Origin of the sequence: Pseudoalteromonas sp. 1CM17D (assembly GCF_023161805.1) — a bacterium.
In the GTDB taxonomy this organism is placed as follows: domain Bacteria; phylum Pseudomonadota; class Gammaproteobacteria; order Enterobacterales; family Alteromonadaceae; genus Pseudoalteromonas; species Pseudoalteromonas atlantica.
In genome coordinates this window covers 92453-140237 of the sequence record NZ_JALNTP010000011.1, presented here as the reverse complement: position 1 = coordinate 140237, position 47785 = coordinate 92453, and the positions used below count along the sequence as shown (strand labels likewise).

Annotated in this window: 40 protein-coding genes, 3 tRNA genes and 2 pseudogenes; 17 read left to right on the top strand and 28 right to left on the bottom strand. The window is 40.9% G+C overall.

What is annotated here, in order from left to right; genetic code table 11:
* Positions 1 to 137: 137 nt before the first annotated feature.
* Positions 138 to 788 (bottom strand): SprT family zinc-dependent metalloprotease, encoded by a 651-nt coding sequence (locus tag MSC25_RS17455; protein WP_248444061.1) that lies wholly within the window; start codon positions 786 to 788, stop codon positions 138 to 140.
* 309 nt (positions 789 to 1097) lie between these two features.
* Here MSC25_RS17455 and MSC25_RS17450 point away from each other — a divergent pair, with 309 nt between their 5' ends.
* Both MSC25_RS17450 and MSC25_RS17445 read left to right on the top strand, forming a co-directional pair.
* Positions 1098 to 4430 (top strand): MHYT domain-containing protein, encoded by a 3333-nt coding sequence (locus tag MSC25_RS17450; RefSeq protein ID WP_248444060.1) that lies wholly within the window; start codon positions 1098 to 1100, stop codon positions 4428 to 4430.
* A gap of 9 nt (positions 4431 to 4439) precedes the next feature.
* Positions 4440 to 5435 carry a two-component system response regulator gene (locus tag MSC25_RS17445; RefSeq protein ID WP_248444059.1) on the top strand — a complete coding sequence of 332 codons (996 nt, stop codon included), beginning with the start codon at positions 4440 to 4442 and terminating at the stop codon, positions 5433 to 5435.
* Here the strand turns inward: MSC25_RS17445 and MSC25_RS17440 are convergent.
* Positions 5432 to 5860, bottom strand: a complete 429-nt coding sequence (locus MSC25_RS17440) for a VOC family protein (RefSeq protein ID WP_248444058.1) — start codon at positions 5858 to 5860, stop codon at positions 5432 to 5434. The genes MSC25_RS17445 and MSC25_RS17440 overlap by 4 nt on opposite strands.
* Position 5861: 1 nt before the next feature.
* Positions 5862 to 6518 (bottom strand): HD domain-containing protein, encoded by a 657-nt coding sequence (locus MSC25_RS17435; protein ID WP_004589186.1) that lies wholly within the window; start codon positions 6516 to 6518, stop codon positions 5862 to 5864.
* Positions 6519 to 6658: 140 nt separating this feature from the next.
* Here MSC25_RS17435 and MSC25_RS17430 point away from each other — a divergent pair, with 140 nt between their 5' ends.
* On the top strand, positions 6659 to 7849 hold the full coding sequence (locus MSC25_RS17430) for a class I SAM-dependent methyltransferase (protein ID WP_054983075.1): 1191 nt from the start codon (positions 6659 to 6661) through the stop codon (positions 7847 to 7849).
* 96 nt (positions 7850 to 7945) lie between these two features.
* On the opposite strand, the gene MSC25_RS17425 is transcribed toward MSC25_RS17430, so the two are convergent.
* The 11 genes from MSC25_RS17425 to MSC25_RS17375 form a co-directional block, all read right to left on the bottom strand.
* Positions 7946 to 8242 carry a PilZ domain-containing protein gene (locus MSC25_RS17425; protein ID WP_248444057.1) on the bottom strand — a complete coding sequence of 99 codons (297 nt, stop codon included), beginning with the start codon at positions 8240 to 8242 and terminating at the stop codon, positions 7946 to 7948.
* A gap of 9 nt (positions 8243 to 8251) precedes the next feature.
* Positions 8252 to 8632 carry a response regulator gene (locus MSC25_RS17420; RefSeq protein WP_024034218.1) on the bottom strand — a complete coding sequence of 127 codons (381 nt, stop codon included), beginning with the start codon at positions 8630 to 8632 and terminating at the stop codon, positions 8252 to 8254.
* Positions 8633 to 8706: 74 nt separating this feature from the next.
* Complete coding sequence (gene hrpA / locus MSC25_RS17415) at positions 8707 to 12594, bottom strand: ATP-dependent RNA helicase HrpA (protein ID WP_248444055.1); 3888 nt, start codon at positions 12592 to 12594, stop codon at positions 8707 to 8709.
* A gap of 95 nt (positions 12595 to 12689) precedes the next feature.
* Positions 12690 to 13724 (bottom strand): isoaspartyl peptidase/L-asparaginase, encoded by a 1035-nt coding sequence (locus MSC25_RS17410; RefSeq protein ID WP_248444054.1) that lies wholly within the window; start codon positions 13722 to 13724, stop codon positions 12690 to 12692.
* A gap of 246 nt (positions 13725 to 13970) precedes the next feature.
* Complete coding sequence (locus MSC25_RS17405) at positions 13971 to 14678, bottom strand: SapC family protein (RefSeq protein WP_004589180.1); 708 nt, start codon at positions 14676 to 14678, stop codon at positions 13971 to 13973.
* A 338-nt stretch (positions 14679 to 15016) separates the two neighbouring features.
* Positions 15017 to 15727, bottom strand: coding sequence for a 6-phosphogluconolactonase (gene pgl / locus MSC25_RS17400; protein ID WP_248444053.1), 711 nt, complete (start codon positions 15725 to 15727; stop codon positions 15017 to 15019).
* Between the two features lie 3 nt (positions 15728 to 15730).
* Positions 15731 to 17203, bottom strand: a complete 1473-nt coding sequence (gene zwf, locus MSC25_RS17395; protein WP_248444051.1) for a glucose-6-phosphate dehydrogenase — start codon at positions 17201 to 17203, stop codon at positions 15731 to 15733.
* Positions 17204 to 17471: 268 nt separating this feature from the next.
* Positions 17472 to 19118 carry a glucose-6-phosphate isomerase gene (pgi, locus tag MSC25_RS17390; protein WP_248444049.1) on the bottom strand — a complete coding sequence of 549 codons (1647 nt, stop codon included), beginning with the start codon at positions 19116 to 19118 and terminating at the stop codon, positions 17472 to 17474.
* Positions 19119 to 19635: 517 nt separating this feature from the next.
* Positions 19636 to 21861: an aminotransferase class V-fold PLP-dependent enzyme gene (locus tag MSC25_RS17385; RefSeq protein WP_248444048.1), complete on the bottom strand. Its 2226-nt coding sequence runs from the start codon at positions 21859 to 21861 to the stop codon at positions 19636 to 19638.
* 126 nt (positions 21862 to 21987) lie between these two features.
* Positions 21988 to 23064: an AI-2E family transporter gene (locus MSC25_RS17380; protein ID WP_096041482.1), complete on the bottom strand. Its 1077-nt coding sequence runs from the start codon at positions 23062 to 23064 to the stop codon at positions 21988 to 21990.
* Positions 23057 to 23275, bottom strand: coding sequence for a hypothetical protein (locus MSC25_RS17375; protein WP_004589174.1), 219 nt, complete (start codon positions 23273 to 23275; stop codon positions 23057 to 23059). Before MSC25_RS17375 ends, MSC25_RS17380 begins: the two co-directional genes overlap by 8 nt.
* 147 nt (positions 23276 to 23422) lie before the next feature.
* Between MSC25_RS17375 and MSC25_RS17370 the strand changes: the two genes are divergently transcribed.
* The 5 genes from MSC25_RS17370 to MSC25_RS17350 are packed head-to-tail and all read left to right on the top strand — an operon-like array spanning position 23423 to position 26943.
* Positions 23423 to 24088, top strand: a complete 666-nt coding sequence (locus tag MSC25_RS17370) for a hypothetical protein (RefSeq protein WP_004589173.1) — start codon at positions 23423 to 23425, stop codon at positions 24086 to 24088.
* A gap of 1 nt (position 24089) precedes the next feature.
* Positions 24090 to 25547, top strand: a complete 1458-nt coding sequence (locus tag MSC25_RS17365) for a M48 family metalloprotease (RefSeq protein WP_024034211.1) — start codon at positions 24090 to 24092, stop codon at positions 25545 to 25547.
* 54 nt (positions 25548 to 25601) lie between these two features.
* Positions 25602 to 25949, top strand: coding sequence for an arsenate reductase (glutaredoxin) (arsC, locus tag MSC25_RS17360; RefSeq protein WP_248444047.1), 348 nt, complete (start codon positions 25602 to 25604; stop codon positions 25947 to 25949).
* On the top strand, positions 25949 to 26503 hold the full coding sequence (wrbA, locus tag MSC25_RS17355) for an NAD(P)H:quinone oxidoreductase (RefSeq protein WP_004589170.1): 555 nt from the start codon (positions 25949 to 25951) through the stop codon (positions 26501 to 26503). Before arsC ends, wrbA begins: the two co-directional genes overlap by 1 nt.
* On the top strand, positions 26500 to 26943 hold the full coding sequence (locus tag MSC25_RS17350; protein WP_004589169.1) for a DUF2069 domain-containing protein: 444 nt from the start codon (positions 26500 to 26502) through the stop codon (positions 26941 to 26943). Before wrbA ends, MSC25_RS17350 begins: the two co-directional genes overlap by 4 nt.
* A gap of 243 nt (positions 26944 to 27186) precedes the next feature.
* On the opposite strand, the gene MSC25_RS17345 is transcribed toward MSC25_RS17350, so the two are convergent.
* Both MSC25_RS17345 and MSC25_RS17340 read right to left on the bottom strand, forming a co-directional pair.
* Positions 27187 to 28524 (bottom strand): ankyrin repeat domain-containing protein, encoded by a 1338-nt coding sequence (locus MSC25_RS17345; RefSeq protein ID WP_004589168.1) that lies wholly within the window; start codon positions 28522 to 28524, stop codon positions 27187 to 27189.
* Positions 28525 to 28734: 210 nt separating this feature from the next.
* Positions 28735 to 29328, bottom strand: a complete 594-nt coding sequence (locus MSC25_RS17340) for an ABC transporter substrate-binding protein (RefSeq protein WP_248444046.1) — start codon at positions 29326 to 29328, stop codon at positions 28735 to 28737.
* 246 nt (positions 29329 to 29574) lie between these two features.
* Here MSC25_RS17340 and MSC25_RS17335 point away from each other — a divergent pair, with 246 nt between their 5' ends.
* Positions 29575 to 30111 (top strand): acyloxyacyl hydrolase, encoded by a 537-nt coding sequence (locus tag MSC25_RS17335; RefSeq protein ID WP_004589166.1) that lies wholly within the window; start codon positions 29575 to 29577, stop codon positions 30109 to 30111.
* 120 nt (positions 30112 to 30231) lie between these two features.
* Here MSC25_RS17335 and MSC25_RS17330 read toward each other — a convergent pair whose 3' ends face one another.
* Both MSC25_RS17330 and bamC read right to left on the bottom strand, forming a co-directional pair.
* Positions 30232 to 31602 carry a YjiH family protein gene (locus tag MSC25_RS17330; protein WP_029772478.1) on the bottom strand — a complete coding sequence of 457 codons (1371 nt, stop codon included), beginning with the start codon at positions 31600 to 31602 and terminating at the stop codon, positions 30232 to 30234.
* Positions 31603 to 31672: 70 nt separating this feature from the next.
* Positions 31673 to 32731 carry an outer membrane protein assembly factor BamC gene (gene bamC, locus MSC25_RS17325; protein ID WP_029772477.1) on the bottom strand — a complete coding sequence of 353 codons (1059 nt, stop codon included), beginning with the start codon at positions 32729 to 32731 and terminating at the stop codon, positions 31673 to 31675.
* 360 nt (positions 32732 to 33091) lie between these two features.
* Here bamC and MSC25_RS17320 point away from each other — a divergent pair, with 360 nt between their 5' ends.
* From MSC25_RS17320 to MSC25_RS17310, 3 genes and pseudogenes are all read left to right on the top strand, one after another.
* The gene (locus MSC25_RS17320) at positions 33092 to 33628 is read left to right on the top strand and encodes an ACT domain-containing protein (RefSeq protein ID WP_024034205.1); all 537 of its coding nucleotides are present in this window, start codon (positions 33092 to 33094) and stop codon (positions 33626 to 33628) included.
* Positions 33629 to 33638: 10 nt separating this feature from the next.
* Positions 33639 to 34118, top strand: a complete 480-nt coding sequence (bcp, locus tag MSC25_RS17315) for a thioredoxin-dependent thiol peroxidase (protein ID WP_029774548.1) — start codon at positions 33639 to 33641, stop codon at positions 34116 to 34118.
* A gap of 98 nt (positions 34119 to 34216) precedes the next feature.
* Positions 34217 to 35385 (top strand): annotated as a pseudogene (locus tag MSC25_RS17310) (IS3 family transposase).
* A 113-nt stretch (positions 35386 to 35498) separates the two neighbouring features.
* On the opposite strand, the gene MSC25_RS17305 reads toward MSC25_RS17310, so the two are convergent.
* The 4 genes and pseudogenes from MSC25_RS17305 to queE all read right to left on the bottom strand — a co-directional run bounded on the left by MSC25_RS17305 (position 35499) and on the right by queE (position 38262).
* Entirely contained in the window at positions 35499 to 35996 is a 498-nt protein-coding gene (locus MSC25_RS17305) for a lactoylglutathione lyase family protein (RefSeq protein ID WP_235576495.1), read from the bottom strand.
* A gap of 87 nt (positions 35997 to 36083) precedes the next feature.
* Positions 36084 to 36155: pseudogene (locus MSC25_RS20300) on the bottom strand (twin-arginine translocation signal domain-containing protein); the annotation flags it as partial.
* Positions 36156 to 36293: 138 nt separating this feature from the next.
* Positions 36294 to 36827 (bottom strand): GNAT family N-acetyltransferase, encoded by a 534-nt coding sequence (locus MSC25_RS17295; protein WP_096041476.1) that lies wholly within the window; start codon positions 36825 to 36827, stop codon positions 36294 to 36296.
* Between the two features lie 769 nt (positions 36828 to 37596).
* Positions 37597 to 38262 (bottom strand): 7-carboxy-7-deazaguanine synthase QueE, encoded by a 666-nt coding sequence (gene queE / locus MSC25_RS17290; protein ID WP_004589468.1) that lies wholly within the window; start codon positions 38260 to 38262, stop codon positions 37597 to 37599.
* Positions 38263 to 38407: 145 nt separating this feature from the next.
* On the opposite strand from queE, the gene queC reads away from it, so the two are divergent.
* Positions 38408 to 39064, top strand: coding sequence for a 7-cyano-7-deazaguanine synthase QueC (gene queC / locus MSC25_RS17285; RefSeq protein WP_004589469.1), 657 nt, complete (start codon positions 38408 to 38410; stop codon positions 39062 to 39064).
* Positions 39065 to 39164: 100 nt separating this feature from the next.
* On the opposite strand, the gene MSC25_RS17280 is transcribed toward queC, so the two are convergent.
* Complete coding sequence (locus tag MSC25_RS17280) at positions 39165 to 39614, bottom strand: isoprenylcysteine carboxylmethyltransferase family protein (RefSeq protein WP_004589470.1); 450 nt, start codon at positions 39612 to 39614, stop codon at positions 39165 to 39167.
* Between the two features lie 315 nt (positions 39615 to 39929).
* Between MSC25_RS17280 and MSC25_RS17275 the strand changes: the two genes are divergently transcribed.
* Complete coding sequence (locus tag MSC25_RS17275) at positions 39930 to 40172, top strand: hypothetical protein (protein ID WP_024034198.1); 243 nt, start codon at positions 39930 to 39932, stop codon at positions 40170 to 40172.
* Here MSC25_RS17275 and MSC25_RS17270 read toward each other — a convergent pair.
* The 5 genes from MSC25_RS17270 to MSC25_RS17250 all read right to left on the bottom strand — a co-directional run bounded on the left by MSC25_RS17270 (position 40169) and on the right by MSC25_RS17250 (position 46451).
* Positions 40169 to 41206, bottom strand: coding sequence for a hypothetical protein (locus tag MSC25_RS17270; protein WP_248444045.1), 1038 nt, complete (start codon positions 41204 to 41206; stop codon positions 40169 to 40171). The two genes, MSC25_RS17275 and MSC25_RS17270, sit on opposite strands and share 4 nt — an antisense overlap.
* A gap of 101 nt (positions 41207 to 41307) precedes the next feature.
* Positions 41308 to 41979 carry a tRNA (adenine(22)-N(1))-methyltransferase TrmK gene (locus tag MSC25_RS17265; RefSeq protein ID WP_248444044.1) on the bottom strand — a complete coding sequence of 224 codons (672 nt, stop codon included), beginning with the start codon at positions 41977 to 41979 and terminating at the stop codon, positions 41308 to 41310.
* A 148-nt stretch (positions 41980 to 42127) separates the two neighbouring features.
* Positions 42128 to 43081 (bottom strand): class I SAM-dependent methyltransferase, encoded by a 954-nt coding sequence (locus MSC25_RS17260; protein WP_248444043.1) that lies wholly within the window; start codon positions 43079 to 43081, stop codon positions 42128 to 42130.
* Positions 43082 to 45076, bottom strand: a complete 1995-nt coding sequence (uvrB, locus tag MSC25_RS17255; protein ID WP_248444042.1) for an excinuclease ABC subunit UvrB — start codon at positions 45074 to 45076, stop codon at positions 43082 to 43084.
* 4 nt (positions 45077 to 45080) lie between these two features.
* Positions 45081 to 46451, bottom strand: a complete 1371-nt coding sequence (locus MSC25_RS17250; RefSeq protein WP_248444040.1) for an MATE family efflux transporter — start codon at positions 46449 to 46451, stop codon at positions 45081 to 45083.
* Positions 46452 to 47513: 1062 nt separating this feature from the next.
* On the opposite strand from MSC25_RS17250, the gene MSC25_RS17245 reads away from it, so the two are divergent.
* The 3 genes from MSC25_RS17245 (at position 47514) to MSC25_RS17235 (ending at position 47783) form a co-directional block, all read left to right on the top strand.
* Positions 47514 to 47590: transfer RNA gene (locus tag MSC25_RS17245), tRNA-Asn, on the top strand.
* A gap of 21 nt (positions 47591 to 47611) precedes the next feature.
* Positions 47612 to 47688: transfer RNA gene (locus MSC25_RS17240), tRNA-Asn, on the top strand.
* Between the two features lie 21 nt (positions 47689 to 47709).
* Positions 47710 to 47783: transfer RNA gene (locus MSC25_RS17235), tRNA-Asn, on the top strand.
* The last annotated feature ends 2 nt before the right edge of the window (positions 47784 to 47785 follow it).

Genomic DNA, 47785 nt, shown 5'->3' with positions numbered 1-47785 from the left:
CGAGCGGCCAAAGGGATCAGACTGTAAATCTGACGGCTCAGCCTTCGCTGGTTCGAATCCAGCTCCCTCCACCACTTCTTATCTTCAGTATCCTTTTCTATACCTTTTTCATTACTATTTAAAACTTCATTTTTAGACTAATTATCAAATACCCACTGTAATGTTGCCCCGTGGTTTTTAAGCCATGCTGATGCAGATTTATAATCGGGATAAAAATTAGCTACGCGCTTCCAAAAAGCGCTGCTGTGGTTCAAATACTTTAAATGAGCCAATTCGTGCACAATAACATAATCAATTATATGATGAGGCGCCCCAACAAGGTTAAGGCTAAAGGTTAGCTCTCGCCGAGAATTACAACTCCCCCACTTACGTTTATAACTTCCAATCGTCAATTTAGTCGGTAATGCTTCTGACATCTGTTGGCAATAATAAGCTAAACGCATTTCAATGTAGTTTGTTAGCGTTTCTTCAAGGGCAAGGCAAAGTAACTGCTTGCGTTTTTCAGGCTGTTTTTTTACTCGATTAGAAGTGTAAATAGTAAACTCGCTATCGGATGGCTGAACATACGAGCGTGTCCCTTTTGCAAAAGTAATGGTATATGGCTTAGCAAAAACCATTATTTGCTGGTTTTTAAACGGGTGTTGTTGAGTATCAATGGCGTTAAGTTGTTTATGTAATTGCGCAGTTACCCACTCTTTTTTACTAAACAGCCATTGTTCTATTTGTAGTTTTGGCACGTGTGTAGGCGCATAAACAGTAACTAATTTTTGGCTAACTTTTATTGCCACTGTTTTACGCCTTGCACTGCGTTTTAGCTGATACTCAAACAAGGTGTATGCTCTAAATATAAATAAAAGCGTATTATAAAGCCTTATTTAATCAATGCAGTTATTTAGCGATAAATAAATGGGCTCAGTGTTTATTATTATTTTTATTTACGCAAAATCACGTCTTATTAATAAAGTACGCTACGCATGTTAATACTTTAATGCTAAAAAGTAACCTCACTGATTTATAATATAAATTATTAGATTAACAGTTTATTTATAAAATAAATCTATTAAACTAGTTCAATAAAGATACTAATTTGAGCCACTATGCTGTCTGCATTTTTTATAACCGACCACGATCCGAGCCTCATTATTAACGGTGCATATAACCCTATACTGGTTAGTTTATCGGTCATTACCGCTATTTTTGCTGCCTTTTTTACGCTCTGGTTAGTTGATGTAGCAAAGCAAACGCAATTCGAAAACTATAAACGCTTAGCCAATGTAACCGGTGCCACGGTTTTATCGGCCGGAATTTGGAGCATGCATTTTATAGGTATGTTGGCCTTTTCGTTATGCACAGAAATACACTACGACCCAATCATTACCGTTTTGTCTTTTTTACCGGCGTTTATTTCATGTCAGTACGCTTTTTCGATTTTAGTAAAATCGCAAGGGTCATATAAAAACCTTATTATTTGCTCTATTTTACTAGGCTCAGGCATTGGTACAATGCACTACAGCGGTATGGCAGCAATGGAGCTGGCCCCGTTACTACGTTACGATGCAATCATATTTGCTTTATCAATTGTGGTCGCTGTTGGTTTATCGTTTATAGCACTTTTTACGCGTTATCATTTAACGCGTTTGCTACCTAATTTATCACAACTGCAAGCGCGCGCCATTACCGCTGTTATTTTAGGCTCAGCGGTGGCAGGCATGCACTATATGGGTATGGCCGCTACCCGCTTTGTTGCAACCACACCGCTTTTACCCGATTATCAAGAGTCAACCACTGAACTTGCTTTTGTGGCTATTGCCGTAGCTACCGCGACTGTTGCTATAACCTGTGTTATTGCAGTTATAAATGGCATGGTTAGATACCGCTTACTGCTTGAGGAAAAATCGGCGGATGAATCTCGACTAAATGCTATTTTAGGCACTGCTATTGATGGCATTGTGACTATAGATCACACCGGCATTATTTTGAGCTTTAACGAAGCGGCCAGCAAAATTTTTGGTTGGCGAGAAAACGAAGTTCAAGGTCATAATGTAAAAATGCTGATGGCCGATGAAATCGCTCGCCACCATGATGGCTATTTGTCTCACGCCAAAAATGTAGATCTAGGAAAAGTAATTGGTATAAATAGGGATGTGTCTGCCAAACACAAAGATGGCCACCTTTTTCCTATTCGCTTAGGTATAGGGGAAGTTAATCAGCCCGGCCATATGCCGTTATATGTTGGCTTTATCACCGATTTAACCGAACAACGCGCTATGCAGCAAAGCCTTATTGAAAAAGAGCAAAAGTACCGCTCTTTAATGGATAATATGCCTGGCGCTGCTTTTCGCTGTAAGTACGACGAAAACTGGAGCATGTTATTTATCAGCCCAACAGTGGCTGAACTAACAGGGTACACGCCAGAAGAGTTCACAGAAAGCTGCATAGAACTTAACGATCTTATTTTGAAAACAGATCAGCCAACGGTAAACGAAGCCGTAGCGCAAGCCATGACCTCAAGTTTAAAGTACTCGGTAGAGTATCGTATTCGCCACCGTAACGGCAAAGTTGCCTGGGTATTAGATAAAGGCAGTATTACCTGTGATAAAGATAATAACCCGCAGTGGATAGATGGGGTATTGGTTGATATTACAGAACAAAAAGAATACGAAGACAAACTTGAACAGGCAAAATTGCAAGCTGAAGAAGCAGCGCACGCTAAGCAATCTTTTATGGCTAATATGAGCCATGAGATCCGTACGCCGATGAATTCTATTATCGGTTTTAGCGACCTACTGATGGACACTCCGCTAAACCAAGAACAGCAAAAACACTTGGTTACAGTTAATAATGCGGCGCGTTCATTATTAAGGTTACTTAATGAAGTGCTTGATACCGCAAAACTTGAGCGCGGAAAGCTAACTATTGAACCCGTTCACTTTAGTTTAAAACAAGTACTCGATAGCATTATTTCGACATTTTGGCTTGAAGCAAAAAAGAAAGACTTGCGTTTAAAATTGAATATTAAAGACTCTGTTGCCACAACTTACTATGGCGACCCAGATAGGTTAAGGCAAATTTTAACTAACCTCATCGGTAACGCCATTAAATTTACCGAGCAAGGTTCGGTTGAGCTCACTGTAAGTACTACGCAAACTGATCAGCTCTTTTTTGAAGTGCAAGATACCGGCATAGGTATTGCCAAAGACCGTGTTAAAGCTATATTTCAGCCGTTTGTTCAGGCCGATGGCACCACTACTCGTCGCTTTGGCGGTACAGGCCTGGGAACAACCATTAGTAAACAATTAGTAGAGCTGATGGGCGGCACTATAAACCTAGTCAGTGAAGAAAACAAAGGTAGCTGCTTTTACTTCTCTTTACCGCTTAAACAAGGCGATGCAGAAAAAATAGACCATTTCGATGGCCTGCACACTCAATTACCATCGCTCAGGGTACTTGTGGTGGATGATATTGAGCAAAACACCGAGCTGCTTTCGTTATTACTTTCTAAAGATCAACATTTGGTAAGCAAAGCAAGCAACGGTTTAGAGGCTATTGCAATATTCGAGAAGCAAGATTTTGATGTCATCTTAATGGATATTCATATGCCTGAGTGTGATGGCATAGAAGCAACCACAAAAATTAGAGCCATAGAAAAGCAAAGGCAGCTTAAATTTACCCCCATTATTGCGTTAACGGCAAGCGTTCTACAGCAAGATAAACTCACAGCTAAACGTGCCGGCATGAACGGCTTTGCTAATAAGCCGATAGATATAAATCAGCTTAACCAAGAAATTGCCCAGGTGCTTGGCTTAGGTATTGCTAAAGATATGGTTATTAGCCAATCAGACCCTGAGGCTAAACACATCGACTTTGAAAAAGGTGTGATGCTTTGGGGCAATAAATGCAAGCAGTTAACCGAAATTGCCAAATTTATCAATGACAGCAATAAACGATTTGATATTTTATTTAACAGTAAGTTATCTGAGATTAAAAACGCCAATAGCCTGATACATACCCTTAAAGGGGTCGCTGGTAATTTAGGCCTAACAACATTAATGACTTTATTAGCCAAGTTAGAGCGCGAGCAAACTTCTGAGCAATCTACAGCGTTAGTAACACAAATAAAAGGCGAGTTAGAGACAATAACGCAATTAATATCAGGCGATGAGTGCGCACAAATCACGCCTGCTGAGAGTGAAAATACTGAGCAAAAAAGCACGCTAAACGCGGCTGAATTAAAGTCACTGTGTGAAACGCTGCACCATGAAGCGCAAAGCGCCGAGCTCAACGATGATTTACTTGCGCAGCTTGAAAATAACGCCCCTGCACACTTACAAACTCAAATAAATGAGGTTGTAAACGCATTTGATGAATTTGACTTTGATCAGGCGCAACACGTGCTAGACGGTCTAATTAAAGAGTTTACCCAAGAATGAGAATATTGAATGGATTTTAGCAACGACAAACCACGTATATTAATCGTTGACGATGAACCTGCTAACTTAAAAGTCATGCGAGAAGTATTAGGTAATCAATACCGTATGTCTTTTGCTAAATCAGGCGCTGCAGCACTTGCGCTACTAGAAAAAGAACAGCCTAAACTTATATTACTCGATATCATGATGCCCGATATGAATGGCTTTGAGGTGTGCGAAATACTTAAAAGCACACCTGCGCTTTCGCATATTCCAATTATTTTTGTAACGGCTTTGGGCGATGAAAGCGATGAGTTTAAAGGCTTTGAACTTGGCGCTGTTGATTACATTACTAAACCTATTAGCCCCGCGATTATACGCGCACGTGTTAAAACGCATTTATCGCTTGTACAAGCCGAGCAATTAAAGCAAGCCCATGTTGATTTAGTACATCGGTTAGGCCGCGCTGCAGAGTATAAAGACACAGACACTGGCGAACACATTGCTAGGATGAGCCAATACAGTAAATTATTAGCATTAGAATTTGGCATGGGTGAGCAACAAGCAGAGCTACTTCGCCAAGCAGCCCCTATGCACGATGTAGGTAAAATAGGTATTCCGGATGCTATTTTATTAAAGCCTGGGCGATTAACCCCTGACGAATTTGACCACATGAAACAGCATGCGACTATTGGTGCACAAATTTTAGCAAATTCCTCATCACCGCTATTACAACTTGCCCATAAACTGGCTATAGAGCACCACGAAAAGTGGGATGGCAGTGGCTACCCTAATGGTTTAAAAGGCGAACAAATATCGGTTGAAGGGCGTATTGTGGCTATTGCAGATGTATTTGATGCCCTTACCTCTAAACGCCCGTATAAAGAGGCTTGGGGTGTAGAAGAAGCGCTTGAGCATATGCAAGCACAAGCGGGTAAACACTTTGACCCCCACCTCATCAATTTATTTGTAAATAAGCTCGATGCTATAATCGCAATTAAAAGCGCTTACCAAGAGCAACACTAAGTATTGCGAGTGCGCGAGCCTTGTTTTACATCACCATATACCGCTTTTATGTGCGGGTAGTCATGAGAGGTTATTTCGTGGCTATTCCCACTGTTATCTTTAAAATAAAGCGAAAACGTTACACCGTGATCGGCCAGTACAGTTTTTATGTTTAAGCCATTTAAATAATCAACCCAACCAATAAACTGTGCACCGGTGGCTGAAAACGCAATACCTTTGCTTCGCACCTGTCCTTCAAATAACGCTAAACGCGTTGTTTTTTCGCTATCTTCAAGTGTGAGTGGCCCTTTGCCATTTTCATCCCAAAAGGCAAGCTCTTCAACTACGCTAAAGCCTAGTACCTGCTTGTACCACTTTAGCGCTTCTGGGATGTTTTCAACATTAAGGTGGCAATGATCAATGCCCGATAATAAAGGAGCACTCATATTATTGACCAATTTCTGATTTTAGCTGCTCTAAAAACGCATACATATACTCTGTGCGTCGCTCTGCTTCAGCTTTAGCTGAGGGTGTATTCATACTCTTAGCAATATGGAGCAATTTAATAAAAAAATGATCAAGGGTATAGGTTTTATCATCTGCTTCGCGGTTAACACAAAATGGGTCATCAGGGTTATACAGTAAGCGGCTAATAGAGCCCCCTACTTTCATACAACGGCTAACGCCTATTGCACCGAGTGCATCCATTCTATCGGCATCTTGCACGATTTGCGCTTCTACAGTTTTAACCGCTATATTGGCGCTAAAGCTATGGGCAGCGATAGCATGATGAATATCATCAAACAAACATGCGTCGTAGTTAATTGATTTTAAAAACGCAATGGCTTTATCTGCCGCCATAGTAGATGCTTTTGCTCTATCGGGGTGGTTTTTTGCCACCGCAACACAATCGTGCATCCACGCCGCTGGCAAAACAATATTCATATTGGCTTGCTCGGCGTGACATAATTGAATGGCAACACGCACTACGCGTTCAATATGTGTTATGTCGTGTGCTACATCGGCATGTATTAACGAAGTAATAAATGAGCGACATTGAGAATCAAGCTGTTGTAACTCAGGGCTTAAAGCAGTGTTGGCCACAGTGATGTTCCAAAAAACTAATTTATATGAGAATTATCCGTACTTTAACGCGCTTTACACCTCCCTTGCAAAACATTCATTGTATGTTGCCCTATGCTTGACTAAAATACAGCGCTTATTTATTACAACTGAGAAGCCTTATGTCATCTGCCGTTTACCTACAAGCTGGTCGCGAAAAATCATTAAAAAGAAAACACCCTTGGTTATTTTCAAAAGCCATCAAAAAAATTAAAGGTAAACCAGGCCTAGGCGATACGGTCACCATTCACGACAGCGAAGGTAAGTTTTTAGCCACCGCTGCTTATAGCCCTCACTCACAAATAAGAGCGCGTGTGTGGAGCTTTGATGAAAAAGAAGTAATAGACCAACACTTTTTTGAGCGTCGTTTACGCCGTGCTTTACATGCCCGCGAGCATGCAATAGCCGAAGGCGGTTTAACTGGCTTTAGGTTGTGTGCTGCTGAGTCTGACTATTTGCCAGGTGTAACCATTGATAAGTTTGATAACACCTTAGTTTGCCAATTACTAAGTGCTGGCGCTGAGCGCCATAAAGGTGAAATTGTAGGCGCGTTAATGGCTATTTTTCCTGGCGCAAATATTTATGAGCGCTCAGATGTAGACGTGCGCACCAAAGAAGGCTTAGAACCTATTAAAGGTGTACTGTGGGGCAACGAACCTTCAGAGCCGGTGGTTATTGAAGAAAATGGCTTAAAGCTTGAAGTAGACATTTTAGAAGGTCATAAAACAGGCTTTTACCTGGATCAACGTGATAGCCGCGCAGCACTTGAGCGCTTTTCAAAAGATAAAACCGTATTAAATTGCTTTAGCTACACAGGTACTTTCTCACTTTACGCACTGCGTGGTGGCTGTAAACACGTCACTAATGTTGATGTATCACAACCAGCACTGGATACCGCTAAGCGTAACGTAGAGCACAATAACTTAGATTTAAATAAAGTCGATTTTGTAAAACAAGATGTGTTTAAGCTATTACGCCAATACCGTGAGGAAGGCAAACAGTTTGACACTATTGTGATGGACCCACCAAAATTTGCAGACAACAAAGCGCAGTTAACCGGTGCATGTCGTGGTTATAAAGATATAAACATGATTGCTATGCAAATATTAAAACCAGGCGGTACATTACTTACCTTCTCGTGCTCTGGATTAATGGAGCAAAACTTGTTTCAAAAAGTGGTAGCAGACGCTGCGCTAGATGCAGGTAAAGAGCTATTGATTATGGAGCGTTTAAATCAAGCGGCCGATCACCCTATTGCTGGCAGTTACCCTGAAGGCTTTTACTTAAAAGGCTTGATTTGTAAGGTTTACTAAAAATTATTGTTATTACCTACAAGGACGTAGGTAATAAAATCGAACGTTATTTAACACCCGCAATAGCAAAAGCCAGCCGCTAGGTGTTTATTCAATTTAATTAAACTGAACTATTTCTAATCCTGCGGTAATGGTGCCATCGTCTTCTTTGCTAGCACGTATAACTTTAGCCGTTGCATTTAAAGAGGCAATACTTGGGTGAGTCGATTCTATATTAACCTTTAGCAAAGTATCGAGCTCAAGCAAGTCATCTAAATGTAGTGATAACCCAGTGGCACTTAAATCAACACATTCTGCGTTATAATTTAGCCCAGCAACTGGCTCTATTGTTGTTAATTGCGCAGGAGTATTAACCTGCATACGTCTAAAATTGCGCTTATCTTCAGTAAACATGCATCACCTTTAAACAACCGTGTTTATTTGCTCAAATAAAGTACCCATCGAAAACGGTTTTACTACATAGGCATCACACCCTGCATCAAAGCCAGCTTGCTTTTCCGAGGGCGACTCTAAGCCCGAAACCATAACAACAGGTATATTTTTAGTCTCAGGCGTGTGCTTAAGCATCCGACATGTATCATACCCATCGAGGCCAGGCATACATACATCAAGCAAAATAATATCCGGCGGGTTAGCAATGGCAGACGCCAAACAGCTTTTCCCCGAGTCAGCATAACTAACATCAAATTTTGAAGTCAGGGCAGATTTAAGCATTTCATAATTAAAATACTCGTCATCTACAACTAACAATCGCTTAATCTTATGTTCAACCGATGAGGACATAGGTATGTCGCTTCCTTCTCAACCAAAAATAAATCCTTCTATTAAGGTACTAAGCTTAATAGAAAATGCAAGTTTTATTCTATCTCTTTTATCGCATTCATAACGCGTTTTGCAGAAATAGGATATGGGGTACCTAAGGTTTGCGCAAACAGTGACACCCTAAGTTCCTGCTGCATCCAAAAAATAGCGTTTACCTGTTGCGGAATAGGCAAGCCTTTTGGAATTTTATTTACGAGCTTTTTGTACTCTTGCGCTACTTTTTCAAGTTCTAAAACACACAGTCTATCGCGGTTAGGATCAACAGGCAGTTTTTCTAAACGTTTTTGAATCGCTTTTAAATAACGAATTAGGTCGGGCATTTTATTCGCACCGTGAGCACTGACAAATCCTTTGAAGATAAGTGACTCAAGCTGCGATTTTATATCGCCATGGGCAGTTATCATAGTTAAATCGACACGCCCTTTCATTTTTTTATGCAACGCGTGAGCAATGCTTAAAACTTGTTCAACCTGGGTGGCGATTTCTACCACAGCATCGCCTAGTTCGCCCCTAATTTGCTCTTTAACTTTATCAAAAGCGTTTTCATCGCGTATATCGCCATGCTTTATTAATAAGCTGTCTACGCCGGCGGCAATACAATCATCAATTAAATCTGCAATTTTCCCAAACGGATTAAAGTACAAGCCCAGTTTAGCTTTATTAGGCAAGTTTTGCTGAAGGTACTTTATTGGCGACGGCACATTTAATAAAACTAAACGCCGTAAACCTTGCTGATGCGCTTGCTGGGCTTTTTCTTCACTATCAAAGAGCTCAATTGCCGCTGTGGATTTTTTATCTACCAGCGCTGGGTAAGCTTTTATTTCGTATTGGCCTTGCTTTTTAACGTACGAGGCAGGCAAAGCGCCAAAGTCCCATTGTGTTAAATCGGCTTTTTCAATGCCTTTATCGGCCACCTTCGAAAGCGTATCGGTTACTTTGCCTTGCAGCTGTGCTTTTAGTTTTGCTAAATCTAGCCCGCGTGCAAGCAATTTATCGTGCTCATCACGCACCTCAAACTGCAACCTTAAATGAGGCGCCAGTGCGTTTAAATCCCACGCTTCTATATCTACTTTTACGCCTGTCATTCTTAGTAAGCGTGTAGTAAGTGCATCAAGTAAGCTGCCTTGCATAGGCTCAATGGCTGCCAGTACAGCATCAGCGTAATTGGGAGCAGGTACAAAGTTACGACGTAACGACTTAGGTAACGATTTAATTAAACCACTTATTAGCTCATGCCTAAAAGCAGGTATGTGCCAATCAAACCCGGTTTCTTGCACTTGGTTTAAAAGTGCTACCGGTATTTGTACAGCCACCCCATCAACAGCTTGTCCTGGATCAAAATGATAGCTCAGCGGCAAAATAATATTATCTTGCTGCCATGTATCAGGGTAATCAAACTCAGTAATATTACTTGCACCGTGTTGCATAAGCTCTTCACGGGTCATGTATAGGTAGCGTTTATCTTTTTGCTTTTGGGTTTTATACCACTTTATAAAGGCTGCACGGTTGTTGATTTCTTTAGGTATTTTTTTATCGTAAAATTCAAATAACGTTTGCTCATCAACCAAAATATCGCGACGTCGCGATTTATGCTCAAGTACCTGAATATCTTCTATTAGCTCGCGGTTGTACGCTAAAAATTGCTCATTTAAGCCAAGCTCTTGCTCTACAAGGGCGGTGCGTACAAACAGCTCACGGCTAACTTTAGGGTCTATATTGCTATACACACAGCGGCGTTTATTAACCACCAATAAGCCGTACAAGGTTTGTTGCTCAAACGCGATAACAGCGCCTGGTTTTTTCTCCCAATGCGGCTCAGAATAGCTTCGTTTTACTAAATGCTGTGCAAGGGGCTCTACCCAATTAATATCTATTTTGGCATTAATACGTGCGTATAGTTTACTGGTCTCTACCAGCTCTGCCGACATAATCCATTTGGGGCTCTTTTTAAATAATCCAGAACCCGGAAAAATATGAAACTGGCTATTGCGAGCGCCTTTATATATTTGCTTTTCGTCTTTAAAGCCTATGTGACTTAACATGCCGCTCAGTAACGCTTTGTGTATTAGCTCAGAGTCAGCCACTTGCGTGGTGGCTTTAATTTTCATTTCGTTGCACACAGTGCTTATTTGATAAACAATGTCTTGCCACTCACGAATACGCATATAAGCTAAAAAGTCTTTTTGGCACAACTTTCTAAACTGGCTATTTGTCAGCTCACTTTGCTGCTCTTCTAGGTAATTCCAAAGATTTAAAAAAGCAATAAAATCCGAGTCAGGGTCATCAAAGCGGCTGTGCTTTTCGTTCGCTGCTGCGCGTTTTTCTTGCGGGCGCTCTCGGGGGTCTTGAATCGATAGCGCTGCCACAATAATAATAACTTCTCGCAGTGCGCCGAGCTTATTAGCCGTCAACACCATTTTAGCTAAACGCGGGTCGACCGGTAAGCGGCTAAGCTCACGCCCTGATTGCGTTAAACTCGTTTGATGGCGCTTTTTACTCGGCTTAATCGCCTGAAGTTCTTCAAGTAGGGTTAAACCATCGTTAATATTGCGGCTATTTGGCGCTTGTACAAACGGAAACTCGCTCATATCGCCAAGCCCTAATGCCAACATTTGCAAAATAACAGAGGCTAAATTAGTGCGCAGTATTTCTGGGTCTGTAAATTCTGGGCGAGATATAAAGTCATCTTGCGAATACAAGCGAATACAAATACCCGCTTCAACACGGCCACAGCGTCCCATACGTTGGTTCGCACTTGCCTGAGAAATAGGCTCAATAGGTAAACGCTGTACTTTAGTACGATAGCTGTAACGGCTAATACGCGCTGTACCTGGGTCTATTACATAACGAATACCCGGCACCGTTAATGAGGTTTCGGCCACGTTGGTTGATAAAATGATATGGCGGCGCGAATGCGGGGCAAATATACGGTTTTGCTCTGCGTTAGATAAGCGCGAATAAAGTGGTAATACGTCGGTGTGTTTTAAATTACGTTTAGAGAGCGCCTCTGCGGTATCGCGTATTTCGCGCTCGCCATTTAAAAATATGAGAATGTCCCCTGGCCCTTCAGCGCACAGCTCATCTACCGCATCAAAAATACCTTGCAGTTGGTCGCCTTCGGCTTCCATAGCGTCTTTATTTATATCGCTTATAGGGTTATAGCGCACCTCAACGGGGAATGTACGTCCCGACACTTCAATAATTGGCGCATCATCAAAGTGCTTTGAAAAACGTTCAGGATCAATGGTCGCCGAGGTAATAATAACTTTTAAGTCGGGGCGCTTTGGCAGTAAGTTTTTTAAATACCCTAAAATAAAATCGATATTTAAGCTGCGCTCATGGGCTTCATCAATAATGATGGTGTCGTACTGATTTAAAAAGCGGTCTTGTTGTATTTCGGCGAGCAAAATACCGTCGGTCATCAGTTTTACATACGTATTATTAGAAACCTGATCGCTAAAACGTATTTTAAAACCGATTTGTTGGCCAATCTCACATTTCATTTCCTCAGCAATGCGGTTAGCTACACTGCGCGCGGCTAAACGTCGTGGCTGGGTATGGCCAATAAAGCCATCAACCCCACGGCCAAGCTCTAAACACATTTTTGGTATTTGCGTGGTTTTACCTGAGCCTGTTTCACCGGCAATAATCACCACTTGATTGTTCGCAATGGTGTCTTTAATGACGTCCTTTTTTTGACTTACCGGTAATTGCTCAGGGTACGTTACAGCGGGCAGCTCAGCTAAACGTTTTTCACGTAGCTGCTGGCTGCGGGTAATATCAGCCGCTATTTTTTCAAGGGCATTGGCCTGCTTAGTCTCGTCTTGTATTTTTTTTACGCTATGTAAGCGTTTTTTAAATATAAACTGATCTTTTTTTAAGCACGTTTTAAGCTCGCCAAACAACTGACCTAGGTTTACCACCCGCACACCTTATAAATTTAATAAATGAGGGCTAATAGTATCAAAATAAACGCGCAGCGTTAATCCTACAATCCCTATAAGGCTTATATATCACGCTATTGGTTTTTAAAAATGCCCACAAAGGTTGCTTGCGTGTTCGATTTGCTCGCTCGGTACATGCCCGAGGTATTAAATGGCATACTAATATGACCTTTAGCATCCACAATAATAACCCCACCTGTACCACCTATAGGCGCAAGTACTTGGTTAATAACCTCATCCCCAGCTTGTTCAATGGTTTTATTTTGATATTTAACGCGTGCACAAATATCACTGGCAACACTGTAGCGAATAAAATACTCGCCGTGACCGGTGGCCGACACCGCACACGAATCGTTTTCAGCAAATGTACCCGCGCCAATAACAGGGGAATCGCCAATGCGGCCAAAGCGTTTTGCGGTCATGCCACCTGTAGATGTACCTGCGGCTAAATTGCCGTTTTTATCAAGTGCCACTGCGCCTACGGTGCCCATTTTATAATTTGTAGGCAGGGCTTTATGCGCAGCTTGGTAGTTTTTGCTGGTTGCTTTTTCTTTTTCTAATTTTTGCTTTGCTTTTATAAGTGCTTCATAACGGTGCTTAGTATCAAATATATTATTTTCTATCAGCGCAACGCCCTGCTCTTTTGCAAATTCTTCAGCGCCTTGACCACTAAGCATTACGTGTACTGAGTTATCCATTACTAAGCGGGCTAATTGAATTGGGCTTTCTATGTGCTTTACGCCAGCGACCGCACCCGCTTGACGGTTTCGCCCATCCATTATTGAGGCATCAAGTTCATGGCTGCCATCATAGGTGTACACTGCACCGCGCCCAGCATTAAAGTAAGGCGACTGCTCTAATACTTCAATAGCAGTGCTGATTGCATCTAAACTTTCGCCGCCCTTTTCAAGTACGCTGTAACCCGCTTCAACAGCTTCGGCTAGTTTTGCTCGGTAGGCTTTTTCTTGCTCTGGGGTAAATTTTGCTTTTTCAATTGTGCCTGCTCCACCATGAATCGCTATAGCAAACGGGGCTTGTTCACTTAATGCTTGCGTGCTTAGTGTTAAGCAGCCGCTGGCTAAAACTGACAATAAGAATGTTTTTTTCATAGTGCGCTCTTTTTAAAATTTAGTATTGAATTTACTTTGAATGGTTACACGTATTTTTTCAACTAATATCAACGGTATTAAGTTAGCACTTTATTTAAGCAGCCAATAAACAGCCTAATAATAATGCGAAATACGAGGGTGTTATTTCCCTTCATCCCCCCTACTTTTTAACCCAATTGGCATAGAGTAAGTTTAATGGCACAAAAAAAGCGCCATCAGGCGCTTTTTAGCTAAACGTGTATGTAATTACGCGTCTTGCTTAGCTTTTAAACGTGCTAAACGTGCTACTTGGTGAGTAGATGTTAAGAACGAATAAATAGGTGCTAAGTAACCGCGCTTACGAAGCTCTAAAAACTCTTCATCGCTAAGCGAGTTAAGTTTTTTCTCATCGATAAGGTAAATACCGTTGATGTCTTTTTTCTCGCCTTTAATGTCTACAGTTAGCGTTTGCGCTACGAGTAGCTCTTTATCAGCTAAGTATTTAGTGAATGCTTCTGTTACTTGAGAAAACTCAATGAAAGACACTAAAGACTCTTTACGACGCTTTAAGTAGTCTGTTTCTTCACCGTTTTCAAATAATGCGTTGCCTTCTTCTTCACCTACAAGCGAGCTTGCTTCGTCAATCACAATACCGTACTGATCTTGCTCAGGGTGCTTTACTAGACCTAATGGGTAACGCGTTGATGCCATAGGCGCAAAAGCTGCTGTCCATTTACCATCTTCTACAAACAGGTTTTCGCCTGGCTCTAGGCCAAACATTGCAACTGCTTGGAAAGTACCGCTTTCGTTGTTTTTAACAAAAGACATTGGGAATTCATTTGCTACGCGTGCAAACTCATGTGCAACTACTGGCACTAAATGTTGAGTTTTCATAAATTCAACGTTGATGCCGTTTTGAATTTTAGTGTTGGCATGCTTTTCGTTGTGTAAAGGCTGTACTTGTTGCTCCGCCATGTTACTGCTCCGTTTATTTTTAATATATATGTTTCATTGTTAATGCCTTTAGGCTAATGCTTTTGAACGAAAAAAGGAAGGGAAAGTTTTATGACAACCGTCATGAAAAAATAAAGTTTAACTAAATCTAGGCGTTGCTAAAAAACAGACAATAAAAACCCAGCCAATACGCTCAAAAACAGTACAAATAACGGGTAATTTTAATACAGCATCATAAAAGCCATTAACATTGGTTAACAGTTTGACGGTATTTTTTGAATGGGTTTAGCACGTTATTTAGCCAAATAAAAAGGCAGCTTAATTAAGCTGCCTTTTTAAACTGTAAATGAGCGGCTAAATTAAGGCGCCCAATACACTTCAATATTTATGCTTGGGTGGTTTAGCACAGCGCGAAGTGGCATATCGTTTACATCACCACCCGCTTTAGCTTGCTTGTAAACCGCTAGCTTTTCTTCACCACTGATCAGGAGTTTAACCACTTTAGAGTTTGCTATTGCATTTAAAGTCAGTGTCATACGCTCTGTAATGCTGCCTGTCACGTCGCTTTCTATTGCATTAATAGCGCACACAGTTTGCTGTGTTGTTAAACCATGCTCAAGGCCCTCTGCATGTGGGAACAAAGACGCTGTATGGCCATCTGGGCCCATGCCTAAAATTGTTACATCATACGGTGCTTTTAAAGCGCCATAAGCGGCTTCACATACTTGTGCGCCCTGCTCTGCCGTTGCTGCATCGTTTTTCATGGTAATAAAATTAGCGGCACTGCCGTAATTTTGTAACAAGGTGCTTTTTATAAACGCTTCGTTACTTTTTTCGTGGCTTGGCTCAACCCAGCGCTCATCAACCATGGCTACATCTATATTTTGCCAATCTAAATCAAGCGTTGATAAGTGCTTGTACGCCGGCGCCGGAGACGAACCGCCCGATACCATTAGCACAGCACGGCCATCACTTTTTATGCCATCACGTAAAGATTGCTCAAGCGTGTGTGATAGCTCAGCGGTTAACTCATCTTTTGAGTCAAAAAATTTTTCAACAAGTGTTGCCATACCTTACGCCTTATCGCCTGTGTTAAACCACACGTGGTTGTTTTCAGCTAATAATTCATCAGCATCATCCGGTCCCCAGCTACCAGCACGGTAAAGTGCAGGTTTGCCTTTGGTTTGCCAGCGCTCAATAATTGGATCTATCCATTTCCACGCTTGACGAACTTCGTCACGGTGTATAAATAACGATGGGTTATTAGCTGCAGCATCAAGCATTAAGCGTTTGTACGCATCAGAATGGAAACCGTTGCTGTATGCTTGAGAAAGCTCAATATTCATCGTTACCGGCTCTAATTGCATTTCAAGATTATCAAGGCGCTTAGACATAAGCGTTAATTGAATCGTCTCTTCAGGCTGCAAACGAATAACAAGGCGGTTTGGCTCAATATTACCCACGTTTTCTTCATAAATATTGTGCGATACTTTTTTGTACTCAACCACAATTTCTGCACAACGTTTAGCCATACGCTTACCAGTACGAAGGTAAAAAGGTACCCCCGCCCAGCGCCAGTTATCAATGTGTGCACGAATAGCCACAAAGGTTTCTGTTTTACTTGAACCTTCGTTAAGCTCTTCTAAGTAACCTGGTACAATTTTACCGTTTAAATCCCCTGGTACGTATTGACCGCGAACGATATTTTCATCTACGTCACCTTCAAGTAACGGACGAAGTGCTTCTAATACTTTAAGTTTTTCAGTACGGATGCTATTTGCGTTTAGTTTATTTGGTGATTCCATTGCCACTAAGCACAATAACTGTAATAGGTGGTTTTGCACCATGTCGCGCAGTGCACCGGCTTTATCGTAAAAACCAGCACGGCTTTCAAGGCCTACCGTTTCAGATAAACTAATTTGAATATTATCAATAGATTTAGCATCCCACATGTTTTCAAACAGTGAATTTGAAAAACGCAGTGCCATTAGGTTTTGTACTGTCTCTTTACCTAAGTAGTGGTCAATACGGAAAATTTGCTCTTCGTCAAAAAACTCTGCAATTTTACCATTGATAGCCTCTGCTGATTCGCCGCAGTAACCAATTGGCTTTTCAACAACCACACGTGAAGTGGGTGTGATTAAACCTTTCGTTGATAAAATTTCACAACATGTGCCATAAACAGCAGGCGGAAGTGATAAATAAAATACGCGAGATTTATTGTTGTCGTGCTCATCTAAAATGCCTTTAAGTACATCCCAGTTGTCGTCAGCTTCGGTTACGTTGCTTACTACAGGCACTAAGTAAGTAGAAAATGCTTTCCAATCTTTAGCGTTAAATTCGCCTTTACTTAAAAATTCTTTCAGTGCGTTGTGTGCTGTTTCTATGTAGTCAGCACGCTTACTTTCTTCACGCACTGTAGGCAGAATACGCGAGCCTTCTGGTAAGTTGCCTTCTTGATATGCTCTGTACATTGCAGGTAGCAATTTGCGTAACGCAAGATCACCACCGCCCCCAAAAATTATAATATCAAAAGGATTAAGCATAGTTACTCTCTACGTTTGTAATACCTAAAAGCGACTTCCATAAGCCGCTTGGTATGCAGGTTTAGTGCTTGAATGACAGTGGCTCTTAGTGTTAATAAAAGCCTATTGAATGTTTTACGCTATGGCGTTTTATTTATTATTTGACTGTTCGCACAATTAAATGAGTCTTAGGAGTCCTGTAAATCCTCTCACAAAAATACAGGCCCTAAGAACTCCAGCGCTACCCGTTCAAAGGTACTCGGTTTGCTTATTTACATAAGCGAATATATTACTGCGTACGGTGTTGCTTGTAGTACGCGATTAAGCCATTTGTTGAACTATCGTGGGCGTGTTTTACGCTGTCATCGGTTAGTTCGCTTTCAATTTTAGAGGCAAGGCCTTTACCAAGCTCTACACCCCATTGATCAAATGAGCAAATTTCTAAAATTATGCCTTGGCAGAAAATTTTATGTTCGTACAGCGCAATTAAGCGTCCTACTGTTTTTGCATCAACTGTATCTAGCAGTATAGATGTTGTAGGGCGATTCCCCTGATGAATTTTATGATTTAGTAACTCATCAATTTGCGCTTGTGTTTTACCTTTAGCGGCTAAATCTTCTGTGACTTGCTGTGCATCTACACCGCTCATCATTGCTTCTGTTTGCGCTAAAAAGTTAGATAATAAAATATCGTGATGCTTATCTACAGCTACCTGCGGCTTAACTGAGGCTATAAAATCAGCAGGTACAATTACATTACCTTGGTGTAAGCACTGATAAAACGCATGTTGGCCGTTAATACCGGTCATACCCCAAATAATAGGAACCGTTGTATAAGGTACGGTTTCGCCTGCAAAGTTTACGTGTTTACCGTTACTTTCCATCTCACCTTGCTGTAAATACGCAGGTAACATATGAAGCGCTTGGTCGTACGGTAAAATAGCTTGCGACGTAAAGCCTAAAAAGCTGGTATTCCATACACTAAGTAGTGCCATTATAAGCGGAATATTTTGCTCAAATGGGGCTGCTTTAAAGTGCTCATCTACTTCAAATGCGCCTTCTAAAATAGCTTCAAACGCGTCATAACCTAGGTATAACGCAATAGGTAAGCCTATCGCACTCCAAAGTGAAAAGCGACCCCCTACCCAATCCCACATAGTGAATACGTTTTCATCGCTAATACCAAAGGCTGCGGTTTTTTCTAAGTTTGTGCTAACAGCAACAAAATGCTTAGCAATGGCGCTGTCATCTTTTGCTGTTTGTAAAAACCAATCAACGGCCGTTTTGGCGTTGGTCATGGTTTCTGATGTGGTAAATGTTTTCGATGAAATAACAAACAAGGTTGTTTCTGGGTCAATTGCTTTTAACACAGAGGCAATTTGAACACCGTCAGCATTAGATACGTAATGAACATTTAAAGTGTCATCAGCAAGTGCTTTTAGCGCTTCGGTTGCCATTTGCGGACCTAGGTTTGAACCACCTACACCAATGCTTACCACATCTTTTACTGCTTTACCTGTGTAGCCTACCCATTGCCCACTGCGTACTTTTTCTACAAAGGTTTTAATTTTTGCTAATTCGTTATCAACCGCTTGCGTTACGTCTTCGCCGTCAACAACTAAAGGCGTATGGGCACGATTACGTAAAGCAGTATGAAGAACAGCACGCTCTTCTGTAATATTGATTTTTTCACCGCTAAACATCTTGTCGCGCCAAGAGGTAATGTCACACTCTTTAGCAAGCTCGATGAGTTGTGCAAAAATAGTTTTATCAATACGCTGCTTTGAATAATCAAACAACACACCCGGAATTTGAGTAGAGAATGCATCAAATCGTGTATCATCTTGTGCAAATAACGTTTTTAGATGGGTTTGTTTCATCTGCGCGGCACTATTTTGTAGTGCTTGCCAACTTGCTAATTGCGAACGATTAGACATGTAAATATCCTCTAAAATATTTAAATTAATGATTTAAAAACAGTTTTAGGTAAAAAGACTTCGCTAATTGCGCGTAGTGCTAGTAAAAAAGCAAGCGCTTAGTATAACGAAAAAAGCAATAAAAATGCTGTTTTTATAATTTATGATGCAGATAATAACGCAATTTTTTACTTTTGACACCGGTATCATAAAAATTTTATGAATTAATTACCCACAAATTTTAAGCATTTAATAGTTTAAACAACATTTATTAAATATTCATGAATTAGGGCCTGTTGACCTTTTAGGATTAAAATTTGTACAAACTAGGAACAATTTAATCCTGGCGCGAGGTTTGTTCCCTTATGGGCTCAGTAACTGCTCTTGCGTTACGCTACTGGCTTACATCCATGTAAAAAACCAAACACACTGCTGCAAATTAAACTTCGAAACATTATAGGCCCAAAGCATAAAATGCATCGTATGCACTCGCCTAGCTTTATAGGTGGTTAAAACATCCTCAAAACTAGGCCCATAATTAGCTCACCAACGCCAAGCCACCCGCTACGTTATAAATATTCGCAAAGCCTAATTGCTGTAAATTTGCCGCTGCAATTTTAGAACGATTGCCGCTTCTACACAGTAATATATAGGTGTGCTGCGGGTTTAATTGATTTTGTACTATGGCGTTAGCCATACGGCTAAGTGAAATATTAAGCGTATTAGCCAAAGGCGCGGCAAAAAGCTCCGCCACATTAATTGCGCCATGTTCATACGGCTCACGGGTATCAATTAAATACACATTTTTTTGCGTTAGTAACGCTTTAGCTTGCGTAAAGTCTAGCTGCTTAGTGTCTGTTTGCACCGCCGCCTGTACATAGCCACACAATTGGTTACTGGTTTGCCTATGTAGCTGATCGTGTTGCGCTTTTAGCTGTGCAAATTGCGCCGTACTTAGTTCTCCATCTAATAATGGGCTAAGCAAAGGCGTTTGTGCACGTACAGTACGCCAGTTAATGGCAAAGCATTGCTGATAGTCATGCCCCGAACAAATAACCGTATCGTCACTTATTTGCTCAGCAAGGGTAATAAGTGAGTGTGCCATTTGCGTTGCACTGCCCCCTTCAAGCGAGGTATTGCCAAGCCCTGCAGGTAAAATTAAATCACCGCAAAAACAATAATCAATATGCCCTGTGGTGCGCTCTTTTAATAAATAACTAACGCTGTCTTTGCTGTGCCCTGGGGTTGGCTTTATGGTTAGCGTTTTTGTACCAAGCTCAATGCTATTTTGCATCGCATGCGTTGTGCCTAGTACTTCATTTAACAAAGCCACTGCGCCTGGACGGTCTTGGTGCTGGTGGGTATCTAAAATTGCTTTTACGCTGAGCTGTTGTGTGCTCACTATTTTTTCAAAGCGCGGAATAAGCTCTATTACCGGGTCAATAATAACGGCACTGTCATCGTCACTAACATACAGCCAGCTACACGCCCCTTTATGCCTAAATTGTGTTAATCCTAGCGCGCATACTTCTTGCTTTGGCGAGGCACTGTCAGAAACAATTAAGCAATTGGCCTCTAATACCGCCTTTAACGAGCATATACGCTTACATGCTTGGCTAATTTGCTGCTCGGTTGCAGCAGGCCCAAAAGACAGCCTAATGGCGTTTTCACTTTGCCAATTTGTTGCTCCCATTGCATCAAGCACAAAACTGCGTGTTGCCCCTGTACTGCATGCCGAACCACCGCTCACTCTAATGCCTGCTGCGTCAAATAAATCAATAACCTCTTTGGAGGTAAGCGTATCGACAGCAAAATTAAGGGTGGTAGGTACAGAATGTGAAAAATCGTGATTAAAGGTTATATCACCAAAGGTACTTTGCAGCGCATTAAGCAGTTGCGCTCTGTAGCTATTTAATACTTCAACCGACTTAAACGTGTCGTCGTTTTTATCTAGCAGCAAGTTAAACAGTTTATTAAGCCCTGCTATACCTGGTAGGTTTTCAGTGCCAGAGCGCATGCCGCTTTCTTGCCCGCCCCCCGCAATAAATGGCGTATAGGCACTGCCATTTTTAATGTATAAAAAACCAATACCTTTTGGTGCATACAGTTTATGACCCGAAAACGGGGCATAATCTATGCTGGTACTACTAAGTGCTAGCGCTTGTTTACCTAAGGCTTGTACACAATCAACCATCCAAGACACTGATTTATTACGGCTGCGAATAGTATGTTCTATAGCGTTTAAGTCTTGATAAACACCGGTTTCGTTATTAACCGCCATGGTGCAAATCATTAGCGCGTTATTTATGTGCTCACTAATAAACGCTAAATCTAAAATCCCTTTACTATCAACAGGAATAGCCAGTAATTGGGCGTTAATGCCTAAAACGCTATTCCAATGTTTTAACGTATTAGGCACCGCTTTGTGCTCAGTTGCCCCGTACAATAATACAGGGTTTTTAATCGTATGATTTTTAGCATGAATGAGCGTTGAAACAATGGCTGTTTGTATGCCCTCTGTTGCGCCTGAGGTAAAAAGAATATCGCCATCGGGCGCACCAATAACATGGCGTGCATTTTGCCTTGTTTGTTCTAATAAATACTTGGCTTGTATACCGCTAATATGGGGGCTTGAAGGGTTACCAAAACAAATTTGCATGGTGTGCGACACCACGTCGGCAATACAGGGTAAAACAGGTGTTGTAGCGTTTGCATCAAGATAAACTTGGGCTGCTTGTTCATCGTGCAATAAAAACTCAGACATTAAAAACGCACCTTTATTACTAAAAAATATATCTTATACCCAATAGTACATAAGTTTGTTCTCATTGGGTAATAATCAATTAGTAACTTAGGTGCGTTTACTATGCTTTTTTAAACTAAAAGTACGTTACTCTGCCCGCTCTTTTGTTATTTCTCCATGGGTTGATGACCAGGCATTTATTAGCGCTTTTACAAGCGATGCGAGCGGAATGGCAAAAAACACGCCCCAAAATCCCCATAAGCCACCAAAAAATAGCACTGCAACAATAATAAATACGGGATTTAAATCAACGGCCTCAGAAAACAACAAGGGCACTAATACATTGCCATCGAGCGCCTGAATGATCCCGTAAATTATTAATATGGTCCAAAACTGCGTTTCGATACCAAATTGAAACAGCGCCACGGCCGCAACCGGTATGGTAACCAATGCCGCACCCACAAATGGAATTAACACCGAAAACCCAACCAGCACACCAAGTAAAGCTGCATAACGTAAATCAAGTACAGTAAAGGCAATAAACGAGGTGCCACCCACAATTAAAATTTCGAATACTTTGCCTCGAATATAATTCATTATTTGCTGGTTCATTTCGTGCCACACTTGCAAAATTAACCGTCGCTGCTGCGGAATAAGCGTAGCGGCACTGCTTGTAAGCTCAAGCTTGTCTTTAAGCATAAAAAATACAAGTAAGGGTACAAGCACCAAATAAATAAGCCATGCCACAACATCTTTTAACGAAGTAAGTGAAAACGAGACAATAACTTGGCCAAATTCGAGCGCCTTTGCCTCTACACTTGCCACAATAGCTTGGACCTGCTCAGCATTAATTAAACTGGGGTATTGCTGTGGTAAGGCCATTAAAAATGACTTACCTTGCTCTACCATGTGTGGGGTTTCTTGTACTAAATTACTGGTTTGCTTCCAAAGTACGGGGCCAATAACCAAAATAAGGGTAAGCATAACCCCGGTAAAAATAAGCATTACAATGACTGTGGCGCTAAAGCGTTTTAACCCAAAGCGCTCTAAGTGTACAACCGGCCAATCAAGTAAATAAGCAATCACCAATGCCACTAACACAGGAACAATTAACGAGCCAAAAAAGTACAGTAATGCCACAGAGGCAATGAGTAAAAAAAGTAAGGTGACTGAATGAGGATCTGAGAACTTTCTTTCGTACCATGTTTTAACGTATTCAAACATGCAATGGCTCCACTAGTAATAGTCCTAGGTGTTGATCAAATTTATATGTATATGCATTTTTGCTTAAAAAACGCGTAATATCATCTGCGCTTTCGTCGTTATTTATACTAAACGTTATTGCCTTATTAGATGACTGCGCATTACGAAGCGCTAATTTAAATTGTACAAACTGTTGTGGGCATTTAAATTTTTTTAAATCGCACTCTAACATAACTACTTTACTCGCTAAGTAAAATGAATAATAAGTCGCATATTGTCGGTCATTCTATTTATAAAATGTGAACAGCAGTAACTTTTTCTTAAAACCATTCCAGCAATGGTTTATCCTTATAACATAATTAGCAGTAAGGATAAGTTAATGCCTGGCACGCATAATAAAGCGCAACTACCTAGTAATCCAACTCTCAAAGAGATTAATTGGTATAAAAAGCAGATAAACTGGGGAGAGCTCCCGCCTTTTTATCATCTTGTTGCTTCTTCGGTCAGCGAATCTGAAGGAATATTGGAGCACGGATTTGATAACGCTGTAAAAAGCCTGATCAATAAACGCAATTGGAACTTAGACTTACTCGATGGCTATGAAGATGATTTTGGTGAAATACACACCAAGCATAAGCCGCGTATAGCGCTACACCAAGTATTTACCGACCGAGGCTTTGAGCTCTGGGCGCAACCCTATGCTAAAGATATAATTATTGATCAATACGTTAAAGATAACCGCTTTATGGAGTTTAAAGTATGGGATCCGCATTCAATGAAAAACCTGATCCGCATAAATCAGCTCCATAAGTTTATTGGCTTTTATTTTGAGCGCGGCGACAAAGCCGATAAAGCCATTATTTTACATGCACATAAGGTAGTACATAAAATTATTAAATTTTTGCAGCAGGAATTGAACGTTGTAAAGCTTGATGGAGTCACAATAAAAGAACTCTACCAATTGTGCGAAAAAGACAGCCGTGCAAGCAGCGATGAAATTGACATAGCAAAAATTGCCATTGGTGAACAAATTAACAAGGAATAAAATGCAGCTAAAATCAGCCTTTATCACTTTATGCAGTGCCGCGCTTACCTTTAGCCTACTGGTTAGTGAGCCGTTAAAGGCACAAACAAACTTTACGCTACCCGATTTAGGCACGTCTGCGCTACAAGTTTTGCCACTTGAAAAAGAACAAGCCATTGGCGAAGTGATGATGATGCAAATAAGAGGCTCATCACCGGTAGTAAACGACCCCGTTTTAGACGAATACTTAACCACACTTGGCCGAAAACTTGTGGCTAATGCAAATGACGTGCGTTTTCCTTTTTCGTTTTTTTGGGTAAATAACAACGAAATTAACGCCTTTGCTTTTTACGGCGGGCATGTTGGTGTGCATACGGGGCTTATTGCGCAATCAGATAACGAAAGCCAATTTGCCTCTGTACTTGGGCACGAAATAGCGCACGTAACTCAGCGCCATTTAGCTCGTCGTATTCAGCAACAACAAGACAACAGCGCACTGACTATTGCAGGCATGATAGCCGGTATATTAGCCACCGTGGTTGCTCCCGATGCAGGTATTGCTATTATTTCGGCTAACCAAACCCAAGCTGCGTTTAGCCAATTAACTCACAGCCGTGCTGCCGAGCAAGAAGCCGACAGAATTGGTATGCAAACCCTTAATAACGCCGGTTTTGACGCCCGTGCATCAAGTGAATTTTTAACTAAACTTTCAGCGCAAATAAGATATAAGTACAAACCACCCGCTTTTTTACTGACTCACCCATTGCCAGAGAGCCGTGTATCTGACGTACGCCTACGTGCAGAGCAATTCCCTGTGCGCCATTTAAACCCAAGCCTTGAGTTTAATTTAGCAAAAAGCCGAGTACTTGCTCGTTATGCCAATAAGCCCGAAAATGCCGAAGCGTTATTTAAAAAATTAATGCGCGAAAACAGTTACAACAACACCGCGCTTAAATACGGCTTGGGCATAAGCTTACTTGATCAAGATAAGCTAGATGAAGCCGCCGAAATTTTAGAGCCGCTTTTAGCGCAGAGTCCTAAAAATTTATTTTATATCGATACCCACACCGATTTACTAATAGCGCAAAAAAAAGCCGACGAAGCGGTAAAATTTTTGGCTGAACTAAACAACTATCGCCCTAACAACCAAGTTATTACTTTAAACTATGCAAATGCGGCATTAGAGGCTGAGCAGTTTGAATTAGCTGAAAACATTTTAAAAAGCTTTTTACTTGAAAAACCCGACCACAACTTAGGTAAACAGCTATTAGCCGATGCCTATAAAAAACAAGACAAGCTTGCCGCTTATCACGAGGCCAATGCTGATGTGTTATCGCAATATGGCGCGTATATTAAAGCCGCAGACGAAATCCAAAAAGCGCTTAACTTCGTAGAACCCACAGAGCTGGTTAAACAGCAACGCTTAAAAGCCTTGCTTACTCAGTATCGCCGTTTACAAAAAGAGCTGGCAAGGCTTTAAGTCTGTCAGCGCTTGCCCTAAAATAGCGGCAAATTACATTTTGGAACTAATTGTATGTCAGTGACTATTTATCATAATCCACGTTGTTCTAAATCGCGTGAAACCCTTGCATTACTAGAACAAAACAACGTAACACCAAGCGTAGTAGAGTATTTAAAAACACCGCTTAACCATGAGCAAATAAGCCAACTTTTAGAACAATTAGGGTTTAGCTCAGCTCGCCAGCTAATGCGCACAAAAGAAGATGCATACAAAGCTCTTAACCTAAAAGAAGAAAGCAACGAGTCAGCGCTAATAAACGCCATGGTAGACAACCCTAAACTTATTGAACGCCCTATTGTACAAAACAACGGTAAAGCAGCCCTTGGCCGTCCGCCTGAAAACGTATTAAGCGTATTATAATGACGACTCGCATTGTTGTCCTGTATCACTCAAGCCATGGCTCGGTTGAGGCTATGGCGCACGAAATAGCCGAGTCTATAGAGCAACAGGGTGCCACAGCCGTATTGCGTACCTTTGTTGCTAAAAACCCGCACGATATAGTAATTACAAAAGATGATTTAATAAATTGCGACGGCCTTGCGTTTGGTACACCTACCCGATTTGGCATGATGGCATCGCAAGCAAAAACGTTTTGGGAAACCACCAGCGATCTCTGGCTAAAAGGCCAGTTAATAGATAAACCAGCCTGTGTGTTTTCATCGTCAAGCAGTATGCATGGCGGCAATGAAGCCACCTTACTTAATTTATCATTACCGCTACTACACCACGGCATGATGTTATTAGGGGTACCTTACGAAGTACCAGAGTTACTAGCTACGCAAACCGGCGGCACACCTTACGGGGCAACGCATGTAGCCGGCAGTAGTAATACGAATACTTTAAGTAAAGACGAAATTAAAATATGCCAAAGCGTTGGTAAACGCCTCACTCACATTGCGAGAAAACTTCAATGAATACCGCTGACACCCCTGCTAAAAAGCCAATTACTGTAAAATTTCAGCGCACCGCTATTTTTGGCTATGTGGGTTTATTACTTTTATTTCCTCTGTGGATGTACTTTGTACCTCCGCTAAATGGCAACGCAAGTTTTGTATCCTTGTTTGTGCCTATAATCCCTTTACTGTTGCCCTTAAGAGGCTTTATTAAAGACAACACCTACACTTACGCCTGGGCTAACTTTGTTGTTATGTTGTACTTTATACATGGCTTAACCATGTTATGGGCTGCACCTGATGAGCTAATATGGGTGTTATTAGAGCTTGTGTTTGCCTCTGCCATGTTTATTGGCTGCACGTATTACGCAAGGCACCGCGGGCAAGAGCAAGGCTTAAAAATACGTAAGCTTAAAGAAGAGCTCGCAGAGGAAAAAGCCGCTAACGAATACAATAAATAATACCAATCCGCATAAGTAAGTGATCTATTTTGAGGATGGAAAAACGTGTTGATAGCAAGGCAAAAAATTCGCTATTTAGTTGCTCTAAATGAGAGTTTTTTAACGCAGATAGCGACACGTTTAGCCCCGCAAAATGATTAGATATTATTGCGGATTGGTATAATAGCTTATACATACAAAAAACGCGCTTAACATAACAATGTAAGCGCGTTTTTTTAGGCTTTTAGTTTGCCATGGCAGTCGCTACACTAATTCGCTCAGTGCAGCGAGTGCAACTATACTGGCTAATCCAAGCTGAGCTATTAAGCTTAACAACGAAAAAACACGTAACACAAATAACCCCCACGGGTGCTTTATATGTGGATAGAGCGCACAGCGCTTTAAGCTCGCCGCAAAGAAAAAACACACCGACGCAATCAATGTAAAAATTAAAGTCAGCTCACTTTTTATAGCAATGCTTTCATCAAAAAAGAAATACAGCTGCAATGGCAATAAAATAGTGACAATTGCGTGTAAGGCGTGCACCTTTTTAATGCGGTTAAACTGCCCTTCTGGCGAAAGCTCTTTTATACCAAAATCGCGCTCAAGGCATTTAACTAAATTGCTTGCTTTAATACTTACTGCTAACCGGTAACAGCTTAAGCCCTCGTTGTTACGTGCTCTAAAGTCGTAACCTGCTTTTAGTAATAGCACCATAAGGGTTTCGTTTTTAGCTAACACTGCATAATGCAGTGCAGTATTGCCTAAGGTGTCTTGCGCTTTTTGATCCTGTTTAGCCAACAGGGTTTCTATCACATTTACATAGCCTTTTTCGGCTGCCCACATAAACGCTGTTTTATTGTTTTCATCAGCCAATGTACCAGTGGCACCTTGCTCTATAAAACGCATTGCCATGGTTTGCTTTGCGCTTTTTTGGCTTAAATGAGCAAGTAATGCTTTTTCAAGCAATACAATAGAATCAACATCCGGCGATACTTGCGTTAACAGCGTAAAATAGTCTTTACCGTTTGCTACTTTTTGACTGGCAAGCTCTGTAAGTTCGTTTAAATCAGCGACCGATTCAGGTAAAAAAGCACTTAAACGCTCTCTAAAATCAACTTCTTGCCACAGTGCTAGCGTATCGTGTGCACTTAATTTACTGCCACTATTTAGAGCATGTTCAATTAACGAAAAATAGCGTTTACTAAATAATAAGCTAAACAACGAAAGCGGCGTATCAAGTGCGTTTTGCGCCGCCACACTGGCGTATTTTTCTAAGCGCTGGCACAGCATTAGCGCCATTGATTCGCTGGTGTATTCGTTATCTAAATAATGATTTTTAACAGCAGCAATGTAAGCGTGCGCATCTTCGTCATATTCACTAATATGCTGAAAATAACACTCTTCAAAGGGTTCAAGCGGGGTTAACCATATCAAATAGTAAATGGGTGGTAGCACAGTGGTGCATACACCGTCATCTTCAATAGTAGAACGACATGCAGGCCAAGCTTCTAAAGCATCTAAAATAAAGGCACCGTTTTGTTCTACAAGTCCTTTAATAAGTAATGGGTATTCCTTTGGCCAAATCAGTACATTTTCCATTAAAACAGCACAACTCCAGTGTAGCTTGATGAGGCGTCAGTTATAGCAGTTTTTAGCTGACACCACGCTTAATCGACGTGCTGATATTCTATCACACCTTTTTTTTGCTGCGAGCTTAAAGTAGATGAATATTAAGAAAATATAAAAGCAGCCAATACACTTTAGTGCGGCTGCTTTTGTGGTTGGAGAGGGTCTTAATCAGGAAGTGAACTATTTATTTTTTAGCTCGGTAATTACTTGCTCTAAGCCTACATCAGAAATACGTTGAATGATCTCTTTTTGCTTAGCGCTTAAAAGCGAAATACCTTCGGCAACAATGTCGTATACTTTCCATTGCTGGTCTTTACCTTGGCGCAGCTTAAAATGCAGATCAATCACGGGCGCGTTTGGCTCAATAATTTGCGTTTTAACCGTCGCGTACTCAGAGTCGCTTTTAGCGGTATCTTGTTCAAATACTACTTGCTGGCCGGTGTACTTCATTAGCGCACCTGCGTAAGTACCTGTTAAATAATGCTCTACCGCATCAATAAAACGTACAGCTTGCTCGCGCTCAATGCCTTTTATGTGCTTACCAAGCAATTTAAACGACACAAACTTAATATCTATGTTTGGCATTAAACGCGTCTCTACAATGCGCGCCATGTCGGCTTTGCTTGCATCGCCTTGTGCATTTACTTTTGCAATATCGCTAAAAAGCGTATCGGCAACGTCCTCAAGCATATGTTGAGGCGACTGCGCCGTTTGCGCAAATAACGCGCTGTTAAAAAAGGCAGCAGCAATAAAAATAGTGTTAAAAAGTTTCATGAGCGTGACCATGTGTGTGATTAAGATGTGGCTAAATTACGCGATTTTAAGCCACAAAAACAGACACAAAAATGCACCTTATTAATGCCAAAACAGCACCAATTAAATAAACTATTTATTTTCAAATAGTTAAGCCTTCCCTGTTAACACCCCATAAACAAGCGGCATTTTGTCCTCATTGAAAATGTGAATGGCCCGCCCTTATCATTTATTTACTCATTCGACTCACACACCAATTTGGCAGTTATGAAAACGGTATATAAAACTTTCACACTTATTCTATTTTTAGTTATTTCTGTATGGGGTAACACGGCGCTTGCGCAGTCTAATCATGGTTACGCCGTAGATGTTCTCAAAGGCGAAGGCAACGTGAATGGCGTTAAGCTGGCTTATCAATATCATGCCCCTAGCTTACAAAACTTAGTGGGCGATGCGCGCTTTTATTTTGAAACCAGCGTTAATATGTGGGAATACCGCCATGGTGACAACTCGCAATCTAATCTTGTTTTGGCTATGTCGCCCGTGCTGCAGTTTCCTGCTTTTAGTTTTCATAATACCCCGTTTTATATTGAAGCAGGTATTGGCGTATCGCTTATTGATGAAACTAAATTTGCGGGCAAAAATATTAGTACTCACTACCAATTTGAAGACCGTATTGGCCTAGTTGCAGACTTTGGCCACACAAACGTAGCGCTTCGGGTTATTCATTACTCAAACGCCGGATTTAAAGAGCCTAACCCAGGTTTAAACTTTTTAACTCTTTCAGTGGCAAGGCGTTTTTAATCTTCATTCGTATTTAGTATCAATTTGCCACTTAAAAGGGTTAAGTATTAGGTTAAATTGAAATAACTAGCCACAAAAAAGCCCTGATAAATCAGGGCTTTTTATAATTAAAATACACTACTAGCCAACTAACCAATGCGCCATTAAGGCAATAACCGGCAGCGTAATAAGTGTACGTAAAATAAATATAACGAACAGCTCAACAATGTTTACCGGTATTTTACTGCCCAGTAAAAGTGCGCCAACCTCAGACATGTAAATTAGCTGAGTTACGCTCATTGCGGCAATAATAAAGCGAGTTACATCACTTTCAATGGTGCCCGCAGCTAAAATTGACGGAATAAACATATCGGCAAATCCCACCATAATAGTTTGTGCCGCAGCCTGTGCTTCGGGTACTTGTAACCACTCTAAAAATGGCACAAACGGCATACCTAAATATTGAAATACCGGCGTGTGCTCAGCAATAATAAGTGCGAATGTTCCTACGGCCATTACAACAGGCAGTACACCAAACACCATATCAAGTGCATTATGTACACCCTCTTTTAAGGTACCTTTAAAGCCCGACGAGTTATTGGCTTTTGCTAATGCTACATCAAGTGAGTGCCCTACTAAGCTTTTACCCGTTGGGATAGCCTCAGCATCGCGATTTGGCTCACTGCCATCAATAAGCAAATCTTTTTTAAAGCGAAGTGGCGGTAAACGCGGCACAATAATAGCGGCTACCACACCGGCTAAACATACGGTGGCATAAAATGGGGCAAATAAGTGCTCTAATTTCACTTGGCCTAAAACCACCAAGCTAAAGGTAATAGAAACCGCCGAAAACGTAGTACCAATAATAGCGGCTTCGCGCTGCGTGTAGTGCTTTTGGTCGTACTGCCTTGCGGTCATTAAAATACCAACACTGCCATCACCTAACCACGACGCAGTACAGTCAACTGCACTTCGCCCAGGTACGCCAAATACAGGGCGCATTACCTTGGTTAGCATAGTGCCTGCAAGCTCTAATAACCCAAAGTTAATTAGTAAAGGCAGTAATAAACCGGCCAGTATAAATACCGAAAACAAAACAGGTAATAAGTCGTTTAATACCAAAGCGCCTGTGTTTGCAGAGGTAATTGCCTCGCTACCTAACCCTAAATGGGTCATTAGCACAAACGCCATACCAAATAAACGCACCACTAACCACACTACACTTACATCAAATAAATGCTTTAACAGGGGTGATTGGCAAATAGCGGCGGGTTTAAATACTTTGGTGATCACCGACATAACGCCAGTAATACAAATAATAAGGGTAATAATTGCTTGCGCAGAGCCAGACATCAACGCTTGCACGCCTTTAGCCATTAACGCAATAGGAATGGTCATCCCGTCTGCGGTAGGAATGGGTGTCATAAATAAAAACACACCAATTAACGACGGTACTAAAAAAGTAAACCAAGTGCGCCACGTATAGTGCCCGCGAGGAGGTAACTGAGACATATTTTTTAATCCATAAAAACTACAAAAAGAGCAAAGCGCTCTTTTTGTAGTAAAAACTTATTATTAATTATTAAATTTTGATGCCGCGCTGAATAAGTGCTGCTTCTAACGCTTGTTGTAAACCATTCATGGTGCCAGGCTCAAGTGTTTCACCTTTGTCATCCATCCAGGTTAAGCTTGTACCGCCTTCTTTAGTTTTGCTCACTAAAATTTGGTATTGGCCTTCTTCAATTGGAAGCTGCGCAACTTCGTCGCCCCAAATAGAATCCCATACACTGCTTTCTGGCTTGTTGTAGTCGGCAGTTATTAAGCCGGTATCGGTTTTAATCTCAACAATGGTAAACGATAGGCGCTCTAAAAAGCCCGAGAAGCGATCGAATACTGCATCGTATGATTGCTCAGTAACAAGTGCAGCATTGCCTTTGTTATCAAAGCCCATTTCTAAAGAAATAATACCTTGGCGCTTGCGGTTTTCTACTTCTAACTGACGATAGCGATAATCAAATTCAGCCACAACTTGGTTAAGCGCGCGTACTTCTAATTGCTGCTTAAGTAAATCGGTTAACGTATCATCACCTTTAAAGTCAATAAGTTCAGCGCGTAACGAAGCAGTACGCTGATGCGATTTTTCTTCAATTGTGAATCTAAAGCGCTCTTGGTTTTCGCTTACCTCATCGCCCCATAACCAGCTCTCTTCAGCTTTAATTATTGAGTACCAGTCGGTTTCGATAATACCAAGTAGCTTATCTTCTTTTGTGGTTGTTGCATTATTTTCGGCAATAACCGCTTTAATTGAGTCCCAAACAAATTCATCTAAATCAACAATGCCATCGTTTTTATCAAAGTAAATACGCGCTTGTTTATCGCCCTCTTCTACCCAGCTACCTTTAGCAACAGTTAAAACCTGTGCTGGTGGACGATAGTTTGTTGCCTCAGGGTTGTTATCGTATTGGCCCACATCCATTTTATAAACCGGATCTTGCGCTGGTTGAGATAACGATGGCGGGGTTTTAACACCTTCATGCGTACGATAATTGCGTTCGTTGTGCGCTTCATTAATAAAAACATTACACCCTGATAAACTTACCAATACACTCACTGCAAGTGCTTTTGGGATCCAATACTGCACAGATATTTCTCCTTAGCATACCCTTTAATTGTTTTACACGTATATGAGTGGGTAATACCGAATTTGGTTCAGTGTAAAATCAACATTAACTTTACATTTATTATTTGGCTGTCTAATTGCAATAAAGTTCACACCTAAGTGTTATAAAATCAATCACAACAAAAAGACAAATTTTAGCTATGGTACTTTCCTGTGCCAGTAAAAACAAGGAACACAACGCTTTAAAGCGCCTTTAATTAAGCGCCTATGTAGTTTAGGGTGCTTTTTGTGTTAAACTTCGCCGCCGTGCAACGTAGTGTATGCGCAGCGGGCTATACCAACTCGGTTGTTATATTTCAAAAAACGTAGGTATTAAACTTCATGACTGCATTTTCAAATCATCAAATTGTTTTAACCGCTATTGGCGAAGATAGACCGGGAATTGTAAGCGAACTTACACAGCTTGTAAGTGATTGTCATTGCAACATTATAGATAGCCGAATAGCCATTTTAGGCAGCGAATTTACCTTTACCATGCTGCTAAGCGGCGATATGTCGGCCATTAGCCGCATAGAGCACACCTTGCCTACTAAAGGCATGGAGCTAGGCCTACTCACCATGATGAAGCGCAGCACCACTCGCCACACCGAAAGTGAATTTTGCGCAGGCTATACCCTTGAATACACAGGGATAGACACCCCAGGTACACTGAGTAAAGTAACGCGTTTTTTTGCCGATCACCACATTAGTATCTGCTCATTAAAGTCAGACACCTACGATGAAGAAACCGACACTAAAATGCGCTGCGAAATTGAGTTTAATATCCCAGTAGAGGTTGATATAGACCAATTTAAAGTGACCTTTGAAAACCTTTCGCACAATCTTAACGTAGATTATATTTTTAAACGTATTCGCTAAGGAGCACAGCATGAACAAAATTAGTCCATTACAAGCCGGTGATACAGCACCAGAATTTAGCTTACAAAACCAAAACGACGAAACAGTCACCTTAAGTGAGCTGTTAAAAGAGCAACAAGTACTGGTGTACTTTTACCCTAAAGCCTCTACACCGGGTTGTACGGTTCAAGCCGAAAACTTACGTGACCAACAAGCGCAGCTTGCTCAATTTAATACCCGCGTTGTCGGTATTAGCCCAGACCCTATTAAGCGCCTTAAAAACTTTGAAACTAAAAAAGAGCTTAACTTTGATTTGCTCGCCGATGAAGATCACGCCATTGCTGAAGCATTTGGCGTATGGGGCTACAAAAAATTTATGGGTAAAGAGTACGACGGTATTCACCGCTTAACCTTTTTAGTAGGCCAAGACGGTAAAATTAAACACTTATTTGATAAATTTAAAACCAAAGATCATCATCAAGTGGTTTTAGATTACTTAGCGGCGGAATAAGTTAGCTATCAGCTATCAGCTATCAGCTATCAGCTATCAGCTATCAAAAAATTGATCTGACTCCATAAAAGTAGACACCTATTTAGGAGTCAGTTCTCATGAAAGTAAAAGCGTTTCGTAAACATACAGAGGAATTTAAAAGAAAAGTGGTGCAGGAGTCACTAGACTCACACGGTACCGTTAAAATGACCGCTAATAAATACGGTATTCATCCCGATATGCTGTCAAGTTGGAGAAGTAAAATGACCTCAAGAAAAGAGCTTAAGCCACTTAAAAACCATGGTCCAGAAAAGTCATATAAAGACCTTGAACGTCAAGTTCGTAACCTTGAAAAGCAGCTTGAGGACGTACAGTTGGAGAACGACGTACTAAAAAAGGCGAGGGCCTACTTCGACAGTCTAAAAGAATAAGGTTTCAATATATTCATAAGACCACGACGGTGAAGAAAACAGTAAGCAAGTTATGTAAGTTATTATCTGTTTCTAAGGCTGGGTATTAAAAATGGTTGAAACAGTCGTCGAATCCAGTTGAAAGAAAAAATGATCTTTTACTTCAGTTTTTAATAAAAAGAAGTAATGAAGAGCACTGCATACCTGGTTACAGGAAATTGTGGCAAGCCGCCATAGCCGACGGATATGATTGCAGTAAAGGCCGAGTGCAGCGTTTATTACAAAGCGTAGGTTATCGCTCAAAATCAGGTAAGCGTCGCTACACCAGTGGTAATAAAAAGCAGGGTTTTATAACGACAGAGAATCTACTTGCTCGTCAATTTGATGTTGAAGAGCCTAATAGTGTATGGGTATCGGATATAACTCAGGTGCGCTGTAAAGAAGGCTGGCAGTACTTATGTGTCATTTTAGATTTATACTCACGCAAAGTTGTAGGCTGGGCAACAAGTCGAATTAATAATGCGGTTTTAGTGATTAAAACACTAAAGAAGGCTTGGAATGTGCGCAAGCCGAACGGGCAACGTTTACTGTTTCATTCAGATCAAGGGAGCCAGTATCGAGCTAAAGAGACTATATCGTGGTTGAACAAGCGAGGTGTAACGATTAGCATGTCGAGAAAGGGGAACTGCTGGGATAATGCCTGTTCAGAAAGTTTTTTTGCTCAGTACAAAAAAGAATGGATGAGTAATCTAAATGAACTGAGTCGTAGCGAAATGACAATACAAAGTCGTTTTTATATTGAGAATTACTACAACTCAGTGCGAATGCATGGGACGATTGGAAATGTTAGCCCCATACAATATGAATCAATGAATTAAAACCCCGTGTCTACTTTATCGGGGTCAGATCAAATAGAAAAAGCGTTGCTCTAGGGCAACGCTTTTTTATTAGCGTTTATTGAATAAAGTACAGTGACTCGTTACATAGTTAATTAACCATAAGCGCCACTTGAATATATAAGCTCGTAACTGTGGCTATAAATTTCTAAAATATTGCCAAACGGGTCTTCCATGTAAATCATGCGGTATGGTTTTTCCCCTGGGTAATAATAGCGCGGCGCTTTCATACGCTTTTTACCGCCCGCAGCCACTATTTTATCAGCGAGTCCTTCTACATCAGGGTCTTGTACGCATAAATGAAATATTCCCGTTTTCCAATACTCAAAATTATTTTTTGGGTTTTGCTGATTTTTAAATTCAAATAGCTCAACCCCCACCCTATCCCCTGTTGATAAATGGGCTATTTTAAAACTGCCCCACCCAGCACCAAATACATCAGTACACATTTCACCAATCGGTGATTTATCTTCTGTTATTTTTGTAGGCTTCATAATTAAATACCAGCCCAACACTTCAGTGTAAAACTTAACGGCTTGCTCTAAGTTTGGAACAGATACACCTATATGCGAAAACGTACGTGGGTAAGGCATTGGCGAATCGGCTAAGCCATTTGCTTGCTCGCCTTTACCAGCCGCTTGCAAGTTGGCATTAGCACTTAAACTAGTAAACAGCATAGGCAGCGCCGCAGCACCCAATCCCGCAGCCGATAACTTCATAAAGTCTCTGCGGTTTAACTCTTTTTTACTCATGGCATGTTCCTTAACGACAAAGGCGTTAAATGTAATTAAAGGAATTAGCCATGATAAATGATTGTAGTGAGGACAAAAAATTATCAAATATGATATTTATGATTACGTTTTGTGATGGTGAGAGCTGTAATATTTTTATTATTTTACTGGGGCTCTATAAATATTTAGGCTTTGTAATACATTATCTGCAACTAAAAAATTAGGTATAACATCTACGAGCAAAGCGCCTGATTTCAACGCAACCTTTATACTTGCCTCGTTTCTCTCTAGGCACCTAAATTCGATAAATTTAACATGAGTGCTCGTGAGTAGCTGCGTAGCTTTTGAAATGATTTGACTAATAATCCCGTTACCATGCGCGTTTTGAGCTAGCCAATAGCCTAATTCAGCAACTGCCGAATCGGGACATATCGATTTAATGGCAAATACACCACAAAACTTACCTTTAAAGTTTATTTTGAACCATCGTGAACCACTTTTTCCGCTATTTACTCGTTCAAAAATATATTTATGGGCCGACGCTATGTCTGACACATCTTTAACCCAGTAAAGATATTTTGCTAAATTAATACGGTTTTCATTAACTAATCTTAAAACATCAGGAGCATCACTTTCTAATAAAGGTGAGAGCTTTATGTCTTTTGATATTTTTATATGTAAGTACTTTTCCATTTAACTTTTGATCTCCGTATATCCTTAATTACACTTTAAAATACCCAAATTAAACTTTAAGTGGCTAATTACCAATCTATTTGATAAAAAGATAAAAAAGGAGAATTTTATTTCGAGTAAGGCAATCAAGTTTAGAGTGTATTTAGTCGCATTGATTATATGTGTTATTGGCTTTATGTTTTTACCAGCGAGTAGCCAGTTTTATACAAACCCGTTTTATATTGGCAGTTTTATTTTTGCAATCGCGCTAATTGTGAATGTTATTAATTACTTTTGCCCAAATTGTAAGAAAAACCAGGTAATGCAATCAGCTACTAGCTATCGCCTGCCAAAAAATAAATGCTATCACTGCGGGGAAGAAATTAATTAACCTTTACGGATGGCGCTTTGCTTATCCGACCTACGCGTTTAAATAAGCTGGTGTGGTGGTTTATATAAAGAGTGAGTAATGGAGTTGTGGTGTTGGGTTTCGTTACACTCAACCCAACCTACTAGAGAACCAGAAGGGTCAAATCTTGACTTCATACATCATAAATTAATTAGCTATTGATATTCGCCGAAACTTAAATAAGTTACTGTGTCGGATGGCGCTTCGCTTATCCGACCTACGTGTTTAAATAAGCTGGTGTGGTGGTTTATATAAAGAGTGAGTAATGGAGTTATGGTGTTGGGTTTCTTTTCACTCAACCCAACCTTGTATCTACGTAATATAACTTAACGCCGAGCAGCTTATCGCTTACAGCTAAGCACTTACAGCTGCTCTTTCGCTTTAGCTAATCCCTAAATACTTATGTACCTGCACCGATAAACGCCAGTTCTTGGCAATACAGGTGTCGATGGCTAATTTAGTGGCTGACACTTTTTGGCTGATTGGCTGTAAGTATACAAGCTTCGGGTTAACACCTGTTTTGGCAAATAGCGCTTCAAGCTCTTCTACGTGCTTTTGCATCGCTACTGGGTGCTTTATCTCGTTGGCGCGCTTCATGGCGCTGGTAAGTACTTCGTAACCGCCGCGCATGTTTATTTTAGGCGATACGGTAACCCAGGTTTGCTCAGGGGCGAGTATTTCAAAGGTGCCGCTGGTTTCTATTTGTGTTGTAAAGCCATTATCGTGCAATAGCTTACACACTGGGTTTAAATCGTACATACACGGCTCGCCGCCGGTAATTACAACATGCTTTGCTGTATAGCCACGTGATTTAAACAGCTCAAGTACTTGCTCGGCGCTGGCATCGGCCCAATGATCTGAATCGGCTTTTTTTTCTACCGTTTCATCAAGCGATACTTTGTACACGTTATCGACTTCCCAAGTTTGTTTAGTATCACACCATGCGCAGCCCACTGGGCAGCCTTGCAAACGCAAAAATATTGAGGGTGTGCCGGTAAAACTTGCTTCACCTTGGATGGTTTCAAACACTTCATTAATTTTGTACAAAAGAGATCTCACTTACTGCCTAGCTGCAAAATTGCTACTATAAAAGACGAAAAAGCGCTGCCCAAAAATTGTTATTTAAGCTGCGGCCGTGTAGTATATCGCGCCCTGATATAAACCTCTATTAAAACTAAAGAGCAATCCAGATATGACGCAAAAAGTAGTTGTTATTTATTCCGGCGGTATGGATTCGTTTACCGTATTAAATAAAGCCTTACAACAAGGCCATGATGTTTATGCCCTTTCATTTGACTATGGTCAGCGTCATGTTAAAGAGCTTGAAGTGGCTGCAAACGTGTGTGAAAAACTCAACGTTCCACATAAAATTGTAGATATATCAGCTATTAACCAGCTTATTGGTGGCTCATCACTGACTGATGATATTGATGTACCAGAAGGTCATTACGAAGAAGAAAGCATGAAAAGCACCATAGTGCCTAATCGTAATATGATTTTGCTTTCGCTTGCGGTTGGTTACGCTGTGTCTTTAAAAGCGAGCAAAGTATATTATGGCGCGCATTCGGGCGATCATGCTATTTACCCTGATTGCCGTCCTGAGTTTGTGCAAAAAATGGATGATGTATGTCGTATTGCTAATTACGACGCTGTAGAAATTTTTAGCCCGTACCTAAATAACACAAAAATTGATATTTTAACCGATGGCATAAAAATGGGCTTAGACTACAGCCAAACATGGACTTGTTATAACGGACGCGAAAAAGCCTGTGGTAAATGTGGCGCCTGCCAAGAACGTTTAGAGGCATTTTCGCTTAATAACGTCACTGATCCAATCGAGTACGAATAACCGCTAGTTACGGGGTTTTCAGTGAAAGTACGGTTAATTTATTAGCGCTGAACGCAAAAAGGCTATCATCTCGATAGCCTTTTTTGTATTTGCTTGTAAATTACAACCAGCGTTTTACTTTGTTTTTATACTCTGTGAATTCTTGGCCAAATAATTTGCTAAGCGCCCGTTCCTCAGGAATTATTTGAAAAAACGTTAAATAAGCAATAAACCCAGCAACACATAAAAGTGCCCACAGCGAACTAAGCCAAATACCCCAGCCAGCTAAAATAAACGCAAAGCCTACATACATAGGGTTACGTGAAATTTTATATACGCCACTGGTTACCAACTTTGATGCTTGCTCAGGCTTATTTGGATTAACTGTGGTACGTGCAAGTTTAAAGCTTACCACTGCGGCTATACAAAATGCGCACCCTATAATGACTAAGCTTGCTGCTAAGTAGGCAATAAACGCTGTAAAATCAATCACACTGTAATGGGCTATTAACGCCATAATGCCTGCAAAAACGAGCACGACAATAACCGGAGGGATTTTATTATTTAACATAGCAACTCACTGTATTGATTATAAAATAAAGTTCTATAAGTCTGTAAACACTATACCCGTTTGCATTAATACACAATTAAATACAAAGTTAACGCTGGCATAGAGCACGTTAAAGTGCTGATTAAAGTCACACGGTTTAATCTCAAATAGACTTATTAATTATGCCATTAGTTATTAAACAATAACGCAGGTGTATCAATGATGAACACAACTCCACGCTGTAATCGACAAATAAAGTTACAATTGTCAGGTTTAACCGCTGCTAAATATGGTTATACTTTATGCAACAGTTAAAACTATAAAAAGGAAGTGGTTATGTCAGGCACTACAATGATAGTACTTATTGTGCTTATATCGGTTGGCTCTGGGGTTATTTACGATATGTACAAAAAGCACCTTGAATTTAAACACAAAATGCAAGATAGCAACCAAGATGCAAATAAACAACTGGCCGAGGTAAGTGCCCAAGTGGTTGCTTTAAAAGAGCGCGTGCAAACGCTTGAGGCCATAGTGACAGACTCAAGCTACACCACAAAAGAAGAAATTAACCGCCTTTAAAAACGATATAAATGTGCATTTTCTGGCTGCTCTATACCGTGGGCAGCTAAAAACCCATCTATAGCTTGGCCGCAACCTTGTGGCGCACGCGAACTATCAATTTCAAAATTAAGCTTATTTGCATGTTGCTTGCCAAGTGAGCACAGCCCCAACACTTTTGGCGAGCGCATTGCCACACTAAGAGCACCTATTTTTTCTACGCAATTGTGTTTACTAAATCGGGCAAACCCTTGGTATTTAAATTGCTCACTCACATACTCATTACTAATATCAACCAGGGCATTAATAAGGCCATGTAAAAAGCTATTTGCGCTGCTATCACTGGTTAAAAATGCAAAGGTTTTATTATTAAATTCTGTAAGCTGGCAAGTATTGCAGTGTAATTTTAAGGTGTATAACCACTGCTGCGAGCTTAGTTGCTGCATAGCACTTAGCGATACCTTAGCACCTGCAAATACCACCCGTTTTAATAACTGCTCAATAGTGTAATGTTGCTCATTGCCCTGCGCCGCGTGTGCAATAACAAGCTCTGCATTTTGTGCCATAACCGGTAAATCATGATGATTATTAAATGGCGTGCTGGTGGTATTATTGCTGTGAGTAAGTTGAAACAGCTCTCTTACCTCGTGCTCTCGCGCTATTTTAAGCGCTAAAAACGCTGTTTGAATAAGCTCGGAGGTTGGTAAGTTTTCCTCTACTATCCAGCGCCTGCCAAACAGTAATTTTTTTGCTGTGCCCTCACCCGCGTAACTACTGGTTTTGTAATTATCGGGGCTGAGTACGGCAACTTGTAAATAAATTTGCTGATCTTTTTGTGCAGCAAGCACTCTAAAGTGCGCTGAAAAATTAATATTTTCTAGTACTTGATTAACGCTTTGTAAGGTGTGTTTATAGCGTAAAAAGTGCTGTGGAACTATCCAGCTGTTATTAGCAAGTTGCACTAATGGAGCATACGAAATTGGCTGCTCGTAGCTGTTTTGCCATTTTTGCTCTGCACTGAGCAGCGGCTCAATGCGACTTTTTTTATCTGACATACATAAACCAAATAAACTCGCGCAAGGCGATATAATCTATGTTGATGTTACGTTTTTGCGCCTTGCATTAGATCACACTATTAGCGCTAAATAAGCCATTTTTAAGCGTCGCTGAGTTTTTTATAATCTGTTATAACTTTTTGATAATAAAGCTCATCTTTATTAAGCATTTTATTATAATGAGTGAGTAATTGTTTAAGGTATTGCCTGTGCGATGCATTATTTAAATCCCACATGCTGTTACCAGTAGATGTGAGCAACGTTGTGCTACGTTGACTTACCTCTATAAGCTCATAATAGCGGTTGTTTTCAGTGATTAATTGCTCGCTTTCAAGGCCAAAGCCTAATTTGGCTAAACCACTGCGCAAATGATAAGTATGGTGTATAGGGCAAACTATAAAGCGGGTGCTTGCTACAGATGCAGCGCAATTGTTTTTAATAATGCCAGTAACAAGTTTTAGTAACAGCTCGCCGCCAACACCTGCAATAACCACAGTATTTAACGCATTTGGAACGAGCTTTATTTCTCTTACATCTTGGCAATGTACTTTATATTGCGCATCACTTGGCAGTGTTTGGCTAATATTTGTAAGGTGCTCGCTCAGCTCGGCCATTATTTTATCTACCACATCTACAAAATTAACCTGTTTTGCAGCGCGGCGCTTTAATAGTGCAATGCCTAAGTAACCATGATCGCAGCAGCAATCCCAAATAACATCAACGGGGTTAGTAATTAACGCATTAATTGCGTTTAAACGCTTACTCAGTTTCATTTAATACCAATGAGCTTAATTAAGTGATCTATTTTGAGGCTGGAAAAACGTGTTGATAGCTAGGCAAAAAATTCGCTATTTAGTTGTTCTAAATGAGAGTTTTTTAACACAGATAGCGACACGTTTAGCCCCTTAAAATGATTAAGTATTATTGCGAATTGGTATAAGTTGCGGTATGCGCCATTTTATACACTAACGCTTTTAAGCTTTTATTGCTGTCTACTTCTACAAAACGGGCCGTTGGTGCAAGGCGCTTAACAAATTCTATTGCTCCTTGGGTGTGCTCGTTTATTAAAGCTTTAAACGCATCTTCGCTAAGCTCTGGGCTATTAGCGCATAATAAAAGCTGTGTGGTATCGCACAGTAGTTCGGGCAATCTGCGCAGCACCTTTTGATAATCTTTAGTTAGAATAAAGCTGCCCTTTTGAAAGCTTGGCGGGTCTACAATAATTAAATCAAACGGCGCTGCTTTTTTTAATTTACCAAACGACTTTAAAATATCGTGCGGTAAAAAACTCACTCCGCGCTCAAAACCATTAAGTTGGTGGTTTTGCTTACCTACTTTAAGTACGCCTTTGCTCATATCCATGTTCATAACGTGATCGGCCCCGCCTTGCATTGCCGCAAGCGAAAAACCACACGTGTATGAAAACAAATTAAGTACTTTTGCATGTTTACTATTGGCAGAGACAAACTCACGGCCACTTCGCATATCGGGGAATATTCCGGTGTTTTGGCGGCTTGTTAAATCCACTAAAAAACCAATGCCGTTTTCTTTTACCACATGTGGCGAGGGAAGATTACCATGCACTAAACGATTACTGCTTTGTACACCTGCGCGCTGTTGATACACCAATGCAGATATTAATTCAGGGTGATGCTGTTGCGCCCACGCCCAAAGGGTACTGGTCAGTGTATTTAACGTGGCTTCGTCAATTTCTTCGTACGAAATTAAAAACAAGCTTGGCGGATAAAAGTCTAAATTAATATGGCTTAGCGATGCCACGCTATGGCCGCGGCCATGAAATACGCGGCATAGTTCGTTTTGTAGTAATGGCGCATCTTCAAGCGCGCTTATTAGGGGCGAAAAATCGGGTGTCATTTAGTTAATCAACTGTTGTTGTAGTTCGTGTATTTCGTCGCGTACAGACGCGGCTTTTTCAAATTCAAGGTCGCTGGCATAAGCATGCATTTTGCTTTCAAGCTGTTTAATTTGTGAGGCAATTTCTTTCGCACTGAGTATTTTTTTAGACTCTTTACGTACCAGTTTAAGATTATCTTGTGGTGCGGCTTCTTCGCCCACATCCATAATATCGGTGATCTTTTTAACCAAGGCTTGCGGCTCAATGCCGTGCTCTATATTAAAGGCGTGTTGTATTTCGCGGCGGCGCTGGGTTTCGCTAATCGCTTTTTCCATCGATTTAGTTACTTTGTCGGCATATAAAATGGCGCGCCCGTCGAGGTGACGAGCAGCACGACCAATGGTTTGAATAAGCGAACGTGCGGAGCGTAAAAAGCCTTCTTTATCGGCATCTAAAATGGCAACTAGCGCCACTTCGGGCATATCTAAGCCTTCTCGTAATAAGTTAATACCCACTAACACATCAAACACACCGGCGCGTAAATCACGAATTATTTCAACGCGTTCTACTGTGTCTATGTCTGAGTGCAGGTAACGTACTTTTACATTGTGCTCGCTTAAGTAATCGGTTAAATCCTCAGACATACGCTTGGTAAGCGTAGTAACCAGTACTCGCTCACCTTTTTCTACACATTTATAAATTTCTGAGAGTAAATCATCTACTTGAGTGCCTACTGGGCGTATTTCTATTTCTGGGTCTAACAGGCCCGTTGGGCGTATAACTTGCTCTGCTACTTCGCCTGCGCTGCGCTCTAATTCAAAATCACCCGGCGTTGCCGATACATAAATCGTTTGCGGTGCTATGGCCTCAAATTCTTCAAAGCGCAATGGGCGGTTATCCATCGCCGATGGCATTCTAAAGCCATATTCAACTAGGTTTTCTTTACGGCTTCTATCGCCTTTATACATGGCACCAATTTGCGATACGGTTACGTGCGATTCATCGATGATCATCAATGCATCATCAGGAAGATAATCGAGTAATGTTGGTGGTGGATCGCCCGGTGTACGCCCCGACAAATAACGGCTGTAGTTTTCTATGCCCGAGCAATAACCAAGCTCGGTCATCATTTCTATGTCGTATTGCGTTCGCTGCGCTATACGCTGCTCTTCTACTAATTTATTGGCACTTAATAATTGTGCTCTGCGCTCTTTAAGCTCAGCTTTTATTTTTTCTATGGCATCAAGAATTTTTTCGCGTGGCGTTACATAGTGCGTTTTAGGGTAAATAGTGGCACGAACTATGTGTTTTTCTACCGCACCGGTAAGGGGATCAAAAATACTAAGGCGCTCTATTTCGTCATCAAACATTTCTACGCGTACTGCATAGGTGTCTGACTCGGCAGGAAATATATCAACAACTTCGCCACGTACACGGTAAGTACCACGGCTAAAGTCAATGTCGTTACGGGTATATTGCAGCTCAGCTAAACGGCGCAGCATATCGCGTTGGTCGACCTGTTCGCCTACTTTTAAAAGCAGCATCATTTTCATGTATGAGTCGGGGTCGCCCAAACCATAAATAGCCGACACAGAGGCCACTATTATGGTATCGCGGCGCTCAAGCAATGCCTTAGTAGCACTTAAACGCATTTGCTCTATGTGCTCATTAATAGAGGCGTCTTTTTCTATAAACGTATCGCTGGCAACCACGTAGGCTTCTGGCTGGTAGTAATCGTAGTAAGATACAAAATACTCAACTGCATTATTAGGAAAAAACTCTTTCATCTCTCCATATAACTGCGCGGCAAGTGTTTTATTATGCGCCATTATTATTGTTGGGCGATTTAAATCACTAATAATATTGGCCATGGTAAATGTCTTACCTGTACCTGTAGCACCGAGTAAAGTTTGATGCGCAAGCCCGGCTTCTAAGCCTTCTTCAAGCTGTTTAATCGCTGTGGGTTGATCGCCCGCGGGTTTAAATTGTGACTTTAGCTCAAAGTGATCACTCATTCATTTACTCCGTTACCGTGTTACTGCATATTGCATCTAGCTCTTTTACAAACCATTTGTACGCGACTAACCCTGTGAATACATTACCGATTGCAGCGCCAATAAATAAACCAATCAAGCCACCTAGCATACTGCCTACATAAGCAAAAGGCAGGTAAAACACAAACAAACGAATAATACTTAAAAACAATGCATTCATAGGTTTGTGTAAAGCATTAAACGATGAATTTGATAAAATGATCACCCCTTGAAAACCATAACTTAGCGGTATGGTGTATATAAAGAGCTTAATAACATCGATTACAGCTTGTTCTTTACCAAATAATTGGCTTATTACCCCTGACAGCGCAATGAGTAAAATATAAATAGCAAATTGCCATATCATCACAAATTTAAGCGTACCAATGTACGCCTCTTTTACGCGGCCTAATTTACCCGCCCCAAAGTTTTGGCTAACAAAAGGAGGCAATGTCATCGACAAGGCCAGCACTAAAATACTGGCAATTGATTCAATACGGCTGCCCACACCAAAAGCGGCAACCGCTTCGGGTCCATGATTGGCAACGAGTGCGGTCATCACAGCCATTGCTACTGGGGTAAGCATGTTAGCCCCCGCTGCGGGTAAACCTATTTTAAGTACTTTTTTAATTGCACTTGCCGCAGTTTGATTACCGGCTTTTAAGCTTAATAGCCGCTTTTTAACGCCCAGCACATATAAAATAATAATAACCGCTACGCCCCAGGCAATAACACTGGCAATAGCGGCACCTTGAATGCCTAGTGCCGGTACTGGGCCCCAGCCAAATATTAAAATAGGATCGAGTATGGCATTAATAAGCCCTGCCCCACCCATTACTATGCTGGGTGTTTTAGTATCGCCACTGGCTCGTAATACCGAATTACCTATCATAGGGGTAATTAAAAATACGCTACCAATAAACCAAATATTCATATATTCATGAATAAGTGGCAGCACTAATCGTCCGGCCCCTAATAAAGTGAATATTGGGTCGATTAGTAAATATCCAACAAACGAAAGTAAAATAACTAATAGTAGCGCCACAATAAGCGACACACTGGCATCAAAACGCGCCTCTTCTATTTTATTACTGCCTAAGGCTTTCGCTATTACCGCTGATGTGCCAATACCTAAACCTATGGCTAGGCTTATTACCGTAAAGGTTACCGGAAACGTAAAGCTTACCGCCGCAAGGGGCTCTGTGCCCAACATACTGATAAAAAATGTATCGACTATATTGAACATCATTAGCGTGACCATGCCAAATATCATCGGGATGGTCATTTTTTTCAATGTAGGCAAGATGGGATCGTTAAGTAAATCTGGGCGTGATTGAGAATGTGAAGTTTCGCGCATGGAATAAATAAGCCTCTTTTACTGAGCGAGCCATTTTAAAGCATCATAGCAATTCAAGCCACGGATTTATCAATGGATTTCATACTAATAATAAAGCAACAATTAAAAAAATAGCTAAAGTTGAATTTTTAAGCATTTGTGCACAAATACGCCCTTAGAGCGTCAAAAAACAATAAGTGAACATTTTTATTACTTTTTTAACATTTAACCCTGCAAATTCGCTGAATTTTTACACAGCGCGGTATTAATCTTTATCGTAACGAATTAATTTACTCATCGTTGCATGGTAATTCAGCATGCATTTATAACCCTATGTTTTTTATAGTAATAAAAAAATCGTTTTAAAAGCTTGAAATCGTTGTAGCGCCCTAAAACTCTGGTCGGGACAGTGTTCTTAAAGTTTCATAAACAGAGTTATCCACAGAAACCGTGGATAACTCAGCTGAGCCCGCATTTATAAAGGCTTGCGCGCTGGCTAAAATTCAGCTCAGGTCCTACCTTTGTTCAAAGTTAAAGTTAAAAACTTATCAATGCTTGCAAACAAAAAATTAAGCTAAGCCAAATCTTTGTGCCTAATACAGCTATAAGTGACTTAATTAGTTAACGCAAATATTTAGCAACTTATTGATTGTTTTGTTTTTGTACAGCTTTTTAAAATAAAGTTTTCAGCCACGGCTTTATTAGTTTAACCCCTCTTAAATGCCGTAATACGAAAAAACTACCCTGCTGGATTTTTTAAAAAGATCTGCTATCTAAATTTATACTCGGTTTTATGACAACCAGGTTAAATACAAATTTACTGATTTGCCGCGATAAATTTTGTCTCAGCGGCATTTTTTACACATAAATTAAACAATGGCTATTTTATCGGCGCTGTTTTTTTCACATTGGTGTGAGTCTAAATAGAGATTTACCGCCGTGTTTTGCATAAATAGAGTTATAAAATGCGCAGATCGAACATAAAAACAACGAATAAACTTCTTTTTTAAATTTATGACTTTTATATGTTGACACTTTGCGGCTCCATCATTAATATTTCGCCCCGTTGAAAGGCATGACGCTTCCCCCTTAGCTCAGTTGGTTAGAGCGACGGACTGTTAATCCGCAGGTCCCCCGTTCGAGTCGGGGAGGGGGAGCCAAGTTTTTCAATCATAAACGATTCCCCCTTAGCTCAGTTGGTTAGAGCGACGGACTGTTAATCCGCAGGTCCCCCGTTCGAGTCGGGGAGGGGGAGCCAAGTTTTTCAATCATAAACGATTCCCCCTTAGCTCAGTTGGTTAGAGCGACGGACTGTTAATCCGCAGGTCCCCCGTTCGAGTCGGGGAGGGGGAGCC

Excerpts from the sequence above, each read along its gene's own strand:
- MSC25_RS17305 (WP_235576495.1), bottom strand. The coding sequence starts at position 35,996 with ATGCCTTACCCACGTACGTTTTCGCATATAGGTGTATCTGTTCCAAAC.
- MSC25_RS17340 (WP_248444046.1), bottom strand. The coding sequence starts at position 29,328 with ATGAAACTTTTTAACACTATTTTTATTGCTGCTGCCTTTTTTAACAGC.
- MSC25_RS17410 (WP_248444054.1), bottom strand. The coding sequence starts at position 13,724 with ATGAAAAAAACATTCTTATTGTCAGTTTTAGCCAGCGGCTGCTTAACA.
- MSC25_RS17345 (WP_004589168.1), bottom strand. The coding sequence starts at position 28,524 with ATGGAAAATGTACTGATTTGGCCAAAGGAATACCCATTACTTATTAAA.
- MSC25_RS17280 (WP_004589470.1), bottom strand. The coding sequence starts at position 39,614 with ATGTTAAATAATAAAATCCCTCCGGTTATTGTCGTGCTCGTTTTTGCA.
- MSC25_RS17270 (WP_248444045.1), bottom strand. The coding sequence starts at position 41,206 with ATGTCAGATAAAAAAAGTCGCATTGAGCCGCTGCTCAGTGCAGAGCAA.
- MSC25_RS17445 (WP_248444059.1), top strand. The coding sequence starts at position 4,440 with ATGGATTTTAGCAACGACAAACCACGTATATTAATCGTTGACGATGAA.
- MSC25_RS17425 (WP_248444057.1), bottom strand. The coding sequence starts at position 8,242 with ATGTTTACTGAAGATAAGCGCAATTTTAGACGTATGCAGGTTAATACT.
- MSC25_RS17430 (WP_054983075.1), top strand. The coding sequence starts at position 6,659 with ATGTCATCTGCCGTTTACCTACAAGCTGGTCGCGAAAAATCATTAAAA.
- arsC (WP_248444047.1), top strand. The coding sequence starts at position 25,602 with ATGTCAGTGACTATTTATCATAATCCACGTTGTTCTAAATCGCGTGAA.
- MSC25_RS17420 (WP_024034218.1), bottom strand. The coding sequence starts at position 8,632 with ATGTCCTCATCGGTTGAACATAAGATTAAGCGATTGTTAGTTGTAGAT.
- MSC25_RS17350 (WP_004589169.1), top strand. The coding sequence starts at position 26,500 with ATGAATACCGCTGACACCCCTGCTAAAAAGCCAATTACTGTAAAATTT.
- MSC25_RS17365 (WP_024034211.1), top strand. The coding sequence starts at position 24,090 with ATGCAGCTAAAATCAGCCTTTATCACTTTATGCAGTGCCGCGCTTACC.
- MSC25_RS17370 (WP_004589173.1), top strand. The coding sequence starts at position 23,423 with ATGCCTGGCACGCATAATAAAGCGCAACTACCTAGTAATCCAACTCTC.
- pgi (WP_248444049.1), bottom strand. The coding sequence starts at position 19,118 with ATGTCTAATCGTTCGCAATTAGCAAGTTGGCAAGCACTACAAAATAGT.
- pgl (WP_248444053.1), bottom strand. The coding sequence starts at position 15,727 with ATGGCAACACTTGTTGAAAAATTTTTTGACTCAAAAGATGAGTTAACC.
- uvrB (WP_248444042.1), bottom strand. The coding sequence starts at position 45,076 with ATGAGTGATCACTTTGAGCTAAAGTCACAATTTAAACCCGCGGGCGAT.
- MSC25_RS17405 (WP_004589180.1), bottom strand. The coding sequence starts at position 14,678 with ATGGCGGAGCAACAAGTACAGCCTTTACACAACGAAAAGCATGCCAAC.
- wrbA (WP_004589170.1), top strand. The coding sequence starts at position 25,949 with ATGACGACTCGCATTGTTGTCCTGTATCACTCAAGCCATGGCTCGGTT.
- bcp (WP_029774548.1), top strand. The coding sequence starts at position 33,639 with ATGAACAAAATTAGTCCATTACAAGCCGGTGATACAGCACCAGAATTT.
- MSC25_RS17380 (WP_096041482.1), bottom strand. The coding sequence starts at position 23,064 with ATGTTTGAATACGTTAAAACATGGTACGAAAGAAAGTTCTCAGATCCT.
- MSC25_RS17275 (WP_024034198.1), top strand. The coding sequence starts at position 39,930 with ATGTCAGGCACTACAATGATAGTACTTATTGTGCTTATATCGGTTGGC.
- MSC25_RS17330 (WP_029772478.1), bottom strand. The coding sequence starts at position 31,602 with ATGTCTCAGTTACCTCCTCGCGGGCACTATACGTGGCGCACTTGGTTT.
- MSC25_RS17265 (WP_248444044.1), bottom strand. The coding sequence starts at position 41,979 with ATGAAACTGAGTAAGCGTTTAAACGCAATTAATGCGTTAATTACTAAC.
- zwf (WP_248444051.1), bottom strand. The coding sequence starts at position 17,203 with ATGCTTAATCCTTTTGATATTATAATTTTTGGGGGCGGTGGTGATCTT.
- MSC25_RS17385 (WP_248444048.1), bottom strand. The coding sequence starts at position 21,861 with ATGTCTGAGTTTTTATTGCACGATGAACAAGCAGCCCAAGTTTATCTT.
- MSC25_RS17440 (WP_248444058.1), bottom strand. The coding sequence starts at position 5,860 with ATGAGTGCTCCTTTATTATCGGGCATTGATCATTGCCACCTTAATGTT.
- MSC25_RS17295 (WP_096041476.1), bottom strand. The coding sequence starts at position 36,827 with ATGGAAAAGTACTTACATATAAAAATATCAAAAGACATAAAGCTCTCA.
- MSC25_RS17375 (WP_004589174.1), bottom strand. The coding sequence starts at position 23,275 with ATGTTAGAGTGCGATTTAAAAAAATTTAAATGCCCACAACAGTTTGTA.
- MSC25_RS17260 (WP_248444043.1), bottom strand. The coding sequence starts at position 43,081 with ATGACACCCGATTTTTCGCCCCTAATAAGCGCGCTTGAAGATGCGCCA.
- MSC25_RS17320 (WP_024034205.1), top strand. The coding sequence starts at position 33,092 with ATGACTGCATTTTCAAATCATCAAATTGTTTTAACCGCTATTGGCGAA.
- queC (WP_004589469.1), top strand. The coding sequence starts at position 38,408 with ATGACGCAAAAAGTAGTTGTTATTTATTCCGGCGGTATGGATTCGTTT.
- MSC25_RS17335 (WP_004589166.1), top strand. The coding sequence starts at position 29,575 with ATGAAAACGGTATATAAAACTTTCACACTTATTCTATTTTTAGTTATT.
- MSC25_RS17250 (WP_248444040.1), bottom strand. The coding sequence starts at position 46,451 with ATGCGCGAAACTTCACATTCTCAATCACGCCCAGATTTACTTAACGAT.
- MSC25_RS17450 (WP_248444060.1), top strand. The coding sequence starts at position 1,098 with ATGCTGTCTGCATTTTTTATAACCGACCACGATCCGAGCCTCATTATT.